General features: G+C 59.4%; 56 protein-coding genes (1 of these 56 running past the window's edge). 34 read left to right on the top strand and 22 right to left on the bottom strand.

The genetic code is table 11. The features are described 5' to 3' along the window. The first annotated feature begins 101 nt into the window (after positions 1-101). Positions 102-1,610 (top strand): choline-sulfatase, encoded by a 1,509-nt coding sequence (gene betC / locus J7400_RS13085; protein WP_209063908.1) that lies wholly within the window; start codon positions 102-104, stop codon positions 1,608-1,610. Between the two features lie 128 nt (positions 1,611-1,738). Here the strand turns inward: betC and betI are convergent, their stop codons facing one another. After that, on the bottom strand, positions 1,739-2,323 hold the full coding sequence (betI, locus tag J7400_RS13080) for a transcriptional regulator BetI (RefSeq protein ID WP_209063905.1): 585 nt from the start codon (positions 2,321-2,323) through the stop codon (positions 1,739-1,741). A 159-nt stretch (positions 2,324-2,482) separates the two neighbouring features. On the opposite strand from betI, the gene betB reads away from it, so the two are divergent. From betB to J7400_RS13065, 3 genes are all read left to right on the top strand, one after another. Next, on the top strand, positions 2,483-3,934 hold the full coding sequence (gene betB, locus J7400_RS13075) for a betaine-aldehyde dehydrogenase (protein WP_209063903.1): 1,452 nt from the start codon (positions 2,483-2,485) through the stop codon (positions 3,932-3,934). A gap of 42 nt (positions 3,935-3,976) precedes the next feature. Continuing rightward, positions 3,977-5,632, top strand: a complete 1,656-nt coding sequence (betA, locus tag J7400_RS13070) for a choline dehydrogenase (protein WP_209063902.1) — start codon at positions 3,977-3,979, stop codon at positions 5,630-5,632. Positions 5,633-5,784: 152 nt separating this feature from the next. Then, the gene (locus J7400_RS13065; protein WP_209063901.1) at positions 5,785-6,024 is read left to right on the top strand and encodes a DUF465 domain-containing protein; all 240 of its coding nucleotides are present in this window, start codon (positions 5,785-5,787) and stop codon (positions 6,022-6,024) included. Between the two features lie 117 nt (positions 6,025-6,141). On the opposite strand, the gene J7400_RS13060 is transcribed toward J7400_RS13065, so the two are convergent. From J7400_RS13060 to J7400_RS13050, 3 genes are all read right to left on the bottom strand, one after another. Beyond that, complete coding sequence (locus J7400_RS13060) at positions 6,142-6,816, bottom strand: outer membrane beta-barrel protein (RefSeq protein ID WP_209063900.1); 675 nt, start codon at positions 6,814-6,816, stop codon at positions 6,142-6,144. 280 nt (positions 6,817-7,096) lie between these two features. Next, positions 7,097-8,497, bottom strand: coding sequence for a helix-turn-helix transcriptional regulator (locus tag J7400_RS13055; protein ID WP_209063899.1), 1,401 nt, complete (start codon positions 8,495-8,497; stop codon positions 7,097-7,099). 132 nt (positions 8,498-8,629) lie between these two features. Continuing rightward, complete coding sequence (locus tag J7400_RS13050; RefSeq protein ID WP_209063898.1) at positions 8,630-9,844, bottom strand: multidrug effflux MFS transporter; 1,215 nt, start codon at positions 9,842-9,844, stop codon at positions 8,630-8,632. Positions 9,845-10,093: 249 nt separating this feature from the next. On the opposite strand from J7400_RS13050, the gene J7400_RS13045 reads away from it, so the two are divergent. The 7 genes from J7400_RS13045 to J7400_RS13015 all read left to right on the top strand — a co-directional run bounded on the left by J7400_RS13045 (position 10,094) and on the right by J7400_RS13015 (position 14,265). After that, positions 10,094-11,626 (top strand): acyl-CoA carboxylase subunit beta, encoded by a 1,533-nt coding sequence (locus tag J7400_RS13045; RefSeq protein ID WP_209063897.1) that lies wholly within the window; start codon positions 10,094-10,096, stop codon positions 11,624-11,626. A gap of 48 nt (positions 11,627-11,674) precedes the next feature. Continuing rightward, positions 11,675-12,100, top strand: coding sequence for a hypothetical protein (locus tag J7400_RS13040; protein WP_209063895.1), 426 nt, complete (start codon positions 11,675-11,677; stop codon positions 12,098-12,100). Positions 12,101-12,211: 111 nt separating this feature from the next. After that, positions 12,212-12,613, top strand: a complete 402-nt coding sequence (locus J7400_RS13035) for a cupin domain-containing protein (protein WP_209063892.1) — start codon at positions 12,212-12,214, stop codon at positions 12,611-12,613. Beyond that, complete coding sequence (locus J7400_RS13030; protein WP_209063890.1) at positions 12,610-12,963, top strand: hypothetical protein; 354 nt, start codon at positions 12,610-12,612, stop codon at positions 12,961-12,963. Before J7400_RS13035 ends, J7400_RS13030 begins: the two co-directional genes overlap by 4 nt. After that, the gene (locus J7400_RS21200) at positions 12,960-13,454 is read left to right on the top strand and encodes a DUF6497 family protein (RefSeq protein ID WP_247738778.1); all 495 of its coding nucleotides are present in this window, start codon (positions 12,960-12,962) and stop codon (positions 13,452-13,454) included. The genes J7400_RS13030 and J7400_RS21200 overlap by 4 nt, the downstream gene beginning before the upstream one ends. Positions 13,455-13,656: 202 nt before the next feature. Continuing rightward, positions 13,657-13,803 carry a hypothetical protein gene (locus tag J7400_RS13020; RefSeq protein ID WP_209063885.1) on the top strand — a complete coding sequence of 49 codons (147 nt, stop codon included), beginning with the start codon at positions 13,657-13,659 and terminating at the stop codon, positions 13,801-13,803. A 108-nt stretch (positions 13,804-13,911) separates the two neighbouring features. Further along, on the top strand, positions 13,912-14,265 hold the full coding sequence (locus tag J7400_RS13015; protein WP_209063883.1) for a hypothetical protein: 354 nt from the start codon (positions 13,912-13,914) through the stop codon (positions 14,263-14,265). Between the two features lie 86 nt (positions 14,266-14,351). Here J7400_RS13015 and J7400_RS13010 read toward each other — a convergent pair whose 3' ends face one another. Next, positions 14,352-15,500 carry a DcaP family trimeric outer membrane transporter gene (locus tag J7400_RS13010; RefSeq protein WP_209063881.1) on the bottom strand — a complete coding sequence of 383 codons (1,149 nt, stop codon included), beginning with the start codon at positions 15,498-15,500 and terminating at the stop codon, positions 14,352-14,354. 644 nt (positions 15,501-16,144) lie between these two features. Between J7400_RS13010 and J7400_RS13005 the strand changes: the two genes are divergently transcribed. The 3 genes from J7400_RS13005 (at position 16,145) to J7400_RS12995 (ending at position 19,536) form a co-directional block, all read left to right on the top strand. Beyond that, positions 16,145-16,348, top strand: coding sequence for a hypothetical protein (locus tag J7400_RS13005; protein WP_209063879.1), 204 nt, complete (start codon positions 16,145-16,147; stop codon positions 16,346-16,348). Positions 16,349-16,520: 172 nt separating this feature from the next. Then, on the top strand, positions 16,521-18,548 hold the full coding sequence (locus J7400_RS13000; protein WP_209063877.1) for an acetyl/propionyl/methylcrotonyl-CoA carboxylase subunit alpha: 2,028 nt from the start codon (positions 16,521-16,523) through the stop codon (positions 18,546-18,548). Positions 18,549-18,621: 73 nt separating this feature from the next. Beyond that, positions 18,622-19,536 (top strand): aldo/keto reductase, encoded by a 915-nt coding sequence (locus J7400_RS12995; RefSeq protein ID WP_209063875.1) that lies wholly within the window; start codon positions 18,622-18,624, stop codon positions 19,534-19,536. Between the two features lie 43 nt (positions 19,537-19,579). Here the strand turns inward: J7400_RS12995 and J7400_RS12990 are convergent, their stop codons facing one another. Beyond that, complete coding sequence (locus J7400_RS12990; RefSeq protein WP_209063873.1) at positions 19,580-20,053, bottom strand: DUF4174 domain-containing protein; 474 nt, start codon at positions 20,051-20,053, stop codon at positions 19,580-19,582. 111 nt (positions 20,054-20,164) lie between these two features. On the opposite strand from J7400_RS12990, the gene J7400_RS12985 reads away from it, so the two are divergent. From J7400_RS12985 to J7400_RS12955, 7 genes are all read left to right on the top strand, one after another. Next, on the top strand, positions 20,165-21,121 hold the full coding sequence (locus J7400_RS12985) for a hypothetical protein (protein ID WP_209063871.1): 957 nt from the start codon (positions 20,165-20,167) through the stop codon (positions 21,119-21,121). Between the two features lie 17 nt (positions 21,122-21,138). Further along, positions 21,139-23,274 carry a methylmalonyl-CoA mutase gene (gene scpA / locus J7400_RS12980; protein WP_209063869.1) on the top strand — a complete coding sequence of 712 codons (2,136 nt, stop codon included), beginning with the start codon at positions 21,139-21,141 and terminating at the stop codon, positions 23,272-23,274. 170 nt (positions 23,275-23,444) lie between these two features. Beyond that, positions 23,445-24,053 (top strand): VOC family protein, encoded by a 609-nt coding sequence (locus J7400_RS12975; protein ID WP_209063867.1) that lies wholly within the window; start codon positions 23,445-23,447, stop codon positions 24,051-24,053. After that, complete coding sequence (locus J7400_RS12970; protein WP_209063864.1) at positions 24,050-24,529, top strand: GNAT family N-acetyltransferase; 480 nt, start codon at positions 24,050-24,052, stop codon at positions 24,527-24,529. Before J7400_RS12975 ends, J7400_RS12970 begins: the two co-directional genes overlap by 4 nt. Positions 24,530-24,571: 42 nt before the next feature. Then, a complete protein-coding gene (locus tag J7400_RS12965) occupies positions 24,572-25,249 on the top strand; it encodes a molecular chaperone DjiA (protein ID WP_209063862.1) in 678 nt (225 codons plus the stop codon). After that, positions 25,249-26,274, top strand: a complete 1,026-nt coding sequence (locus tag J7400_RS12960) for an endonuclease/exonuclease/phosphatase family protein (RefSeq protein ID WP_209063860.1) — start codon at positions 25,249-25,251, stop codon at positions 26,272-26,274. Before J7400_RS12965 ends, J7400_RS12960 begins: the two co-directional genes overlap by 1 nt. A gap of 25 nt (positions 26,275-26,299) precedes the next feature. Continuing rightward, positions 26,300-26,692 carry a hypothetical protein gene (locus J7400_RS12955; RefSeq protein ID WP_209063857.1) on the top strand — a complete coding sequence of 131 codons (393 nt, stop codon included), beginning with the start codon at positions 26,300-26,302 and terminating at the stop codon, positions 26,690-26,692. A 44-nt stretch (positions 26,693-26,736) separates the two neighbouring features. Here the strand turns inward: J7400_RS12955 and J7400_RS12950 are convergent, their stop codons facing one another. The 4 genes from J7400_RS12950 to J7400_RS12935 all read right to left on the bottom strand — a co-directional run bounded on the left by J7400_RS12950 (position 26,737) and on the right by J7400_RS12935 (position 32,178). Beyond that, the gene (locus J7400_RS12950) at positions 26,737-28,272 is read right to left on the bottom strand and encodes a Ppx/GppA family phosphatase (protein WP_209063856.1); all 1,536 of its coding nucleotides are present in this window, start codon (positions 28,270-28,272) and stop codon (positions 26,737-26,739) included. Positions 28,273-28,358: 86 nt separating this feature from the next. Then, on the bottom strand, positions 28,359-30,533 hold the full coding sequence (locus J7400_RS12945) for an RNA degradosome polyphosphate kinase (RefSeq protein ID WP_209063854.1): 2,175 nt from the start codon (positions 30,531-30,533) through the stop codon (positions 28,359-28,361). A 162-nt stretch (positions 30,534-30,695) separates the two neighbouring features. Beyond that, positions 30,696-31,637: a sterol desaturase family protein gene (locus tag J7400_RS12940; RefSeq protein WP_209063852.1), complete on the bottom strand. Its 942-nt coding sequence runs from the start codon at positions 31,635-31,637 to the stop codon at positions 30,696-30,698. 163 nt (positions 31,638-31,800) lie between these two features. Then, positions 31,801-32,178, bottom strand: coding sequence for a helix-turn-helix domain-containing protein (locus tag J7400_RS12935; protein WP_209063850.1), 378 nt, complete (start codon positions 32,176-32,178; stop codon positions 31,801-31,803). A 190-nt stretch (positions 32,179-32,368) separates the two neighbouring features. Here J7400_RS12935 and J7400_RS12930 point away from each other — a divergent pair, with 190 nt between their 5' ends. Next, positions 32,369-33,133: a nuclear transport factor 2 family protein gene (locus J7400_RS12930; RefSeq protein ID WP_209063848.1), complete on the top strand. Its 765-nt coding sequence runs from the start codon at positions 32,369-32,371 to the stop codon at positions 33,131-33,133. A 56-nt stretch (positions 33,134-33,189) separates the two neighbouring features. On the opposite strand, the gene J7400_RS12925 is transcribed toward J7400_RS12930, so the two are convergent. From J7400_RS12925 to J7400_RS12915, 3 genes are all read right to left on the bottom strand, one after another. Then, on the bottom strand, positions 33,190-33,858 hold the full coding sequence (locus J7400_RS12925; RefSeq protein ID WP_209063846.1) for a DnaA/Hda family protein: 669 nt from the start codon (positions 33,856-33,858) through the stop codon (positions 33,190-33,192). Between the two features lie 6 nt (positions 33,859-33,864). Further along, positions 33,865-34,950: an AI-2E family transporter gene (locus J7400_RS12920; RefSeq protein ID WP_209063844.1), complete on the bottom strand. Its 1,086-nt coding sequence runs from the start codon at positions 34,948-34,950 to the stop codon at positions 33,865-33,867. Between the two features lie 113 nt (positions 34,951-35,063). Continuing rightward, the gene (locus J7400_RS12915; RefSeq protein ID WP_209063842.1) at positions 35,064-36,749 is read right to left on the bottom strand and encodes an ATP-binding protein; all 1,686 of its coding nucleotides are present in this window, start codon (positions 36,747-36,749) and stop codon (positions 35,064-35,066) included. Between the two features lie 462 nt (positions 36,750-37,211). Here J7400_RS12915 and proS point away from each other — a divergent pair, with 462 nt between their 5' ends. The 3 genes from proS to J7400_RS12900 all read left to right on the top strand — a co-directional run bounded on the left by proS (position 37,212) and on the right by J7400_RS12900 (position 40,737). Beyond that, positions 37,212-38,564 (top strand): proline--tRNA ligase, encoded by a 1,353-nt coding sequence (proS, locus tag J7400_RS12910; RefSeq protein ID WP_209063839.1) that lies wholly within the window; start codon positions 37,212-37,214, stop codon positions 38,562-38,564. 210 nt (positions 38,565-38,774) lie between these two features. After that, complete coding sequence (locus tag J7400_RS12905) at positions 38,775-40,061, top strand: lipoprotein-releasing ABC transporter permease subunit (protein WP_209063837.1); 1,287 nt, start codon at positions 38,775-38,777, stop codon at positions 40,059-40,061. Next, positions 40,054-40,737 carry an ABC transporter ATP-binding protein gene (locus J7400_RS12900; protein ID WP_209063835.1) on the top strand — a complete coding sequence of 228 codons (684 nt, stop codon included), beginning with the start codon at positions 40,054-40,056 and terminating at the stop codon, positions 40,735-40,737. Before J7400_RS12905 ends, J7400_RS12900 begins: the two co-directional genes overlap by 8 nt. Positions 40,738-41,072: 335 nt before the next feature. On the opposite strand, the gene J7400_RS12895 is transcribed toward J7400_RS12900, so the two are convergent. From J7400_RS12895 to J7400_RS12875, 5 genes are all read right to left on the bottom strand, one after another. Then, complete coding sequence (locus J7400_RS12895) at positions 41,073-41,735, bottom strand: DNA-3-methyladenine glycosylase I (RefSeq protein ID WP_209063833.1); 663 nt, start codon at positions 41,733-41,735, stop codon at positions 41,073-41,075. A gap of 111 nt (positions 41,736-41,846) precedes the next feature. Next, positions 41,847-42,266, bottom strand: coding sequence for a hypothetical protein (locus J7400_RS12890; RefSeq protein ID WP_209063831.1), 420 nt, complete (start codon positions 42,264-42,266; stop codon positions 41,847-41,849). 292 nt (positions 42,267-42,558) lie between these two features. Then, on the bottom strand, positions 42,559-43,140 hold the full coding sequence (locus tag J7400_RS12885) for a 2OG-Fe(II) oxygenase (protein WP_209063829.1): 582 nt from the start codon (positions 43,138-43,140) through the stop codon (positions 42,559-42,561). 365 nt (positions 43,141-43,505) lie between these two features. Beyond that, the gene (locus J7400_RS12880; RefSeq protein WP_209063827.1) at positions 43,506-44,060 is read right to left on the bottom strand and encodes a hypothetical protein; all 555 of its coding nucleotides are present in this window, start codon (positions 44,058-44,060) and stop codon (positions 43,506-43,508) included. A 217-nt stretch (positions 44,061-44,277) separates the two neighbouring features. Next, positions 44,278-44,547 (bottom strand): hypothetical protein, encoded by a 270-nt coding sequence (locus tag J7400_RS12875; RefSeq protein ID WP_209063825.1) that lies wholly within the window; start codon positions 44,545-44,547, stop codon positions 44,278-44,280. Between the two features lie 285 nt (positions 44,548-44,832). Here J7400_RS12875 and J7400_RS12870 point away from each other — a divergent pair, with 285 nt between their 5' ends. From J7400_RS12870 to J7400_RS12860, 3 genes are all read left to right on the top strand, one after another. Further along, positions 44,833-45,465: an ATP-dependent Clp protease proteolytic subunit gene (locus tag J7400_RS12870; protein ID WP_209063822.1), complete on the top strand. Its 633-nt coding sequence runs from the start codon at positions 44,833-44,835 to the stop codon at positions 45,463-45,465. 134 nt (positions 45,466-45,599) lie between these two features. Next, positions 45,600-46,865: an ATP-dependent Clp protease ATP-binding subunit ClpX gene (gene clpX / locus J7400_RS12865; protein WP_209063820.1), complete on the top strand. Its 1,266-nt coding sequence runs from the start codon at positions 45,600-45,602 to the stop codon at positions 46,863-46,865. A gap of 234 nt (positions 46,866-47,099) precedes the next feature. Continuing rightward, positions 47,100-47,369 carry a glutaredoxin gene (locus tag J7400_RS12860; protein ID WP_209063818.1) on the top strand — a complete coding sequence of 90 codons (270 nt, stop codon included), beginning with the start codon at positions 47,100-47,102 and terminating at the stop codon, positions 47,367-47,369. 179 nt (positions 47,370-47,548) lie between these two features. On the opposite strand, the gene J7400_RS12855 is transcribed toward J7400_RS12860, so the two are convergent. After that, positions 47,549-48,208, bottom strand: a complete 660-nt coding sequence (locus tag J7400_RS12855; RefSeq protein ID WP_209063816.1) for a hypothetical protein — start codon at positions 48,206-48,208, stop codon at positions 47,549-47,551. Positions 48,209-48,602: 394 nt separating this feature from the next. On the opposite strand from J7400_RS12855, the gene J7400_RS12850 reads away from it, so the two are divergent. After that, positions 48,603-48,986 carry a RidA family protein gene (locus tag J7400_RS12850; RefSeq protein ID WP_209063814.1) on the top strand — a complete coding sequence of 128 codons (384 nt, stop codon included), beginning with the start codon at positions 48,603-48,605 and terminating at the stop codon, positions 48,984-48,986. A 36-nt stretch (positions 48,987-49,022) separates the two neighbouring features. Further along, positions 49,023-49,907 (top strand): DMT family transporter, encoded by an 885-nt coding sequence (locus J7400_RS12845; protein ID WP_209063811.1) that lies wholly within the window; start codon positions 49,023-49,025, stop codon positions 49,905-49,907. 3 nt (positions 49,908-49,910) lie between these two features. Here the strand turns inward: J7400_RS12845 and J7400_RS12840 are convergent, their stop codons facing one another. After that, entirely contained in the window at positions 49,911-51,026 is a 1,116-nt protein-coding gene (locus J7400_RS12840; protein ID WP_209063809.1) for a Hint domain-containing protein, read from the bottom strand. Between the two features lie 209 nt (positions 51,027-51,235). Here J7400_RS12840 and J7400_RS12835 point away from each other — a divergent pair, with 209 nt between their 5' ends. From J7400_RS12835 to J7400_RS12820, 4 genes are all read left to right on the top strand, one after another. Further along, complete coding sequence (locus J7400_RS12835) at positions 51,236-51,646, top strand: glyoxalase superfamily protein (RefSeq protein ID WP_209063806.1); 411 nt, start codon at positions 51,236-51,238, stop codon at positions 51,644-51,646. 102 nt (positions 51,647-51,748) lie between these two features. Further along, positions 51,749-52,138: an NADH:ubiquinone oxidoreductase subunit NDUFA12 gene (locus tag J7400_RS12830; protein ID WP_209063804.1), complete on the top strand. Its 390-nt coding sequence runs from the start codon at positions 51,749-51,751 to the stop codon at positions 52,136-52,138. 7 nt (positions 52,139-52,145) lie between these two features. Next, positions 52,146-52,595, top strand: a complete 450-nt coding sequence (mlaD, locus tag J7400_RS12825; RefSeq protein ID WP_209063802.1) for an outer membrane lipid asymmetry maintenance protein MlaD — start codon at positions 52,146-52,148, stop codon at positions 52,593-52,595. Between the two features lies 1 nt (position 52,596). After that, positions 52,597-53,088, top strand: coding sequence for a DUF2155 domain-containing protein (locus J7400_RS12820; RefSeq protein ID WP_209063800.1), 492 nt, complete (start codon positions 52,597-52,599; stop codon positions 53,086-53,088). On the opposite strand, the gene aat is transcribed toward J7400_RS12820, so the two are convergent. Next, positions 53,019-53,669 carry a leucyl/phenylalanyl-tRNA--protein transferase gene (aat, locus tag J7400_RS12815; protein WP_209063798.1) on the bottom strand — a complete coding sequence of 217 codons (651 nt, stop codon included), beginning with the start codon at positions 53,667-53,669 and terminating at the stop codon, positions 53,019-53,021. The two genes, J7400_RS12820 and aat, sit on opposite strands and share 70 nt — an antisense overlap. A 19-nt stretch (positions 53,670-53,688) precedes the next feature. Then, a protein-coding gene (gene accC / locus J7400_RS12810; RefSeq protein ID WP_209063796.1) for an acetyl-CoA carboxylase biotin carboxylase subunit crosses the window boundary here: on the bottom strand, positions 53,689-54,084 show its 3' end. 957 nt of this gene lie beyond the right edge of the window; the window shows 396 of its 1,353 coding nt (coding positions 958-1,353); its start codon lies beyond the right edge, outside the window; its stop codon occupies positions 53,689-53,691.

Genomic DNA, 54,084 nt, shown 5'->3' with positions numbered 1-54,084 from the left:
GAGCGCTCACAGGTCGCGACATTGCGGTGTCGCCTTTGAGATTGCGCCATGGGTGGGCGCGCGCCTAGTGTCGCGCAAAGCCGGCAACAGGAGGACCCCAAATGACCCGCCCCAATATTCTGATTTTTATGGTGGATCAGCTCAATGGGACGTTGTTTCCCGATGGGCCTGCAGAGTGGCTGCATGCGCCGAACCTGAAAAAGCTGGCGGCGCGCTCCACACGGTTTCAGAACGCCTATACCGCCAGCCCCCTGTGCGCGCCGGGGCGGGCCAGCTTTATGACCGGGCAACTGCCAAGCGACACGCGGGTTTACGACAATGCGGCGGAGTTTGCTTCTTCTATTCCCACATATGCGCACCATTTGCGCCGCGCGGGCTATCAGACCTGCCTGTCAGGGAAGATGCATTTTGTCGGCCCCGACCAGCTGCACGGCTTTGAAGAGCGCCTGACCACAGACATCTATCCGCCGGATTTTGGCTGGACGCCGGATTATCGCAAGCCCGGGGAGCGGATTGAGTGGTGGTATCACAATATGGGCAGCGTCACTGGGGCCGGTGTCGCGGAAATCTCCAACCAGATGGAGTATGACGACGAGGTGGCCTATCACGCCACGCGCAAGGTCTATGATCTGGCGCGGGGGCATGATGAACGGCCCTGGTGTCTGACAGTGAGCTTCACCCACCCGCATGATCCCTATGTGGCGCGCAAGAAATATTGGGACCTTTATGAGGATTGCGCGCATCTGCTGCCGGAGGTGGGGCCGATCCCCTATGAGGAGCAGGACGCGCATTCCAAGCGGATCTTTGATGCCAATGACTGGCGCAGTTTTGACATCACTGAAGAAGATGTGCGCCGCTCCCGTCGGGCCTATTTTGCCAATATCAGCTATCTGGATGACAAGATTGGCGAGGTGATGGAGGCGCTGGAGGCGACCCGTCAGGAGGCCATCATCCTCTTTGTGAGTGATCACGGCGACATGCTGGGCGCGCGGGGGCTGTGGTTCAAGATGAGCTTTTATGAAGGCTCAAGCCGGGTGCCGATGATGGTGGCGGCGCCGCAGATGCAGCCGGGGCTGGTGACAACGCCAGTAAGTAATATCGACGTTTGCCCGACGCTCTGTGATCTGGCGGGGGTGAGTATGGAGGAGGTCATGCCCTGGACCACAGGCGAAAGCCTTGTGCATCTGGGGCAGGGTGGCACGCGGGATACGCCGGTGGCGATGGAATATGCGGCGGAAGCCTCTTATGCGCCGATGGTGTCGCTGCGCTATGGCAAGTGGAAGTACAACCGCTGTGCGCTCGACCCTGATCAGCTGTTTGATCTGGAGGCCGATCCTCATGAGCTGACCAATCTGGCCGAAGTGGCGGCCCATCAGGGCACGGTGCAGACATTGCGCGCCAAATCAGAGGCGCGTTGGGATCTGGCGGCGTTTGATGCGGCGGTGCGGGAAAGTCAGGCGCGGCGCTGGGTGGTTTATGAGGCGCTTCGGGAAGGCGGCTACTACCCGTGGGACTATCAGCCGCTGCAAAAAGCCTCTGAGCGCTATATGCGCAATCACATGGATCTGAATGTGGTGGAAGAAAATCAGCGGTTCCCGCGCGGAGAGTGAGGCGCTTTGGGTATTTTTGACCTGTAAGAAGCGGATGTGTCTTTGGCTTCTTACAGGTTTTCGATGCCTCGAAGGTGAATTGGAGCAGCCTAGAGAGCGCTGGTAAAGTGCCGCCTTCGGGCGACAGGTCAGGCGTTTGAGCGCAGCATCAGATCGGCGACTTCACGCGCTTCCTGACGGGCTTGGGCCGGGTTGAGTGGCGCATCTGATTGCGCGGCCTCAAGCCAGACCCCATCCATGTAGCATTGGAGTGCTTCGCGCATGGTTTCGCGGCGAGAATCCGGCACCAGTGCGCGCAGCTCGGCGCGGAAATGTGCATTCACCCGGGCGCGGTTGATGCGGTGCAGCCGTTGCAGAGAGGGCGCATAAGGCGCGTTGGCCCAGAATTGCATCCAGATTGAGCATTGCTCGATGGTGAAAAGCCGATCCGAAAAGTTGGCGTCAATCACCGCCATCAGGCGCTCATGCGGAGTTTTGGCGGTGGCGTAACGCTCCAGCATGGCATCCTTCAGCTTAGAAAGCAGGCGGCGCATGGTGGCCTCCATCAGCTTTTCCTTGGAGCCGAAATAATAGTTGATCGAGGCGGCGGAAGCCCCGGCTTCGGCAGCGATTTCCGCCATGGTGACAACAGCATAGCCGCGTTTGTGCACCGCCGTGATGGTGGCGGTGATGAGTTCCTCATGTCGGATGTCGCGGATACGTGTTCGGCCCATGGTGCCACTTTAACGTGCTGGTGGGCGGGAGCAATGTTGTTGTTTCAATAAAAAAATGAAATGACCATTTAAAAAATGATCGAGCGGTGCTACGGTCGCGCCCAATTGAGATTCCGCGTGCCTGTCTGATCTGAGGGTGTGCCACCAAAGGAGCCGGCCATGCAGCTGCAACCAACCGCCAGTCATTTCATCAATGGGGCCTATGTGGAGGACACCACAGGGGCGCAGATCGACATCATTTACCCGGCTACCGGTGAGGTGATTGGCAAGGTGCATGCGGCGACGCCGGCGATCATTGATCAGGCGTTGGAGAGCGCCAAGGCGGGGCAGAAGATCTGGGCGGCGATGACCGGTCGGGAGCGCGGCCGCATCATGACCCGCGCTGCGGCGATGATCATGGAGCGCAACCACGAGCTTTCCGTGCTGGAGACCTATGACACCGGCAAGCCTTATCAGGAGACCAGTGTGGCAGATGCCACCAGCGGTGCAGATGCGCTGGAATACTTTGGTGGTATGGCCGCAACCCTGACCGGTGAGCATATTCCGCTGGGCGAAGATTGGGTCTATACCGTGCGCGAACCGCTGGGCGTTTGTGTGGGCATTGGCGCGTGGAACTATCCGACACAGATTGCTTGCTGGAAAGGCGCGCCTGCCTTGGCCTGTGGCAATGCGATGGTGTTCAAGCCATCAGAAACCACCCCGATGTGTGCCTTGAAAGTGGCGGAAATCCTGCATGAGGCCGGTGTGCCTGCGGGGGTTTATAACGTAGTTCAAGGCATGGGCGAAGTGGGCGGCGCGCTGGTGAATGATCCGCGCGTGGACAAGGTGAGCCTGACCGGTTCCGTGCCCACCGGTAAGAAGGTCTATGCCGCCGCCGCGAGCCATATGAAGCACGTGACCATGGAGCTGGGCGGCAAGTCTCCGTTGATCATCTTTGATGATGCAGATGTGGAAAACGCTGTGGGCGGGGCCATTCTGGGCAACTTCTACAGTTCCGGTCAGGTCTGCTCGAACGGCACGCGGGTGTTTGTGCAAAAGGGCATCAAAGAGAAATTCCTAGCCCGTCTGGCAGAGCGTCTGGGCACGGCGGTGATCGGCGATCCGTTGGATGAGGTCACCAGCTTTGGCCCGATGGTGTCTGAGCGTCAGATGAACATTGTGCAGGGCTTTATGGAGAAAGGCCAAGAGGAAGGCGCGCGGCTGGTATGCGGCGGCAAGCGGATGGATCGCGAGGGCTTCTACCTTGAGCCCACCGTCTTTGCTGATGTCACTGATGAGATGACCATCGCGCGCGAAGAGATCTTTGGCCCGGTGATGTCGGTGCTGGATTTTGACGACGAGGAAGAGGTGATTGCGCGCGCCAATGCGACCGAGTTTGGACTGTCTGCCGGTGTGTTCACCTCTGATCTGACCCGTGGACACCGTGTGATTGGTCTGCTGGATGCGGGCAGCTGTTTCATCAACTCCTACAACGACGCCCCTGTGGAAGCGCCGTTTGGCGGAGTGAAAAACTCCGGCGTTGGGCGGGAGAACAGCAAAGAAGCGATCAATCACTACAGCCAGGTGAAGTCGGTCTACGTGCGCATGGGCGACGTGGAAGCGCCTTACTAAACGCGGCCCGCGCGGACGCCCCTCTGTCGGAGAAGAATGACTATGCAGGCTGATTATGTGATCGTTGGAGCGGGCTCTGCGGGCTGCGCCATGGCGTATCGTCTGAGCGAGGCCGGGAAATCGGTGCTGGTGATCGAGCACGGTGGCACGGATGCCGGGCCGCTGATCCAGATGCCGGCGGCGCTGAGCTATCCGATGAACATGGGGATGTATGACTGGGGCTACAAAACCCAGCCGGAGCCGCACCTGGGCGGGCGGACATTGGTGTGCCCGCGTGGCAAGGTGATTGGCGGCTCAAGCTCGATCAACGGCATGGTCTATGTGCGCGGGCATGCTGGCGACTATGACCATTGGGCCGAGAGCGGCGCGGACGGCTGGTCCTATGCGGATGTGCTGCCCTACTTCAAACGCATGGAAAGCTGGCATGAGAGCGGGCAGGGGGGCGATCCGGACTGGCGCGGGGCCAATGGGCCGCTGCACATCAGCCGCGGGCCGCGCAACAACCCGCTGCATGCGGCTTTTGTCGAGGCGGGGCGTCAGGCGGGCTATCCGGTCACTGACGACTACAACGGTCAGCAGCAAGAGGGCTTTGGCCCGATGGATATGACCGTTTACAAGGGCCAGCGCTGGTCGGCAGCCAATGCTTATCTCAAGCCTGCGCTCAAGCGTGAAAACTGCGATCTGGTGCGTGGCTTGGCGCGCAAGGTGGTGATGGAAAACGGCCGCGCCGTGGGCGTGGAGATCGAGCGTAGCGGTAAGGTGCAGGTGATCCGCGCCAATATCGAGGTGATCCTCTCGGCAAGCTCGCTCAACTCGCCAAAGCTGTTGATGCTTTCGGGTATTGGCCCTGCGGCGCATCTGGCGGAGCATGGCATTGAGGTGGTGGCGGACCGCGCGGGCGTGGGCCAGAACCTGCAGGACCACCTTGAGGTCTATATGCAGATGGCCTGTAAACAACCGATCACCCTGTTCAAATACTGGAACCTGATTGGCAAAGGCCTCATTGGGGCGCAGTGGCTATTCACCAAGAAGGGCCTTGGCGCGTCCAACCAGTTTGAAACGGCCGGGTTTATCCGCTCGCGTGCGGGGATTTCCTATCCGGATATCCAGTATCACTTCCTGCCGATTGCGGTGCGCTATGACGGGCAGGCGGCGGCCGAAGGGCACGGTTTTCAGGCGCATGTGGGACCGATGCGCTCGCCGTCGCGCGGCGAAGTCACGTTGTCCTCCTCTGATCCGAAGGCAGCGCCCGATATCTTCTTCAACTATATGTCGACCGAGCAGGACTGGGAGGATTTCCGCGCCTGTATTCGCCTGACACGGGAGATTTTTGCACAAGAGGCGATGCAGCCTTTTGTGAAACATGAGATCCAGCCGGGTGCGGATTTGCAGAGTGATGATGAGATCGATGGCTTCATTCGCGAGCATGCGGAAAGCGCCTATCACCCCTGTGGTACCTGTAAGATGGGCCGCGCGGATGATCCGATGGCGGTGGTGGACAATGAGTGCCGCGTGATCGGGGTGGATGGGCTGCGCGTGGCCGATAGCTCGATCTTCCCGCGCATCACCAACGGCAATCTCAATGGGCCGTCGATCATGACGGGGGAGAAGGCCTCGGATCACATTCTGGGACGTCAGCTGGCATCCTCAAATGCGGCGCCATGGTTCCACCCTGAGTGGCAGGTGGCGCAGCGCTGAGGCTCTGAAAGCCTGCGCGCACGGCTCTACCTTAGGTGACATGGCGTGTGCGCTAAAAACTGTATTTGTCGTGCGGATTTGATCGGGGTCAAAGTTGGCCCCGATTTTCGTTGGTATGGTGCTGCCGGACCTAAGAAAAAGGAGCGAACAGCATGTCTAACACCCCACATGAGCTGGCCGAAGAATTCCCTGAATTTGCAGAGAAGATGAGCGCGCTGAAAGTGAGCGATAAGCATTTTGCAAAGCTCGCGGCGGACTATCATGAGATCAACCGCAAGGTGCATACTGCAGAAACCAACGTGGCGCCGCGCGAAGAGCTGGCCGAAGTGGATCTGCGCAAGCGTCGCGGTGCGCTGAAAGATGAGATTTACGCCTATCTGAAAGCCAACTGAGCTTTGGCCATCTGCTAAAAAGCTACGCTCCGCCGGAGGGGACTCGGGCGGAGCGTATCCGTGTTTCATGACATATTAGGGCGCATTTCATGAAACACTGTGAACAAGGTGCTTGCCTTAGAACTTGAAGCGCACACCCAGGTTCACGGAGGTGTTGGACAGGTCGTCAGACACGCTGGCGGTGCCACCCGGGGAGGTGCGGGTGCCTGTGACGTCAAAGCCGCGGGTGTAGCGCACATCACCAAACAGAGCGACCTGTTCGTTGATGTCATAGGAGGTGCCTGCGATCAGCTGGGCGGTGAAGACTTCGTCATCGCCGCGGATGGTAACGCCGTTGCCGTAAGAGATGTCCTGATCAAAGAAGCCAACACCCACACCGGCACCGAAGTATGGGGTGAACTTGGAGCTGGTTTCCACGTCAACGATCAGGTTGCCGAGCAGGTAGGTGGCGGAGATGTCGCCAGCGGGGTTGGCTTCTGCACCGGCACCGTTGCCGCTGAAGTCTACGGCGGTGACATCGTTGGAGCGGTAGGAGAGTTCGACTTCGCCGCGCAGGGAAAGGCCGTTGCCAAAGCTAGTGATGCCGCGGCCCACTGAGATGCCGACTGCCAGATCATCGTCAAGATCGGAGCGCACGTTCTGGGTGCCGCCGCCGATGATGCCGGAGTGGTTGGCGTCATCCGCGAGGGAGTAGCCGAGGGAGCCCTGCACATACCAATCGTTGGCGAAGGCTGGAGCTGCGAGTGTTGTGGAGGCGAGCAGCGCTGCGCCGAGGAGAGAGCGGGTGAACATGAGACTGGCCCTTTGTCTTGCTAATCGTGTTGTTGTGTCGTGGGGCCAAGCTGCACAGCGCGGGGGCAACTGTCATTTCACAAGCTCAAAAGAAAATGTGTGACCGCGCCATTGAACGATTTTCAAACTGGGCGCGAGTTTTGGGAAATATAACTATTTCAGAGGGTTGTGTGATGCGCACGCAGCGCGTGTGGCTCACAGGGGGCTGGGTCTCCCCCTTGGGGTGCAACATGGCTCACGCTTTGGTGAGCCGTGCGGCGGGTTTAGGCCGTGCTTTGGGTCAGCCCACGTCGTAGGGGAGCACATCGCGACGGTTCTCGTCAATCGTCAGGCGACGCTCCAGCGGCGGCACGGAGCGCTGATGGCAGTGTGTGCGTTCACAAATCCGACAGGAGATGCCGATCGGCTCAAAGGCCTGCGGGTTGTCGAGCTCCATATGGTCGGCATAGACCAGGGCATCGGCGTGGCGGATCTCGCACCCAAGCGCGATGGCGTAGCGGCGCACGGGCGCGCCGAAGTGGCCGCCGGATTTGGAGACATCCCGCGCAAGGGAAATATAGCGGACGCCGTCCGGGGTTTCGGCAAGCTGGCGCAGGAAGTGGCCGGGGGTCTCAAAGGCGCGGTGGACGTTCCAGAGCGGGCAGGCGCCGCCGAAGCGGGCAAACTGCAGGCGGGTTGCGGAGTGGCGCTTGGTGATGGTGCCGGCCTGATCCACACGCACAAAGAAGAAGGGGATGCCCTTGTTGCCGGGGCGCTGCAGGGTGGAGAGCCGGTGGGCGATCTGTTCGATGGAAGCGCCAAAGCGGTTGGCCAGCAGCTCCAGATCGTGGCGCGTGTCGCGCGCAGCCTCCAGGAAGATGCCGTAGGGCATGAGGGCTGCACCCGCGAAATAGTTGGCAAGGCCGATCTTGGCGATGGAGCGGGCGGCGTCGCTTTGGAAGCGGGCGAAATCCAGCGTGGCTTCAAGCAAAGTGCCGTGCTGGAGCAGGGCGACTTGCAGCAGGAGCTGGAAGGTCTGGGTTTCAGGCTGGGCGTAGCGTGAGATTTGCAGGCGCTGGGTGTCCGCATCAAAGGCGCGCAGGTGGTCGACATCGGTGAAGGACACGGCGATGCCAGCCTCCCGCAGCGCGGCAAGGGCAGCGGCGCGGACGCCGCCGTGTTCGACCGCCTGTTGGGCAAAGCGCTCGGCGGCGTGGTCCACCGCGTCGATGTAGTTGTCACAGTAGTGGAAGAAGTCGCGCACCTCATCCCACGGGCTCGACTGCATCTGCACGTCCTGACGCCCAAGCGCTTCGTCCAGAGAGGCGAGGCGTTCGTGGGTCTGCCGGTAAGCGCGGTGCAGCTCCAGAAAGGCGCGGGCCAGCGCGGGCGCATTGGACGCTGCGAGGCGCAGATCGGCCAGCGGGGCGGAGGTTTCGGCAAGGACCGGATCCGCCAGGGCTTCGCGCATGTCAGAGACCAGGCGCTCGCTGTCTCCGGTGCTGAGCTCTGTCACGTCCAGCCCGAATTCTTGTGCGAGAGCGAGCACAACCGTGGTGGAGACCGGACGATTGTTGTTTTCCATCTGGTTCAGATAGGGCAGGGAGACGCCGAGTTTCTGGGCGAAGTCCTTTTGTGTGAGCGTCAGCCGCGTGCGGATTTCGCGTAGCTTTGCGCCTGCGTAGAGCTTTTGCGTTGGCACAGTGGTCCTCCCGTGGTCCTCCGGTTTGCATAGCTGCAAAGATAGCTTTGCAAACCGCGCTGCGCCAGCGGGATTTTGCAGGGTGCGACGATGGGGCGGTGCAGGTTTGACGCGCAGAGGTGTGGCGCGCGCTCAGAGGCGCAATTGCTTTTCGCGCAGCATCACAAGGGCGATGGCCAGCACCGCGCAGCCTGCGGTGGCCACCATCAGCCAGAGCAGCGGGAAGGCTCCGGTTTCCGGTGTCAGCAACGTGCCTGCCAGCGCCGAGAGTGCCGCGCCGCCGCCAATCATGATCGCGCCGGTGAGGCCGGAGGCGGTGCCTGCCAGCTGCGGGCGCACGGACAAAGCACCTGCGGTGGCGTTGGGGATGGCAAGCCCGTTGCCGATACCCACAAAGCTCATGAAGCCAAAGAACACCTCGGCGGAGCCATAGCCCATGTAGAAGATCGACAGTGAGGTGGCGATGCCAAGGCCGCAGATCAGGCAGCCCGCCATAACCATGCGGTTCACGCCGATGCGTGCGGAGTAGCGGCCTGCCAGGAAGTTGCCGATGAAATAGCCCACTGCAGGAGCGCCAAAATAGATGCCCATTTGTGAGGAGGTCATGCCAAAAAGTTCCGTGGCCACATAGGGCGCGCCGCCAAGGTAGGCAAAGAAGGCGCCGGAGGTGAAGCCATTGGCCAGCGAGTAGCCCCAGAAACGCGGGCTAGTCAGCAGCTCGGGATATTGGCGGACCTGCTCTCCAAGGCTGAGACCGCTGGCGGATTTGGTTTCACCGAGATCGCGGTAGGCCAGCCAGAAGATCGCCAGCCCCACAAGAAAGAGCATCCAGAAGCTGGCCTGCCAGCCAAAGGCCGCATCCAGCACGCCGCCTAGGGCGGGGCCGAGCATGGGCACCACGGTCATGCCCATGGTGACATAGCCGATCATGGAGGCTGCCTCATCGGTAGAGACCATATCGCGCACCACCGCGCGGGTCAGGACCATAGCAACAACCACCGCCGCCTGAAGCATGCGGAAGGTCAGGAAGGTGGCGGCATTGGGGGCAAAGATGCAGCCCAATGTGGCCAGCAGAAAAATCACCATGCCGCAGAGGATCACCGGGCGGCGGCCAAACTTGTCAGATATCGGCCCGACCACAATCTGCAGCACGCCGTTCACCGCGAGGTAGACCGCGATGGAAAGCTGCATCACCGCGTAATCCGTGCCGTAGTAGGTCGCCATGGAGGGCAGGCTTGGCAGGAAGATGTTCATGCACAGCGCAGAGACCCCGGCCAGCAGGATCAAGGTGATGATGTTTGGTGGCGTGGTGCGGTCCAGGAAAGTGCCGCGGGTCTGGCTGTTCATGGGCTAAGAGGTAGGGGGGGCCCCTTTCAATGTCCATGAAGAAATTTCAGATGTGAAGAATTTGCGGATTTGCAATTCGCACCCACGGAGTTTCATCTGATTTGCAAATTTGCCGAATAAAGCTTTTGCCGCGGGGATGTCCTTCTTATGGTATCGTTCAACCGAGGTGTGCGCCTGTGTTTTCCGGTGGTCTGGCGGCAAAAGCCAAGCAGTCGGGGTGGTGCGCAAGAGAGATCATGAGGGACTGCCATGAAAGATATTTTGCAGCAATTGGAAGAGCGTCGTGAGGTTGCACGCCTTGGCGGCGGTCAGCGCCGGATCGACAGTCAGCACGCCAAAGGCAAGCTGACCGCGCGGGAACGGATCGAGCTTCTGCTGGATGAAGACAGCTTTGAAGAGTTTGACATGTTCAAAACCCATCGCTGCACCGAGTTCGGCATGGAGAAAGACAAGCCCGCAGGCGACGGTGTGATCACCGGCTGGGGGACCATCAACGGCCGTATGGTCTATGTCTTCTCTCAGGACTTCACGGTGTTTGGCGGCTCGCTGTCTGAAACCCACGCGCAGAAGATCTGCAAAATTCAGGAGATGGCGGTGCAGAACGGCGCGCCGATCATTGGTCTGAACGATTCCGGCGGCGCGCGTATTCAGGAGGGTGTGGACTCTCTGGCGGGCTATGCCGAGGTGTTCCAGCGCAATGTGATGGCTTCCGGTGTGGTGCCACAGATCAGCGTGATCATGGGGCCCTGTGCCGGTGGCGCGGTGTACTCGCCTGCGATGACCGACTTCATCTTCATGGTCAAAGACACCTCTTATATGTTTGTGACCGGCCCGGATGTGGTGAAAACCGTGACCAATGAGGTTGTGACCGCAGAAGAGCTGGGCGGCGCAAGCACCCACACTAAGAAATCTTCTGTTGCGGATGGTGCGTTTGAAAACGACGTAGAAGCACTTGCCGAAGTGCGCCGTCTGGTCGACTTCCTGCCGCTCAACAACCGCGAAAAGCCGCCTGTGCGCCCGTTCTTTGACGAGCCGGGCCGGATCGAGAAAAGCCTGGATACGCTGATCCCGGACAATCCGAACACGCCTTATGACATGAAAGAGCTGATCCATAAGGTGGCGGACGAAGGCGATTTCTACGAGATTCAGGAAGATTACGCCAAGAACATCATCACCGGCTTCATGCGTCTGGAAGGCCAGACCGTGGGCGTGGTGGCCAACCAGCCGATGGTGCTGGCGGGCTGTCTGGACATCGACAGCTCCCGCAAGGCCGCACGGTTTGTGCGCTTCTGTGACTGCTTTGAAATTCCGATCCTGACGCTGGTGGACGTGCCGGGCTTCCTGCCGGGCACCACACAGGAATATGGCGGCGTGATCAAACACGGTGCAAAGCTGCTGTTTGCTTATGGTGAAGCGACCGTGCCGAAGGTGACCGTGATCACCCGTAAGGCTTACGGCGGTGCTTATGACGTGATGTCCTCCAAACACCTGCGCGGCGATTTCAACTACGCCTGGCCCACAGCGGAAATCGCGGTGATGGGCGCGAAAGGTGCCACCGAGATCATCCACCGTGCGGATCTGAATGACCCGGAGAAGATCGCGGCGCACACCAAGGATTATGAAGACCGGTTTGCGACCCCGTTTGTGGCCGCAGAGCGTGGCTTTATCGACGAGGTGATCATGCCGCAGAGCACACGCAAGCGCGTGTGCCGGGCCTTCGCGAGCCTGCGCAATAAGCAGCAGAAAAATCCTTGGAAAAAGCACGACAACATTCCGTTGTAATGCGCTAGAAGTGGATTCATTGAAAATCCATACAGGGAAAAGTTGAATATGAGATCGCTTATCTTTGCTTCTTGCGCATTGCTTTCATTGCCGGTTGCGGCGCAGAGCCAATCCTGCCGGGGCGTGCAGGCGTTTGATCTTGGCGGTGGCACCAAAGGCTGTGTCGTCACCATTGAGGAGAGCGCCATCGTCACCACGCGTTCGCGTGATGACGGTGCCAGCACCCAAACCCGTCGAGCGGCGCAACCTTTGGTGGCTGCGGCGATGACTGGGCCGGTGCCGGGCAAGCGAAGCGTTGTGAAAAAGCAGATGGTTGCGATGTGCAAAGCCACACAAGGCAAAGTACGTGAGCAATTCTCTGACGCAAAATACAACCGGGTCATCTTGTACATGGATTGGCGCGATGCTGGCGGCGAACTGTATGGCGGCTTTTCGACAGATACCTGCCGTGGTTTCAGGTTCTTTGATGGCTGATAGTGTGCGCGCATATCTCCCCAGTGTTGGGCAGGCCTCGGCAATGGGGTGCGCGCGCGCTCTTTGGGGGCGGGCACAATGTGTCCGTTCCTGCGAAGGGACGGTTTGATCATGACTGAGCTCTTCAAAAATCAAGCGTTTACGATCTCCCATGCTGATGACGGAAAGTTCGTCGGGCAGGGGCTGCGGGCGTTTTTTGAGTATCGGGATCTCGGTATCAAGGACGGCACCCAAGGCAAGTTTGGCGCGCATGTCATTCGGGCGGTGCCGGGGATGGAGAGCCCGGGGGCTTGGCACAGCCATGAGCTGGATTTCCAGATGGTCTATGTGACCAAGGGCTGGGTGGTGTTTGAGTATGAGGGGCAGGGCGAGCATGTGCTGCGCGAAGGCTCCTGCGTGCTGCAGCCGCCGGGCATCAAGCATCGCGAAGTGCGTCATAGCGATGATATGGAGCTGATCGAGATCATCAGTCCAGCAGAGTTTGACACCTCCGATGAGGAGGCGCCCGCATGAGCAAGGCGCGCTGGCATATTCTGCGCGAGGGCGACCGGCTGACGGTTGCGCGGCGTGTGCCTGTGCGCTGGGATCTGGCGGTGCAGACCACGCTGCCGGATGCCGGTCGGCTGCGGATTGCCCAGCAGGTGCGTCAGGATATGTGGCGGGCGTTGCAGGATCTGCGCGGCTTTGCGCCGGTGGTGCAGGTGACGCGTGTGGATGGCATGCTGCAGGTCAAGGCTGGCGGCGCAGTGGCTGGTGCGGTGGCGCGCGAAAAGCTGGAAGCCGAGATTTCTGAGGTGCTGAACTGCCCTAAGCGCCGCGCGCGCTGGCTGCGCCACGCGCAACACAAAAGGGTGGCAGCATGACGATTTTCGCCTCAAACCCTTGGATTGTGAAAAAAAGTTCCGCGTTGCGCACATTTTTTGGAGCTTTTGTTAAAAAACTGTGTAAGCCTGCGACTCACGTTGTTTTTGCCGCATTTGGAGGGCCCCTTTTGGGTGCAGCGGCCACAGCTGGAGTTTTGGAGGAGGCTCCAGCTGTGCCCTCCGGTAACACAGTTTCCCTACATGAAGTGCTGTTTGAGACCCGTGCGGACACCAGCCGCGTGGCGCGGTTTCGCTATGTCATGCCTGTGATGCAGCAGGGCGTGACCTTTGCGGAGATCGAAGGGGACTTCTTTCACCTGTGCAATGGCGTCGCGGTGCCGTATCTGGCGGTTTCCGAAGAAAAAGTCGATCAGGTGATCATATCCATGGCGGACAGAGAAACAGAATTCGGCGTGATGACCCATCTCGCCCAGCAGTATTTTGAAGCTTTCAGCGTGCAAGACGGCACCTGTATCTGGGAGGGCTTCTGATGGCGCTACTAGATATTGTTGCGGATTTGGCGGCACAGTGCGACGTTGCGGCAAAGTGGCCACATCGCATGAACGCCGACCGCTATCCCTATCTTTTCACAACGCAATCCCATAATCTCCGCGCATGTCGCAACACCGCGGCAGTGAGGCAGGCAGGGTGCAAACGCCCTGTCCATACTGAAAACGATAAGTGGAGAAACAGATGTCCAAGAGCATCAAGTCATTCCTCGCGATTGGCCTTGTGGCCCTCGTGGCGGCCTGCGGCCAAGACGAACCAATTGAAGAGTTCGTTGTGGTTGACCCAGAGCCGATCTCAACCGAGCCAGCCTACACTGGCAAATACAAGTAAGGCGCACAGCCTTTCGATTCGCACGACTCGTGAGCAGGCCGCGCGGCCTGCTTGCACCACACAACAGGTGATGCGGATACCGCTCCCTCAGCAGAAGGGAGCGCTGGCATGATCAAGCATCGCGGCTTCCCCGGGCGTCTTCCGGGTTCAGATTTTCAATTCACAATTCGACGCGCCAACCCACGCGGCGTGACACCGATCACCCGCAGAGAGCGTTTCAAGGACCGCAAACCGGCTGACCGGCGCGCGGACACGGCCTTTATGGCCGCGCTTTGGGAGCATTTCGGAGATCAGCCCTTTGAGCGCGGCAATCTGGATGCCGGGCGTCTGAGCTGGCTTTTCGGGCGCGAGGTGATCGCGGTGGACGATCCGTTTGATCCGGAGAGCTATGACGCGCTTATGGTGATTGATGAGGCCGTGGCACGGGCCTCTTTCCCGGACGCGTTTGAAGACGACTACTGATGCAGCAGCCGGGCGCACATATCACGTTGCCCCCAATGGGTATGGCCCCACCTGCCGCGATGGGCGGGCAGGGCCATGGCTTCGCTTTAGAAGTTCAGCTGCACAGCCAGCTGGATACGGTCGGAGTCAAACGTGCGCCCGGTGGCCACATCGTTGCGTTCCCCGATGAAGTATTCCGCGCTGAAGGTCAGATCATCCGTCACCTTGTAGAAGGCGTTGAGGTGGATGGTTTCCAGCTCGTCAAAGGCCAGGGTGCCTGTGGATGTGGCGAGGTCGTAGTCTTCCCGACCGTAGGCGATGCCAACGTTCCAGCGTTCGCCAATGTCCTGACGGAATTCCAGCGTGTAGCCGGAGACGTCATTGGCCTGACCGCCGACAGCGGCGTTGCCTGCACCGATGAGCAGCGGGCCGAGGGCTTCGCCGTCAACATAGGTGGCCTGGAACAGACCGCCCGCCCAGGGACGAACCGCGCCGGAGAGGGTGAAGCCGCTCTGGTCGATGTCCTGTCCACCGGTGCGCACAGTGCCGGCAAGGCCTGCCACGCGGGCGCTGAAGAGGTCGGTGTCATAAGACAGGGCCGAGGTGAAGGTCGGGTCATCAGAGGTGGTGTTGTTTTCCTCGATGGAGGCACTGAAGGTCAGGGCGTCCCAGCTGTGGGTGTAGCGGATCTGCGGCACACGGGCGAAGGCGATGCCGACGGGGCCGTTGAATTCCACCGTGGTGGGGTATTGGCTCAGTGGCATGAAGTTGGTCCAGTCCTGACCGATCAGCCAGTGGTCACCCAACTGCACGCTGGCGTGGCGCAGGCGCAGCTCGGCGGTGCCGCCGGAGCCGAACAGATCCAATTCAAGACGTCCGGAGACATTGCCGATGCCGGTGTCGGTGCTGGTGCGGAAGCCGAGGCGGGATTGCCGCGCGGTGGCGCCAAAGCTGCCGTCGGTGGCGTTGGCTGGCTCCCCGATGGCATTCGGGAAGGCCGTGTCGCCCTGCCGGAAGTCGGTGTCATAGTAGAAGTCGGCTTTCAGGTAGCCGTAGATGTCGACGCTGGTGCCGCCAATGCTGAAGTCGCCGCCGCCGGTGCTGGCCGGTTCGCTGCCGGCCTCAAGCGCCTCGACGCGGGCGCGCAGCGCGTCAAGCTCGGACTGCGTGCCTTGATCCTGGGCCTGCGCGAGAGTGCCGGTCGTCCCTATGGTCAATGCCGCGACAGTCAAGAGTTTATGTCTGGGTTTGCTCATGTGGCTGGTCCTTTCAATGACGTGCAACACCCCATGCGTTTCACGGGTTTGCGGATTGTCGAAATGACGTCGCCGCGAGCCAGCGTGAGCAAAAATTCAGTGCTTTGTGACAGTTTTTTGAAGGTGCGCGCTGCAGGGGCCTTACGTAAGGGTAAGGCATTGAAAATGCAGACCACGCCATTGTTGGCCCATTGTGATCGGTCCCCTCTTGAAACTGCACTTGTGTACCAATTGGTTCCTAATTTTCGCGTGTTTGTGAAGGCAGTTGATCGCCAGTCCGCGCTGCGCCTGCCAAATACGGTCGGCGGGAAGTTGCCTTGGGGTGAGCGGATTGAGCAGGATGCGGCCTACTGTGGCACATCGGGGCAGAATGCGCTTTGGTTCCCCAAATTTGGTGTCATCATGATTTCCGTGGGATGCGCCGTTCTGGCGGGTTCCTGTAACAGTGTATTCCGTTACCCTTCCCCTTCCGGGTGGTTCTGTCGTGTCCCTTCAGAATCACCCGTTTTTTCGGTTCCGAGCCTGCCAGAGGCCGCGCCGGAAACCGCGGGAGCGCTTGCTGTCAAAGAGTTGCGCAGCGGGCAGACGGATGCAGGCAGAAACGCAGAGGGCATAAGACCCTCACAGGTATCGGAAACTCAGCAATGCGTATCAAAGCAGCAATTCTCGGCGTCTGTGCGCTCACCGCGCTTGGCGCCTGTGGCGACAACCTTGGCGAACAGGCGCTCATCGGCGCGGGCGCAGGCACTGCGGCCTCTGCGGTCGTGGGCGGCAGCCTCGCCGCTGGCGCGGTCATCGGCAGCGCAGCCAACGTCGTTTATTGTAAAGAATTCTCCAACAAGTGCTGATGAAGCGCGGGCGGCGGCAGCTGTCGCAGCCCCGGCATCAGTTCTGAGATATTCGGCTGCCCGTCAGTCGAACCCGAAAACGAAGCCATCCACCCGTTTGCGCGGGCGGGTGGCTTTTTTGTTGCCAAACCAGACCGCGCAAGCGGCCTGACAAGACCAAAAGGACGAGACGATGTTCGACAAGATCCTGATTGCCAACCGGGGCGAGATTGCCTGCCGTGTGATCAAATCTGCCCGCAAGATGGGCATCAAGACGGTGGCGATTTACTCTGACGCCGACAAGCAGGCGCTGCATGTGCAGATGGCGGATGAAGCGGTGCATATTGGCCCGCCGCCCGCCAACCAATCCTACATCGTGATCGACAAGGTCATGGACGCCATCAAGAAGACCGGCGCGCAGGCGGTGCATCCGGGCTATGGCTTCCTGTCGGAAAACGCGAAATTTGCCGAGGCGCTGGAAGCGGCTGGCGTGGCCTTCATAGGCCCCCCTAAAGGGGCGATTGAGGCGATGGGGGACAAGATCACCTCCAAAAAGATCGCACAGGACGCCAATGTCTCCACCGTGCCGGGCTATATGGGTCTGATCGAGGATGCGGATGAGGCCGTGAAAATCTCCAATGAGATCGGCTATCCGGTGATGATCAAAGCCTCCGCTGGTGGCGGCGGCAAAGGCATGCGGATCGCGTGGAATGATGAGGAAGCGCGCGAGGGGTTCCAATCTTCCAAGAACGAAGCAGCCAACAGCTTTGGCGATGACCGTATCTTCATCGAGAAGTTCGTGACCCAGCCGCGTCACATCGAAATTCAGGTGCTGTGTGATGCGCATGGCAACGGCGTTTATCTGGGCGAGCGCGAATGCTCGATCCAGCGCCGGAACCAGAAAGTTGTGGAAGAGGCGCCAAGCCCGTTCCTTGATGAAGCCACCCGTAAGGCGATGGGCGAGCAATCTGTCGCGCTGGCGAAAGCGGTGGGCTATGCCTCCGCCGGGACCGTGGAATTCATCGTGGATGGCGAGAAGAACTTCTACTTCCTTGAGATGAACACCCGTCTGCAGGTGGAACACCCTGTGACCGAGCTGATCACCGGTGTGGACCTTGTGGAGCAGATGATCCGTGTTGCCAATGGCGAGCCACTGACCATCACCCAAGACGATGTGAAGCTGCAGGGTTGGGCGATTGAGAACCGCCTGTATGCGGAAGATCCTTATCGCAACTTCCTGCCGTCCATTGGCCGTCTGACCCGCTACCGCCCACCGGCGGAGACCAAAGCCTACACCCCGGGCACCCAACCCGGTGATGCGGGTGATGAGGTCGTGCGCAATGATACTGGCGTCTATGAAGGCGGCGAGATCAGCATGTATTATGACCCGATGATCGCCAAGCTCTGCACCTGGGCACCGACCCGCGACGCGGCGATTGAGGCGATGCGTGTGGCGCTGGACAGCTTTGAAGTCGAAGGCATTGGCCACAACTTGCCGTTCCTGAGCGCGGTGATGGATCACCCGATCTTCATCAAAGGCGATATGACTACGGCCTTCATTGAAGAGCAGTATCCGGAAGGCTTTGACGGCGTGGAGCTGCCAGAGGCGCAGCTGAAGCGCGTGGCGGCGGCTGCGGCGGCGATGTATCGCGTGGCAGAGATCCGTCGCACCCGTGTGTCGGGCCGCATGGACAACCACGAGCGCCGTGTCGGCAAGAAATGGGTTGTTTCCCTGCAGGGGCATGACTTTGCCGTGAAGGTGAAGGCCGACAAGGAAGGCTCTACCGTCAAGTTTGAAGATGGCAGCAAGCTGCGTGTGGCCTCTGACTGGACACCGGGTGACCAGCTTGCCGAGGTTGATGTGGATGGCCGTCTGGTGCTGAAGGTTGGCAAAATCTCCGGCGGGTTCCGTCTGCGGACCCGTGGTGCGGATCTGAAGGTGCATGTGCGCACGCCGCGTCAGGCCGAGCTTGCCAAGCTGATGCCGGAGAAGCTGCCGCCGGACACCTCCAAGATGCTCTTGTGCCCAATGCCGGGTCTGATCGTGAAGGTCGACGTGGAAGTGGGTGACGAAGTGCAGGAAGGTCAGGCGCTGTGCACGGTGGAAGCCATGAAGATGGAAAACATCCTGCGGGCCGAGAAGAAGGCCGTGGTCAGCAAGATCAACGCAGCTGCGGGCGACAGCCTTGCGGTGGATGATGTGATCATCGAATTCGAATGATCTGATCCAGACAATGGCTCGTCCGGCTTGGATGTCGGGCGGGCTCTCACCGCCGAAACCATAGGAGCCCGCCATGACCGGAGACGCATTGCAGATTGCAAAGACGACCAAAATTGGCCCGTTTGACACCGGGCGGCTGGCCTATGGGTGCTGGCGGTTTGCAGGGTCTACAGCGGCAGAGGCGGCGCAGAAGGTGCATGCGGCGCTGGAGATTGGCGCCAACCTTGTGGACACGGCGGCGATTTATGGATTTGGCGCCGAAGGCTTTGGCGCTGCGGAAGAGGTGCTTGGCGCTGTCTACCGCGCGGAAAAAGATCTGCGCGCACGCACGGTGCTGGTGACCAAAGCGGGCATTCACCCGCCTGTGCCTTACGACAGCCGCGCGTCCAACCTGATTGCGAGCTGTGAAGGCTCACTCGCGCGGCTTGGCACCGACACCATCGACGTTTTCCTGATCCATCGTCCGGACCTGCTGGCCTCGTTTGAGGAGGTGGCGGACGCGCTGACGCAGCTGCGCCAGGCGGGCAAAATCCGGGAAGCGGGGGTGAGTAATTTCACCCACACGCAGATCCGGGCGCTGCAGAGCAAGCTGGATTTTCCGCTGGTCGCGAGCCAGCCGGAGTTTTCACCGCTGGCGATTGATCCGCTGGAAGATGGCACGCTGGATATTGCGCAGGAGCTGAACCTTGCGGTGATGGCCTGGTCGCCGCTTGGTGGAGGCCGTTTGACGGCGGCGCATCAGCCGGAAGCGGGCACGCAGGAGGCCCGCGTGCTGACTGTGCTGGAAGGGATTGCCACGCGCGAATCCGTCGGCGTGGACCATGTGGCGCTGGCCTGGGTTCTGGCGCATCCCAGCAATCTTATTGCCCTGATCGGCACGCAGAATGTGGCGCGGATCAAAGACAGCGCCAAGGTGTTTGACGTGCGTCTGAGCCGTCAGGATTGGTATGATGTGTTGGTCGCCGCGCGCGGGAAAGCGATGCCGTGAGACCGGCCGCCGGGCATATCATGTCGCGCGCAGAGGCGCGCGTTCACGGCTGGCGACGGTCGCGGATTTCCTGTTGGCGCAGCGGGTTTTTGTCGATGCTGGCAGAGATTTCGCGCACCGACCACGGCAGTGGTTTGCGGAAATACACAATGCCGTCCTTGCCGACAAAGGCCATCATGAAGCCGCGCGGGCGCAGTTTCTGGCGCAGCGGGGATTTGGCCGCCGGATCGGTGTCGGTGAAGACAATAACGTCGCGCTCAAGCAAAGCTTCAGGGCGCGCATTGATGAGCTCCATCTGCTGGATGAAGCGCGGATCGCGCTCGGTGTCGGCAAACACCACGATCAGCCGATTCACCCAGCGGAAATCCTCGAGCTGTGCATCAAGGCCTGAGCGCACAAGTTGTGGTGCATTTTCGGTGTTTTCTGCGCCGGGGGCGGTTGGGGCTTCGGTGGCCTGCGCCGCAACGCCGGTGGCTGACAGAAAGGCAATTATAACAAGGGCTAAGCGGTGTGTCATTCTCTCTCCTGCTGCGCCCAATATAAGCGTGCTGACCCACAATACGATCCCTAACCGTAAAATGGGTCAAATTTTACAGTCGATTAGCAAGATATCCATGGGTGTCTGTGCATGATGGCGGTCTCTGTATATCCGGCCGCCCCTGCGGGTATGGCCTTTAGCAAGGTGCGCGCAGCCATGGACGTCATCCTACATGTCGGGGCCCATCTCTCTGGGGTTTCCACACTCGCAAGCTATCTCAATCGCAACCGCCGGTCGCTTCAGGCCCGTGGTTTGGCGGTCTGGACTACAGAACACACCCGCAAGGGCCTGTTTGACGGGGTCACTCTCAGATCCGGTTTGCATGGCGTGGAACGACGCCGTGCACGCGGGGCCGGGCGGGTGCAATTGCGGTCTGCCATGCTTGAGCGTGACAAGGTCAAGGATCTGATGGTGCTTGAACCGGACATGCTGGGCAGCATGGAAAACAACCTCGCCGCAGAGCGGCTCTACCCGGCGGCGGGGGAGCGGGTGGCGCGGGTTGTGCATGCTTTTGGCGGACGTGTGAAGCGCGTGATCATCGGCATTCGCGCGCTTGAAGACTATTGGGGAGGGGCTTTGGCGCACGGGTTGCGCTGGGGCCGGGACCTGCCGGATGAGGCAAAGCTGGAGCGCCTGGTCACACAGCCGCGCAGCTGGCGCAAAGTGGTGCTGGATCTGGCCTGCGCCGCGCCGGATGCCGAAATTCTGGTGATCCCCTATGAGCGTTTGGGCGCGCGGCCGGAGGTCGTGCTGGGATATGCGGTCAGCGGACGTTTTGAGGCGCCGACCAACTTCCGCCTGAACGGTCTGGCTCAGGTGCCGAAACTGCCTGAGCTGAGAGAGATCCTGCGGGACCGCGGGGAGTCACCTGACGCACTGCCCAATGGGATGGGGCGCTGGCATCCGTTTGATGCCTTCAAGGTTGATATTTTGAGAGAAATTTACGTCGAAGATCTGGCCTGGCTGCGCGCCGGGGCGGATGGACTGGCGTATCTGATTGAAGACAGCGCACCTGAGAGGGCTGGTAGTGCCAGCCGCTTTGGCTAGCAAAAACGAAGACGAGGATGACGTCGATGACAGACACCAAGAAATGGGCCGAACTGGCGGAAAAAGAGCTGCGTGGAAAACCGCTTGAGGATTTGACGTGGAAAACGCTCGAAGGCATTGATGTCAAACCGCTCTACACGGAAGAAGACACACAGGATCTGCCACATATGGGCAGCCTGCCGGGCTTTGGCCCGTTCACACGCGGCCCCAAGGCGACGATGTATGCCGGCCGCCCCTGGACCATCCGCCAATATGCGGGCTTTTCAACAGCGGAAGAATCCAACGCCTTTTACCGCCGCAACCTCGCGGCCGGTCAGCAGGGTGTGTCTGTGGCCTTCGATCTGGCAACACACCGCGGCTATGACAGCGACCACGAGCGCGTGGTGGGTGACGTGGGCAAGGCCGGTGTGGCGATCGACTCCGTTGAGGACATGAAGATCCTCTTTGACGGCATTCCGCTGGACAAAGTGTCAGTGTCGATGACCATGAACGGCGCGGTTATTCCGATCCTTGCGAACTTCATCGTGGCCGGTGAAGAGCAGGGCCACGACAAGAGCCTGCTGGCGGGCACCATTCAGAACGATATTCTGAAAGAGTTCATGGTGCGCAACACCTATATCTATCCGCCTGAGCCAAGCATGCGGATCATCTCTGACATCATCGAATACACCTCCAACGAGATGCCGAAGTTCAATAGCATCTCGATCTCCGGCTACCACATGCAGGAAGCGGGGGCGAACCTCGTGCAGGAGCTGGCCTACACGCTGGCGGACGGGCGCGAATATGTGCGTGCGGCGATGGATGCGGGCATGGATGTGGATAAATTCGCAGGCCGCCTGAGCTTCTTCTTTGCGATCGGCATGAACTTCTTCATGGAGATTGCCAAGCTGCGCGCGGCGCGCACGATCTGGCACAAGATCATGACTGAATTTGGCGCGAAGTCCGAGCGCTCCAAGATGCTGCGGACCCATTGCCAGACCTCTGGTGTGAGCTTGCAGGAGCAGGATCCTTACAACAACGTGATTCGCACCGCCTATGAGGCTATGAGCGCGGTTCTGGGCGGCACCCAGTCGCTGCACACCAACGCGCTGGATGAAGCCATCGCGCTGCCGACCGATTTCTCCGCACGCATCGCGCGCAACACCCAGCTGGTGCTGCAGGAAGAGACCGGCGTGACCAATGTGGTCGATCCGCTGGCGGGTTCTTACTACATCGAAAGCCTGACCAATGAGCTGATCGAGAAGGCCTGGGCGCTGATCGAAGAGGTCGAGGAGATGGGCGGCATGACCAAGGCGGTGGCCAGCGGCATGCCAAAGCTGCGCATCGAGGAAAGCGCTGCGACCCGTCAGGCGATGATCGACAAGGGCGACGAGGTGATCGTTGGGGTCAACAAATACCGCAAGGAGCAGGAAGACCCGATCGACATTCTGGATGTGGACAACGTGGCGGTGCGCGAAAGCCAGATCGCCCGTCTGGAGCGCATCCGGGCGGAGCGTGACAGCGCCGCTTGTGACGCCGCACTTGAGAACCTGACAAAAGTGGCGAAGGAAGGCGGCAACCTCTTGGCCGCAGCAGTGGAAGCCGCGCGTGCCCGCGCCTCGGTAGGAGAGATCAGCATGGCAATGGAGAAGGAATTCGGCCGTCACCGCGCTGAGGTGAAGACGCTCGCCGGCGTATACGGCGCGGCCTATGAGGGCGACGAGGGCTTTGCGGCCATTCAGAAATCCATCGAGGATTTTGCCGAAGAAGAAGGCCGCCGTCCGCGTCTGCTGGTGGTGAAGATGGGGCAGGATGGTCATGACCGTGGTGCAAAAGTGATCGCGACTGCCTTTGCCGATATCGGCTTTGACGTGGATGTGGGCCCATTGTTCCAGACCCCGGCAGAAGCGGCGCAGGATGCGGTGGACAACGACGTGCATGTGGTCGGGATTTCCTCGCAGGCAGCAGGTCACAAGACGCTGGCCCCACAGCTGATTGAAGCGCTGAAGGAGAAAGACGCGGAGGACATCATCGTGATCTGCGGCGGCGTTATTCCTCAGCAGGATTATGAGTTCCTGCAGAATGCCGGTGTGAAGGCGATCTTTGGCCCGGGCACCAACATTCCGGAAGCGGCGCAGAACATTCTGGAGCTGATCCGCGACGCCCGTAAGTAAGCGGGGCCGAACAGTGCGGGGGCCAGCCCCCGCGCGCAGGTTTAAACGGGGGCCAGCCCCCGTGCCCCCGGGATATTTCGGGCAAGAGGAAGGGGCGCGGTTTCGCGCCTCTTTTTGCGTTGTGGTGGCGCGCGCTTTGGGCTTTGGTGGCGCCAAAGCAGGAGGGTGTGATGCTGAGATTGGATCATTTGGCCGTGGCCGCGGAAACGCTGGCAGAAGCGGTGGCACATGTGGAAGAGGCGCTGGGCATCAAAATGGGGCCGGGTGGCGAGCACGCGCATTTTGGCACGCACAATCAACTGATTGGTCTGGCGGATGGGCTCTATCTGGAAGCGATTGCCGCCAATCCGGCGGCGGATGCGCTGCCCTATCCGCGGTGGTTTGATCTGGATCGCCTTCTAGGCGGGCCGCGTCTGGGGAACTGGATTTGCCGCAGTGATGATCTGGACAGCGAGTTGGCGCGTCTGGATGCGGAGGCGGGCAAGCCGATTGCCCTGTCGCGTGGGGATCTGAAATGGCGGATGGCGGTGCCGGACAGCGGCGTGCTGCCGTTTGACAACCGCTTTCCGGCGCTCATTCAGTGGGATGTGGCGGTGACACCGGCGGAGCTTCTGCCCGCCTCCGGCGTGGCGCTGACACGTCTGGAAGTGGCGCATCCAGAGGCAGCGGCGCTTGCGGCGGCGGTGGGTTTGCAGGACGCGCGTGTGGTGTTTGTGGACGGGCCTTCCGAGTTGCGCGCAACCTTTGAGACACCGCATGGCACGCGGGTGCTGCGATGACGCTGCGCAGAGCCGCGGCGTCAGATGCCGAGGTGGTGGCGGCGATTTGGAATGCCGAGATCCGCGACGGTGTGAGTACCTTCACCACAGTTGAGAAGACCTCAGAGCAGGTGCGCGCGGCGATTGAAGCCGAGGCGGCAGCGTTTTTTGTGGCGGAGCGGGCAGGGCAGATTGTGGGCTTTGCCACCTATGGCGCGTTTCGCGGCGGGCCGGGTTATGCGCGCACGGTGGAGCACACGGTCTATCTGACACCTTCGGCGCGCGGGCAGGGCCTTGGGCGCGCTTTGCTGGAGCAGCTTGAGGATGGAGCAAAATCGGCCGGGTATCATGTGATGGTGGCCGGTGTGGGGAGTGAAAACGCCGCAGGCATCGTATTTCACAAAACCATGGGATTTCAGGAGGTTGGACGGCTTCCTGAGGTGGGACGCAAGTTTGATCGCTGGATGGATCTGGTCTTGCTGCAAAGAATGCTGTGATGCAGCACTGGCATTTGACGGCAGAGAGGATAGGTTAGGGATATGTCTATTTGGTCCCGCATCAGCCAAGCTTTGTCCGCCCTCAGTCAGGGGGAATCCCTCGCGGAGGTTTTTGAACAGTTGCGCGCGCCGCCGGAGCGCTCTGTGGCTTTCACCATTGCGGTGATTGCGCTGGGGGCAAAGATGGCCAAAGCCGACGGTCTGGTGACCCGCGATGAGGTGACAGCCTTCCGCGAAGTCTTTCAGATTGCCCCCAAAGATGAGGCCAAGGCGGCCAAGGTCTTTAACATGGCGCGTCAGGACGTGGCGGGGTTTGAGGAATATGCTCATCGTATCAAAGGCATGTTTGGCGCGGTGCGCGGGCGGCCCGGGGACTTGATGGAAGGGCTGTTCCATATCGCCGTGGCCGATGGGGAGTATCACCCCAATGAGGACATCTTCCTCAGCCGTGTGGCGGAAATCCTCGGCATGGATGACCATTGCTTCAAAGCTTTGCGGGCGCGCTATGTGCCGGATGCGGAGCCTGATCCTTATAGCGTGTTGGGGGTAGACCCGGAGACGCCAATAGAGGATATTAGAAAGGCCTGGCGACAACTTGTGCGCGACACCCATCCGGACAGCATGATTGCGCGGGGCGTGCCTGAAGAAGCGGTGAAAATCGCTGAAAAACGTATGATTGATATCAACAGAGCCTGGGATCAGATCAACGAGGCCGCGTGATGCGCATCGCCACATATAATGTGGAGTGGTTTTCGAGCCTCTTTGATGAGGACAACAGGCTTTTGCGCGATGACGAGGCATCCGGGCGGCAAGGCGTGAGCCGGGCGGCGCAGATTGAGGCGCTGGGGCGCGTGTTCACCGAGATGGATGCGGATGCGGTGATGGTGGTGGAAGCGCCCGATCAGGGGCGGCGGAGAGACACCGTTGCGGCGCTGGAGCATTTTGCCGGACAGTTTCAGTTGCGCGCGCGCAAGGCGATCATGGGCTTTGCCAACACCACACAGCAGGAAATCGCCTTACTGTTTGATCCGGCGGCCTTGGTGCCGATGCATGACCCGCGCGGGGCGGAAGCCGGACCGGATGGCGCAGTGGGCGCACCTCGGTTTGACGGCGCCATGCGGATTGATCTGGATGTGGATGCGCGGGAGGATCTGGTGCGGTTTTCAAAGCCGCCGCTGGAGCTCGATGTGACCACGGCCAAAGGCCGCACGTTCCGCATGATCGGGGCGCATCTGAAATCCAAGGCCCCCCATGGCGCGCGCGGGGATGATGAGGTCATGCGCATCTCCATTGCCAACCGGCGCAAGCAGTTGGCGCAGGCGATCTGGCTCAGGCGGCGGATCGAAGAGGATCTGGCAGCGGGCGATGATGTGATCCTGCTCGGCGATTTGAACGACGGGCCGGGGCTTGATGAGTTTGAGCATCTGTTTGGTTATTCCTCGGTGGAGATCCTGATCGGGCCGGAGGATGGCGCGCGCATGTTTGACCCGCACGCGCAGGATGCGCTGCGCCACCCGCTGGCGGCGCAGGCCAGCACGGCGCGGTTTCATATTGAGCGGCAGGGGCGCTATTTGTCGGCCTTGCTGGATTACGTGATGATTTCGGAAGGGCTGCGCAACGCGCGGCCAAAATGGCGCATTTGGCATCCGTTTGAAGATCATGCCTGCTGGCAGAATGCCCCGCTGCGCGAGGCTTTGCTGGCGGCGTCAGACCACTTTCCCGTGGTGCTGGACATTGATCTCTGAGCGGGGCGGCGTAGGAAGGAAGACCATGAAACAGAGATTTTTGGCCGCAGGCCTATGCGTGGCCGTGAGCCTGTCGGGAAGCGCGGGCTGGGCTGAGGAAGAGGCCGAGGGGCGCAGCCTGATGGAAGAAGGCGCGCTGTTGTTTTTTAAAGGCCTGCAGGAAGAAATGGCACCCGCGCTGGAGGGGCTTCAGTCATTCATGGAAGACGCCGGGCCGAGCATTCAGGCCTTTATGCTGGAGATGGGCCCCAAGCTTGGGGAGGTGTTTTCGCAGGTGAAGGACTGGAGCCAGTATCATGCGCCGGAGATGCTGCCCAATGGGGACATTATTTTGCGCAAGAAGGTGCCCGAGGTCATCACACCGGAAGACGAGGGTGATGTGGGTGAAAGCAGTGAGGATGGCGCAATAGAGCTGTGAGTGCGCGCGCCCGGCGCGCACTCATAGGAGTAAACGCGATCTGATCAGTCGCGCACCTTTACCGTTGGGGCGGCCCCCAGCGTGTTGCAGAGCGCGTTGAAGCGGGATTCGGCCACCTCGCCATAAAGCGCGCCGGTGCTGGTGGGCAGACGCAGATGCAGCTCTGCCTTCTTCGGGTAGTATTTCAGGCTGCCCATATTCTCGCTGTCACTTTGCCAGAGCATCGCGCCAAAGCGCATGGATTTGCCGATGACCTCGGCCTGATGGCGCTGTTTGTCGCTCAAGAGGCGAGCAAGCTCTTCAAAGCGGGTGCCTTCGGCCTTGTTGCGGTAGCGGTGCAGCAGGGAAAGGCCAAGGAACACACGTTCGCTGTGTTTCAACCCGCCGAGGTTTGCGCGGGTGGTGCTGTCAAACACGGTTTCAGCGCGATAGTCAGGATGCGCGCGCCAGCTGACGTCATGCAGCAGGCAGGCGGCTTTGATCAGGCGGTGCTGTTCCGGCTTGGCCGCGTTGAACAGCGGCTGGATGAAGCGGTACAGCGCCTTGCCAAAACCGGGGATGCGGGCGTCTTTGGCTTCCATGAAGCGGCAGGCCTCGATCAGCGGATCACGCTGGCGGATGCGCTCTGGCATCTGTTCATAGAGCACGCCTTCGCGGATGCCGTAGGAGCTGATGGCGATGTCATGCGGCTTGAAACGGCGCAGCACGCCTTTGAGCACTTCAATGGCCAGCGGGACAAGGTCCATACGGGAGCTGGAAATGCCGCAGCGTGCGCGCAGCTCGTCGGGGTCCTGAGACTGGATATATTTGGCGGTTTCGCGCACCGAGGTGGCGGTCATGCGGTATTCATGCAGCACTTTGAGCGGGTAGTTTTGCCGCTCCATGTCGATGCGGGCGATGGCCCGCCAGCTGCCGCCCACAAGGAACAGGCGGTTTCGCTGGTTGCCCATCTGGTTGTAGAGCTGGTCGAGCGTGTCGTTGATGAAAGCGCGGCGGCCCTTTTTGCCGCCTTTGACATCGCGCAGCTTGAGCGGCCCAAGCGGGGAGGTCACACGGCGGCCCACCTGACCGTCGTTGATTTCCGCCAGCTCCATGGAGGCGCCGCCAATGTCACAGATCAGTCCGTAAGCGCCGGGCCAGCCGGTGAGCACACCCTGCGCAGAAAGGCGGGCCTCTTCTGCGCCGTCGATCACGTGAATCATCACGCCGGTCTGCTCGAGCACTTCCGCGCAGAAGGCCTGACCATCGCTGGCTTCGCGCACGGCGGCCGTGGCCACGGCTGTGAGGCCAGAGACCCGCATGGTGCGCGCAATCTGGGCAAAGCGGGCGATAGCGGAGAGCGCACGCTCGCGTCCTTTGGGGTTCAGCCTGCCGGTCTCGGCAATGCCAGCGCCCAAGGCACACATGATTTTTTCGTTGTAAAAATAGGCCGGGCTGCGGGCGGCCCCGTCAAAGACCACCAGTCGGACGGAGTTGGATCCCACATCAACCACACCAACGCGAGACAGGGCTCGGGCTTCGGGATCTTCAAAGATGGGGCGTTCAAACAGGCTGTGATCCTGTTTCGGGTCATTGGGCATAGGCGTCTGGTCCGGCCAAAAAAGTCGCGTGGTTCTGCATCATTACTGTGCGCCACGCGGCTTTTTCGGTCAATCAGACGATGAGGTCAATCATCCGTATGGGTCAGTTTGGGCACATCTGATGCGCCGGCCGATCCGCGGCCCGAAAGCGAGGGGTTTTCCATGAAGAAACGGTGGCAGTTGAAGGCAAATGCGCCCTCAGGCACCGGCAGACGTGTAAAGCTCCCGTCAGGTTTCATCACCCAGCTTTGCGCCACATCCGCTAGGTTGGCGGCCAGAACCTGACTCATGATCTGCGCTTTCACCGTGGCGTTTTTGACCTCGACCAACGTTTCCACGCGGCGTTTGAGGTTGCGCCCCATCCAGTCGGCCGAGGACATAAAGACGCGGGCTTTTTTGTTCGGAAGCTCCTGACCATTGGCAAAACACATCACCCGGGAGTGCTCCAGAAAGCGGCCGACGACGGATTTGACGCGGATGTTGTCAGAGAGCCCTTCGATGCCAGGCCGCAGACAGCAGATGCCGCGCACCACGAGTGAGATTTTCACACCGGCCTGAGAGGCCGCATAGAGCGCGTCGATCACTTCCGCATCTACCAGCGAATTCATCTTGGCCCAGATCGCGGCGGGTTTGCCCGCGCGGGCGTTCTCCGCCTCAGCGCCGATCATTTCCAGCAGGCGGGGCTTGAGCGTGATGGGGGAGATCGCCAGATTGTCGAGCTTTTCCGGCTCCACATATCCGGACAGGAAGTTGAACACCTTGTTGGCGTCGCGTCCCAGATCGGCGTCGCAGGTGAAAAGGCTCACGTCTGTGTAAATTTTGGCGGTGATCGGGTGGTAGTTGCCGGTGCCGTAATGGGTGTAGGTGACGAGCCTGTCACCTTCGCGCCGCACCACGGTGGAGATCTTGGCGTGGGTTTTGAGATCGAGGAAGCCATAGACCACATGGGCGCCCGCGCGCTCAAGGCGACGGGATTGGCGGATGTTGGCGGCTTCGTCAAAGCGCGCCTTCAGCTCCACCAGCGCGGTGACGGATTTGCCGTCCTCAGCGGCCTCACAAAGGGCGCTTACGATGGGGGAGTTTTTTGACGTCCGATAGAGGGTCTGTTTGATCGCAACCACATTGGGATCATGGGCGGCCTGCTGCAGGAAACGCACCACCATGTCGAAGGTCTCGTAGGGGTGATGCAGCAGCATGTCTTTCTGCCGGATCGCAGCAAACATATCGCCGTCAAAATCCTGCACCCGCTCCGGCACGCGCGGGGTGAACGATGGCCAGAGCAGATCCGGGCGCTCATCAACCACAAGTTCCTTGAGGTCGGCAAGGCCAATCATGCCTGCGATATCGACCACCTCATCGCCGCGCACCTCGAGCTCATCCATGATGAGTTTCTTGAGGGAAGCAGGAGCATCTGCGGTGATCTTGAGGCGGACAACTTCGCCGCGGCGGCGGCGTTTCAGGGCCACCTCAAATTCGCGCACGAGGTCTTCGGCCTCGTCTTCGACCTCAAGATCGCTGTCGCGCAATACACGGAAGGCGCAGTGGCCTTTGACTTTGTAGCCGGGGAACACGCTGTCCAGATGCAGGATCAGCAGCTCTTCGAGCGGCAGGGCGCGGACGGTATTGCCCTCGGAGGGCAGGAAGACAAAGCGGTCAATCTGATGCGGGATCGGCAGCAGCGCCTGAAGGGGGCGTTTGTTTTTCTTGCGCTCAAGCTGCAACGCCAGAGAAAAGCCGGTGTTGGGGATGAAGGGGAACGGGTGCGCCGGGTCGATGGCCAGAGGCGAGAGCACCGGGAATACGCGGTTCATGAAGACATCTGCGAGGAAGGTCTGGTCGTCTTCGGAGAGGGCCTCGCGGTCCAGAATATGGATGTCTTTGTCTTCGAGCGCCTCGCGCAATTCGTTGAACATGCGCTGCTGTTCCTGCAGCAGGTTGCGGGCGTCTTCGTTGATCAGAACAAGCTGTTCCGCCGGGGAGTGGCCGTCCTGAGCGGGGCTGGTGTGCCCTTCGCGCACAAGCTCGCGCAGACCGGCCACGCGCACGGTGTAAAATTCATCGAGGTTGGTGGCGGAAATCGACAGAAAGCGCAGGCGCTCCAAGAGCGGCACACGCGGGTTTTCGCTTTCTTCCAGCACACGCCAGTTAAAGCCGAGCCAGCTCAGCTCGCGATTGTAGAATCGGTCCGGCCCGGAGATGTCCAGATCAGGCATCGCGGTGGCGGCGGGGAAGTCGGATTTCAGAAAGTCAGCTTGGGTCATGCGGCTCTCATGCCATTGGCAGGTAACGAGAAGATGACTTTAGGGCGGATTTTGAGGAGGGTCCAGCGCACGGGCGACAGATCGCTGGGAAAGCGGGTGGCGTTGGCGTGTCAGCCGCTCTTTGAGGCTGTGCTGACACTCAACTGTCCCAGTTTATGACCGTCAGCCGCGCTGGAAGATCCGTTTGGCTTTGATCAGCGGCTCAATGTAGATGCCATAAACGGTGCGGTAGTCCTGCGTTTCTTCGCCGATGCCGAAGTCCAGCTCTTCGCGCCCTTTGGGGACATAGAGCGTGCCGCCCATGCGATCCCAGATCGCCAAGCCGCCCCCCATGTTTTTGTCCCAATGCTTGGGATCGCTGGAGTGGTGGATCTGATGCATGGCGGGCGAAATCAGCCATTTTTCAATGCGCGGGCCGTAGCTGACCCAGGCGGGGCTGTGGCGCAGGACACCGCCGATGAGGTTGGAGCCGAAGAAGATCACATTTGCGCCGCCAAGTTGATAGACGGTGAGCTGATCCCCGAAGAGGCCCACGAAAATCCCATTCACCAGCGCAGCGGCGCTGATCGTGCCGGTCAGGAAGAACACGGCGTCCAGCGGGTGATGGCGCTCGGCAGTGGCGAAGTTCAGATGTTCGGCGGAGTGGTGGATCTTATGAAATTCCCAGAGCACCGGGATTTTGTGCTGCAGATAGTGCAGCCACCAGCGCATGAAGTCATTCACCACGTAAAGCGAGACGGTCAGTGCCACCGCGACCCAGATTGAGCCGCTTTCGGATTGGAGATCTGCGCCAAAGGATTTCACGCCGCTGGCGACGATGGCGCTCAGGCTCCAAAGCTTTTTGAGGAGCCAGTCAAAGGCCAGAACCATGATGATCGGGTTTGCGATCAGAATGATGTAGTCGATGAAGGCGGAACGCGAGCCCCAGACCTCTTTTCTAAAGAACACCGAATGGAATTTGCGGTCATCGCCGCCGACGCGATGGGCGCATACGGCGATGGCCATGCCGCAGAGGACATAGACCCAGAAATGCCGCAGGTTTGCGTTGTGGGTTATTCCAGTGATCTTGGACAAGGCCAGTTGGGCCAGTTCGGTGATATCCATTCGCGCCCCCGCGTATGTAAATTGTTCAGTTAGAACGGATGATGCCTAAAAGTGTCTGCATTATGGCTGTCATCGTGTTTTTGGGTGGCGCGTGTTGTTTTGGCTGGGCCCCAATGGGGCAATGCCGCTTTGTGAAACAGGTTTGGCGCTTGAGCGGTGCGCGTCACCCCGCCTGATCGCGATCGTATTCCATGCGGTGTTGGCGGACCTCGGACATTTGCTCGTGAGACCAGAACACCAGCGGTTTCAGAAGCTCCAGCAGGGTGCGGCCCAGTGGGGTGAGCTCATAAGACACGGCAACCGGTGGGCCGGGGTCGACGGAGCGGGTGATATAGCCGTCACGCTGCAAGCCGCGCAGGTTTTCGGTCAGCACGCTTTGGGTGACGTCACCAATGCAGCGTTTGAGGCTGCCGAACCGTTTGGGTTCATCCTCCAGCGCCATGATGATGATCATGCGCCATTTGCCGGTCACGTTGGAGAGGACCGAGCGAATGGAGCAGTTTGAAGCTTCCGCTTTGTTGGCAACGCCGATTGGTAGCATGTGAGGCTCTGGTATCGTTTTGAAACTGATTTGAACAGTAGCGCAGCCCTGAGTGAATTGCAAATTCCCTTTGTTGTGTTGGTATGTTTGACCATACCAGGTCAGCTTAAGGTACGTAATTGCTATGTGGTAGGGATTTGATACCAAGTTTGTACAGAGACGAAACAGACACGAATCAGAGGATCAAATCATGTCACCGAAAGAACTTGTTCTCGCGCTTTTCACTGCTGCATTTACAGATCACGACCCTGAGGCCGCCCGCGCGCTGGTCACCGCAGATTACATTCAACACAATCCGCAGGTGCCGACCGGTGCCGAAGGGCTGATGGGGCTGGTGCCGCTTGTGGAGCAGTCGGGTATGAGCGTTACAACCCACCGGGTCATCTCGGAAGGGGATCTGGTTGTGTTGCACAGCACCTTTGACAATGCCGATGCCTTTGGCGCGCCAAGTCTGGCGGCGTTTGATGTGTTTCGGGTGGAGGATGGCAAGGTTGCTGAGCATTGGGACAACCTCCAGCCCATTCCGGAAACCACCGCGTCAGGCCGGGGGATGACCGATGGTCCCACCGAGGTGACCGATCTGGACCGCACCGAGGAGAACAAGGCGCTGGTGCTGGGTTTTGTGCGGGACGTGCTGGGCGGTGCGGCGCCGGAAAAAGCGCCGATGTATTCAGAGGTCTATATGCAGCATAATCCGCAGCTGGCGGATGGGATTGACGGGTTGATTGCGGGCACCAAAGCCTGGGCCGAGCAGGGTTTTGTGATCACCAAGTTTGAGCCGCAGATTGTGGTGGCTGAGGGCAACTTTGTCTTTGTGGCCTCGGATGCCACTGTCAGCGATCAGCCGTGGGCTTTCTTTGATCTGTGGCGGGTTGAGGATGGCAAGATTGTTGAACACTGGGACGTGGTGTCTCCAACGCCCGCGCAGATGGTGCATGACAACGGCAAATTCTAAGGACAGGCAGTCACTGGCGCGCCGATAGGTTTTGGCGCGCCTTTGGGGCAGGTGTCTCAGTCCTGCTCCAGCACTCGTTTCGCCAGCACTTTGGTGATCGGGCGCTTTTCGCTGAGGGAGAGCTGGTCCACGGCTTCGACCACGCGGGCCACACCTGCAAAGGAGCGGTCCATATGTTTGGCGATGTAGCTCAGCACATCAGGGGTTGGCATCAGCTGGCGGTCGCCGAACTGTTTGGCCATCACCGCCATTAGAAGCATGTCATCGGGTTGATCCAATGTCGCCACCGTCGTGCCCTGCATCCGGCTTAGGAGATCGGGCAGGGTGAGGCCCCATTGTAATGGGGTGCCAAGCCCTGTGAGCAGGAGGGTGTTGCCCTCTGCCAAGGTCAGGTTGTGCAGGTGAAACAGCGCGGTCTGGGCCTCGGGATTGTCTGCGATCAGATGCACATCTTCCACGGCCACAGGGGTTTTGGCGAGTGCGGGCACGTCGTCTTTGTGAAGGCTCGTCGCGCTGACAATCTGCGCCTCGGCCAGAGCGGCCCACACATGGGTCAGATGGGTCTTGCCTGAGCCCAAAGGGCCTGACAGCACAAGTTTGCCGCCCGCCCAATTGGGCCAGAGATCGACAAGCCCCAGAGCCATGGCGTTGGCGGGGCTGACAAAGAAATCATCACGCCCAAGCGCTGCCCGGACGGGCAGATCAAAATTTAGCTGTTCAGCCATTGTCGTTTATTCAGCGTCCTGTGCGCTTTCGCTCTGCGAAGCGCTGTGCCCGTAGTAGAGTTTTGAGGACATGTATTGGCCTGTGGCGAAACGTGCAAGCACACCGATGGCGGCGGCGACCGGAACGGCGACCAGCATGCCGACAAATCCGAAGAGCGCGCCGAAGACGGACAGTGCCAGAAGCAGCCAGACCGGGTGCAGGCCCACCGATTTGCCAACCAGTTTGGGGGTCAGGATGTTGCCTTCCACGACCTGCCCGATGGCAAAGATGATGCCGACCAGACCAACCTGCAGCCAGTCCCCCCAGAATTGAAACAGCGCCAGACCGATGGCGAGCGCGCCCCCGATCAGGGCGCCAAGGTAGGGGATGAAGGTCACAAGGCCCGCGATGGAGCCAACCACGAGGCCAAATTGCAGCCCAACCACCATAAGGGCGACGGCGTAGTAGGTGCCAAGGATCAGGCAGACGGTGCCCATGCCGCGCACAAACGAGGCCAGTGTCTTGTCGATGTCGCTGGCAAGACGGCGGATGATCGGCGCGTGATCACGGGGCAGCAGCCCGTCGACCTCGGCCACCATCCGGTCCCAATCGAGCAGAAGATAAAAGGCCACCACCGGGGCGATCACCAGAAGGGTCACCACATTGAGTACAGACATGGCGGAGCTGAGCGCGGTTTGCAAAAACGCGCCGCCACGCTCTTTGAGAACGGCCCCAAGCTGCTGCAGGGTCTGGTGCATGACCGAGTCCGGTTGCTGCATGCTGGGGAATTTGGCGGCCACAAAGGCGCGTACCTGTTGCACCACTTCGGGCAGGGTTTCCACAAGCGCGATGAACTGCTGGATCAGGGTAGGCACCACAGCGAGCACCAAAACCGCAAAGACCAAGAGCCCCACCAGCGTGATCAGCGCGGTGGCGGCAGCCCGAGAAAGTCCGCTGTTTTCAAGGCGGTCGGCAACCGGGTCCAGAAAATAGGCAATCGCGCCGCCCAGCACGAAGGGCAGCAACACATGCCCCAGCGCCCAAAGCATCAGGGCAGATACCAGAACAAAAATACCCCAGAACTGAAATTGCTTTTTGGCGGGAAGGGCCATGTAACCGATGCTCCAAGTTGACTTAACTGGGCACAGTCATCGCCGAAGCGGCCCTAGGTTGCAAGCATAAGTGGTTTTCCTGCCTTTGCCAAAACGGCGGGGCAGGTGGCGGCTTATGCGTGGAGGCGGAACGGCTCAAGCACCGACAGCAAATCAATTCTTTTCAGAGGCTTGGCCAGACAATCGTCAAAGCCCGCGTCAAGATAGCTTTGCACCTGCTCGGGGAAGGCATTTGCTGTCACAGCCACCAGTTTGGTGCACCCGGCCGAGACACCGGAGGCAGGGTCTGTGCGCAGGGCCTGGGCGATTTGATCGCCGCTGAAATCGGGCATCTGAATGTCGACAAACAGGAAGTCAAAGCGCGTGTCGCGCGCCTGCTGCAGCGCGGTGGCGCCGTTGGTGGCGGTTTTTACCGATGCGCCCATGCTCTCCAGCATTTTGGACAGCACAAGACGGTTGACCGCGCTGTCGTCCGCAACCAGAGCCTCTTTGCCCGCATAGGCATTGTACAGAATTTCCGGTGAGATCTTCTGCTCGTCCTGCGCTTTGGTGATCGGCATTGGCAGGGTCACATGGAAGGTTGTGCCTTCGCCCAGTTTGCTCTCTACCTCGATCTCGCCGCCCATGAGGTCGACAAGTTTCTTCACAATGGACAGGCCCAGACCGGTGCCGCCTTTGCGGCGCGCCACAGAGGCGGTGGCCTGTGTGTAGGGTTGGAACAGGCGGCTCAGCTGTTTTTCGTCCATGCCACTGCCGGTGTCGGAAATGCTGAAACGCAGGCCAGTTGGCAGGGTGTGCAGGGTGATGCCCACAGCGCCGCTGTCGGTGAATTTGATGGCGTTGCTGATGAGGTTGCCCAGAATTTGGCGCAGGCGGAATTCATCCCCCAAGCGCAACAGATCGGTGCAGGCGCCTTGCTCCTCATAGGTCAGAGACAGCGCTTTGGCCTCAGAGCTGCCCCGATAAAGCGCCATCACCGCATGTGTGGTTTCTGCGGCGGAGAAGGGGAGCTCCTCCAGCGTGAGTTCACCGGCGTCAATTTTGCTGAGGTCCAGCGAGTCATTGAGGATGCGCAGCAGACCCATGGATGAGGTCTCAATAGAGCTGAGCAGATCCACACATTCACTGTTTTTGGGTTTGTCGCTGGCATATTCATGCAGCAAGTCCACCGAGCCGATGATGCCATTGAGCGGCGTGCGGATTTCATGGGCCATATGGGCCAGAAATGTCTCGCGTGCCTCTGCGGCCCGTTGCGCGAGCGCTTCGGCTTCCTTGGCTTCGACCAGTGCGGCTTTGAGGGCGATCTGCTCGTTCACGCAGCGCGCGACCTGTTGCAGCGTGCGCTGATCTTCCGCGCTCCAATCCCGCGGCTCGGGCGTGGCTGCGCAGAGCGCACCAATCGGTGTGCCATCAGGCAGATGGATGGGCATCCCGAGGTAGCCGATCAGATTGAGGTCTTTGATGGCACCGTTGAATTTGAGCACAGGGTGCTCCCGGGCGTCTGAGACAACCAGCGGCGCATTGCTGGCGCGCACGTGCTGACAGAAAGAATGGCTGAGCGGTGTCTGGCGCGCCTCGGCATAAGCCGGAGGCAAACCGATATGGCTTTTGAAGTATTGCCGGTCTTCGCTGGGCTGCACGATAGAAACCAGAGCAACAGGCGCGCCGAGCACGCGGCTCGCCAAGGAGCTCAGGTTGTCGAAGGCCTGTTCCTCTGCCGCGTCTACAAGCTCAAGCGCCTGTAGGGTGCGGTCGTCAGCCGGCGACATATTGGATGCCGGTTTCACAGGAATGTTCATCTTCTAGCTCATGCGTTCGCGGTTTAGACTGGGCAGTTGCCCGATGCGCCCAAAAAACCAAAGGGCGCAGCCAGTTGTGCAAAGACCTGTCGTCCTAGTCTCAGTAAGGATTTCGGTCTACGCATATATCTAGTGCGTTTAGCGTTAATCCAAGGTGAAATTTCATACGTAAATCCCCATATTTAATACAAACTTTACCTATTGAGCGGTTGTCCGCCCGCGCCTGAGGTGGATCGGCGAACTTGCGCTCTCGACGGGCGCGGCAAATTATTTTTTCGTGAGCGGGCTTGGTCTCCTCCCACTTGGTTGGTTGCGAACAGGGGGAGCGTCCCGGGGGGGTATCTCTGGCTATATGCGGGCTTGGCTTGCCTCGCGGCAAGCTTTGGGCTAGCCCATGGCGAACGCTGACATACGCGCGCCCAGAGCTATGAGTGGGCCGCCCCATTGGAGAGAAAACCGCAGATGCGCCTGTCCCGCTATTTCCTGCCTGTGTTGAAAGAAACGCCTGCTGAAGCGCAGATTGTGAGCCACCGCCTGATGTTGCGCGCTGGTATGATCAAGCAATCCAGCGCCGGGATTTACTCCTGGCTGCCGCTGGGCTTCAAAGTGCTGCGCAAGATCGAAAACATCGTGCATGAAGAGCAGGTGCGCGCGGGCCACATTCCGATGCAGATGCCAACGCTGCAGTCGGCGGACCTCTGGAAAGAGAGCGGCCGTTATGACGCCTATGGCGAAGAGATGCTGCGCATCAAAGACCGTCATGACCGTGACATTCTGTATACCCCAACCGCAGAAGAGCTGATCACCGATATCTTCCGCTCCAATGTGAGCTCTTACAAAGATCTGCCGCTGACCATGTATCAGATCCAGTGGAAGTTCCGCGATGAGATCCGCCCGCGTTTCGGCGTGATGCGGGGCCGCGAATTCTACATGAAAGACGGCTACAACTTTGACCTCACCAAAGAGGACGCGTTGCACGCCTATAACCGCCATCTGGTGAGCTATCTGCGCACCTATGAGCGGATGGGGCTTCAGGCGATCCCGATGCGTGCGGATGGTGGCCCGATTGGCGGTGACTACACCCACGAATTCCTCGTGCTGGCGGAAACCGGCGAGTCTGAGGTGTTCTATGACAGCGCGGTGACCGATCTGACCTTTGGCGATCGTGAGATTGATTATGACAGCGTAGCGCAATGTCAGGGTGTGCTGGAGGAATTTACCTCCAAATACGCGCGCACCGATGAGACCCACGATGAGGCGCTGTTCAACGAGATCCCGGAAGAGCGCCGCCGTGTGGCGCGCGGCATCGAAGTGGGGCAGATCTTCTACTTCGGCACCAAATACTCCGACGCGCTGAACGCGCAGGTGCAGACCGCTGAAGGCGAAAAAGTCTCTGTGCATATGGGCAGTCATGGCATTGGCGTGAGCCGCCTGCTGGGCGCCATCATTGAGGCGAGCCATGACGACAAAGGCATCATCTGGCCTGAGGGTGTGACCCCGTTCCACGCGGGCATCGTGAACCTCAAGCAGGGTGACGAAGAAGCGGATGCGGCCTGTGAAGCGCTTGAAAAGGCGCTGATCGCGGCGGGTCTTGAGCCGCTTTATGACGACCGCAAGGAGCGCGCGGGCGGCAAGTTTGCCACTATGGATCTGATCGGTCTACCGTGGCGCATCACCGTTGGCCCACGTGGTCTGAAGAACGGTGTGGTCGAACTGACCAGCCGCCGCACTGGGGAGAGTGAAGAGCTGTCTCCAGAAGCGGCCGTGGCCAAGCTGATCGAGATCTACGCCGATCACCGTGTTGTTGGGCTGTAAACACAGCCGATAAAATGTGCGCCTGGCGGCGCGCTTGATTTTGAAAACCCCCGCAAGTGTGCGGGGGTTTTTTGTTGCCTCCGGCGGGGATATTTGGCGCAAGAGGAAAGGCTGCGTTTGCGCTCAGTGTTGCCGACGGGCGCGCGCTGCCGGGTTGACCCTGTGAAAGGGGCCTCATAGGGTCGCGCTCAACCAAGAACCGGAGCAGACATGGCAGGCCAAACCGCCCCTTTTTCCCGATTTGAGTGGATGATCGCTTGGCGTTATCTGCGCGCGCGGCGCGCCGAAGGCGGCGTGAGTGTGATGACCTGGATCAGCCTGATTGGCATCACGCTGGCGGTCTTTGCGCTGATTGCCACGCTGGCGGTGCGCGCAGGCTTTCGGGCAGAGTTTGTTGACACGATTTTAGGCGCGAATGCCCATGCAACCATTTATCAGCGCGGGGAAATTTCCGACACCGGCCAGATTGACCGCACCATTCACGACTTTGACGAGATGGCGGCGCGCCTGGGGGCGGTGCCCGGGGTGACACGTGCCGCGCCTCTGGTCAAAGGGCAGGTGATGGCAAATATGCGCAGCCGGAACGCGGGCGTTGAGGTCTTTGGCATGCGGGCTGCGGATCTGGCGGAGCTGCCGCGGATTGCTGATCCGGAGACCAGCGATGGGGATCTGGCGCGCTTTGGTGAAGGCATCGCCATTGGCTCTGGCGTGGCGCGCGAGCTGGGGGCGCTGGTGGGCGACCGGATCAAGATCATTTCGCCGAACGGGGTGAAAACCGCCTTTGGCACCTCGCCGCGGGTGAGTAGCTATGAGGTGGTCTATATCTTCTCCGCGGGGCGCTATGACATTGATCGCACTCGGGTTTATCTGCCGTTTGAGGCGGCGCAGACATTCTTTGATCGTGATGGTGTGGCTGATGAGATCGAGGTTATGGTGGCTGATCCGGAAAACGTGGGCGAGATGGCTGTTCCGCTGTTGCAGGCGGGCGGAGATAGGGCGCTGGTCTGGACCTGGCAGCAGGCCTCAGGGGGCTTTCTGAATGCACTGGAGGTTGAAGACAATGTGATGTTTGTGATCCTCTCGGTGCTGGTGCTGATCGCGACCATGAACATCGTTTCAGGCCTTGTGATGCTGGTGAAAAACAAGGGGCGCGACATTGGCATTCTGCGCACCATGGGGCTGACCGAAGGCTCTGTGCTTAGGGTGTTTTTCATCTGCGGAGCCTTCACCGGGGTGATTGGTACAGTGATGGGCGTGCTGCTTGGTTGCCTGTTTGCGATCTACATTGATCCCATTTTTTCCTTTGTAAACGTACTGTTGGGCGGTGAGGCCTGGGATCCGTCGATCCGCAATATCTATCACCTGCCGGCGCGGTTGCAGATGGAGGATGTGATAAGCGCGGTGAGCCTGTCGCTAGGACTGTCCTTCATTGTGACGATCTTTCCGGCGCGGCGGGCAGCGCGGATGAACCCTGTGGAGGCGCTGCGCTATGAATGATGTTGTGCTGAAACTTGAGGGCGTAGAAAAGCGCTATAACAAGGGCTTAGCCGGTGAAATCCATGTCCTGCGCGGGGCGGAGCTGCGCCTGAAGGCGGGTGAGATGGTGGCGCTTGTGGCCCCGTCAGGCGCGGGGAAGTCCACGCTGCTGCATATGGCGGGATTGCTCGATGCGCCGGACGCGGGGGCGGTGGAAATTGGCGGGCAAATGCTCTCTGGAAAGTCTGATCGGCAGCGCACAAAAGCGCGGCGGCAGGACATTGGTTTTGTCTATCAGTTTCACCATTTGTTGCCGGAATTCAGTGCTTTAGAGAATATCGCCCTGCCGCAGATGGCCAATGGGGTGGCCAAAGGGGCCGCCTCAGAGCGGGGGCGTGCCTTGCTGGAAACTGTGGGGGTGGCGCATCGGGCGGATCATCGGCCTGCGGAGCTGTCTGGCGGGGAGCAACAGCGGGTGGCCTTTTGCCGGGCGCTGGCCAATAAGCCACGGATTTTGTTGGCAGATGAGCCGACAGGGAACCTTGACCCCACCACCAGCGATCAGGTGTTTGACGCGCTGATGACGCTCGTGCGGGAGACCGGGCTGGCGGCATTGGTGGCGACGCATAATATGGAGCTGGCGGCGCGGATGGATCGGGTGGTGCGGCTGGAAAACGGGCAGCTGGTAGACGGCTGAGCTCATCAACTGAGAGCGGGTGTTGCGTGAGAGGTTAATGGGGCAGATTTGCCCTGTCTGAAACGTCGGTATTGCGTCGGTAACGCGGCTGTATTGCGGCGGTTCAATATATTGGGGCAGGGGCGTTTGTGAACGCTAGGGGCGTTGCGTCGCATGGTGGCCTTGGCCCCAGAACGAGCCGAAGGCGCTGGGGCAGCGCCCGACCGTCCGCAGGGCGGGCGCTTTTGCGACGGGGCGCGACAGTCTGATGAAACCGGATGTGTTTGGTCGGCATAAAGGGACAGGTTGCAGGCTGGGAGCGCCCACCCTCGGTCGGGCTTTGGACAGGGGCGCGGTTACACACTCATCGCCAGCACACGGCTGATTTCGGTGAGGCTGCGGCCGGATTGCTCCATCCAGATGTTGAAGGCCTCCTGCACCTTCTTCATCGCGCCTTTGGAAGTGGGCTGTTTGTCCACCACGCCTTCGGCGATCAGGCGGGCGACCACATCGCGGGACAGGATAAAGCTGTCTTTGCCCAAGAAGCGCAGCGCATATTGACCGGTGTTTCCACCGATGCGGGAGCCACCTTTTTTCATGAAGTCGAGCAGGCCGACATAGTCGGTCGCGGCCCAGCCGCCGAGCACTTTGCCCGCGCCGCCCTCGGCGCGCAGGGATTGCAGGAAGTGGGCGTTCTCGATCACGGTGCGGATTTTGGGGCCGTTGCGCACGATGTCTGTGTTGGACATCAGGCGGTCCATATCCTCGTCATGCAGAAAGGCGCAGCGGTCCACATCAAAGCCATGGAAGGCGGTTTCAAAACCCTCCCATTTGTTTTCAATCACCTGCCAGTTGAAGCCCGCCTGAAACACGCCTTTGGTGAATTGAGCAAGCCAGCGGTCTTCGGGGACTTGGGCTAGGTCGGCGGCGGATTTGGGCTTGGTCAGTTGGGCCTCAAGCGCGGCGGGCCCGCCTTTGCGGTCGGCGGCGATGGCGAAGATCTCGTCGAAGGGGCGCATGGGGTGGTCCTAAAATAAGAAATGTGTTTGGAAACTACTTTGAACGGCTATCTGCAGAAACCTGATAGTTTAGTCCGTATGTGTGATCTTCACTTATTGGCTGCGGGAACATTAAAGCATCTGCTGCGAGGTGCGCGGAAGCAGAAAGGCGACAACAGCGCCGAATGCGTAAGTAGGAACAATCACTTTTGCGAACATTAGAGGCAGAGAGTAAGATACCATGACGCCCATCCAGATACCTAATGGGTGGCCAAAAGAAATGATCGCACCTGTTAAGCCGCCGACACAAGGAAAGGCTGCCGCGATCCATATCAGGTCAATGTACCACTTGTTCCCCATCCGAGGAAAAACTTTCCAGGCCCAGTAGCTTGCGGCCAGTCCTGCGACTCCCGCCATTAACAAAGCATGATTTATGCCATGGCCCGGGTTCACCTGTGTGTCGTACACGTAAGTAGAAAAGGCCGCGCACGCAAAGGCCACAGCAATGCTTAACCATCTTGCCCTTTGGTTTGTGAAAGTGGGCTTTAGCATGTGTTTTTGTCACCTATTTGTGCGGATTTGAAGTTCGCTTCCTAGAATATTAGTCCGGTGGCTATTTTAGGCAAGTAGGGTTCCGATGTGCAAAAGCGCGCATAGTTTAGAGTGGCACGCTGGCGCGCGAACCGAGGGGGGAAGCGAAGCGCCCGCGTTTTGCCGGAGGCAAACCTCCGGTTTGACGGGTGCGGTTCACCTCTTGGGAGCTTGCTGCGCAAGCCCCTGTCGGTCGGCGGGGCGCTGCCAAATCTGTGATCTAGCCCCTGGCACAGTGGGCTTCTTGATATGGTTATTGCGCAATCTGCTCAAACATCACGTCGGTTCTGAGAACCAGCTTTTGACCTGTGATCACGGGGTCACCCCGATGGGACAGCGGATGATGAAAGAACACCGCTTTCCCCGTCGCTGGCTCGATTGTGAAATCTTCAAATACGTGGGGAGAAAACACATCTGCGAAGGTGGTGCCGCCGCCTTCGAAACCGTCGTTCAGATAGATCAGCAAGGTGAACATACTGTGATGGCCATTGCCGTTTCGGTAGGCCCCGTCTTGGTGCCAGTCGAAAAACTGACCGGGTTCATAGCGATACACCCGAAACCGGTCGTTCAATGCAATAGCTTGGTGACCCTTGAATGCGGTTGGAAAGAATGGCCGCACGTGTAGCCAGAGCTCTCTTGCAAGATCTTGATCGTCAAAAATCACGCGGTCGTTGTTGCGGATTTCAGCCGCAACATGTGTGCCGTGTTCGGTTGTAATCGTTGCGGGTTGGAAGCCAGCTTTGACCGCTAGGGCGGTCACCTCTGCACAGCGCGCATCGGTAAGGAAGTTTGGGGCTTCAAAGACCAAATGGTCCAAATCGTGTGGAATGGGCATCGTCCATCTCCGTAATTCCAGTCAAAGAGGGGGGGCGTTGGATCGCTAAGCGATCAACGGTGAGTTCCTCTGAGGAATGCGGCGTGGCTTGGCCGCGAGAGATGCTTGTTTTGACTTGCCATGGCGGGAGGAATGTCAGAGCGCGGCTTTTGTTTCAAGAGTTTGTCTTTGAGTCGGGGCTGTGCCGCGCTTCAATGATATAGCCACTTCCGCGCACGAACCGAGGGGTGGGAGCGAAGCGCCCGCCCCGTGGGGGCGGTTCGGGCGCTGCCAAAGCGCAGCTTTGGCATAGGAGTGGCTTTGCGGCGGGGATGGGTGGCGAAGAGTTCGACGAAGGGGCGCATGGAGTTTTCGCAAGCGGAACTTTACAGCTTGCAGCGTTCACGTAGCGCGGCGTCTCTCTGGCCTATCATTGCCCCATAAACCATTTCATCCAAACATTCCGGCTTGTAGTTTTCCCGCATGTACTTTGCATCCAGTATCACGATCTTCTTTCTTTGAACGTAAAAAGGGATCGCGTGCCGCCTAAGGTTTATACCAACGCCGCTTTTTTCAATGCTGTTGCCCGGTTCGCTGTCTGCGATATCGTCGGGGTCGAGGCTAAGCTGCTGCGCAAGTTCGAAAGTGTGAATGTCCGCGAAGCCTTCAAGCAGGATCACCCAGATATCGACATCGTGAAAATTGCTCGGTTCCTCGAAAGACAGATACCCGTTGGGATCTGAGAGCGGTCTGGTGAACAATGGTGGGGTCGAAAAGAACCCTTGGTTTTGCCAGAAGACAAATTTTGAGGGGTTTATGCGTTTCTCGAGGTTTGCGATTTTTGGAGAGGCAAGCGAGAGACTATAGAAGGCAAACAGCAAAGCGAGAAAAAGGATGTATAAGCCTAAACCGTAGGCGATCCATTTTGCGGCTTTCTTCATGCAGCTGTCTTTCTTCGAATTTCTACCAGAAGTGTTGTCGCCTCAAAGCTGCGCTGAAATCAATAGTGTTGAGCTTTAGGTTATCTGGTGGGATTGAGGCGGAACATCAGCCGCATATATGCCTTGCGCACGAACCGAGGGGTGGAAGCGAAGCGCCCGCCCCGTTGGGGGCGGTTCGGGCGCTGCCAAAGCGGAGCTTTGGCATTTTTTGGGCTTCCTACCCTTGTTGTTTGTGCCAGCTGTCAATGTTGCTGCAAATCTCGCGAATTGCTTGTCCGACACTCATTCGAGAAAAAAGAAAACTAACGGGCTCGCTCAAAGCCGCTTCGGTATGTTCCTCTGGAATGAAAATGATCGTGCCGGTTTCTTCCTCTTCGTTTTTGATGAATTCCCAAGTTCCGAGGATCTCTCCGTCGTCGGTCTCTACACGGCCCGTGACTTCCTCTGCTTCGATGCCAATTAGGTTTATCCGGTACGGGTGCTGCACGTTGGTTTCTTTCTGTGATTTTGTCTTAACTCTAACGCTTTAAGGTTGTGTTGCTTGTGTTCTTCTTCAAGGCTTTGGAGAATTTTGCGCTCGGTCATCAGCGCGCGGCCCAAGCCTTGCCAGAGCGTGAACAATGAAGACCTCCTACGTTGTGCTTTCGCCCCCCACCTTTACCCCGCTTTAACTCAAAAATACTTAGGTGGCCTTGCAGCCCTCCGAGCCCACCACTAAGACTCTCTTGGTAGGGTCCGACGGTCGGGCCGAAGCGATCAACAGGCAGGCGATATGAAAGACCCTTTTGAGACTTATATGAACACCCTTGTGCCCATGGTTGTGGAACAGACCAGCCGTGGTGAGCGCGCCTATGATATTTTCTCGCGCCTGCTGAAAGAGCGCATCATCTTCCTCAACGGTCCTGTGCATGACGGCATGTCCTCGCTGATCGTGGCGCAGCTTCTGCACCTTGAGGCGGAAAACCCCTCCAAAGAAATCAGCATGTACATCAACAGCCCCGGCGGCGTGGTGACCTCCGGTCTGTCGATCTATGACACCATGCAGTACATCAAGCCGAAGGTGAGCACGCTGGTGATTGGTCAGGCGGCCTCCATGGGCTCCTTGCTGCTGACCGCCGGTGAAGCGGGCATGCGCTTCTCTCTGCCGAACTCGCGCGTGATGGTGCACCAGCCATCCGGTGGCTATCAGGGCCAGGCGACGGACATCATGATCCACGCCGAAGAAACCCTGAAGCTGAAGAAGCGCCTCAATGAAATTTACGTGAAGCACACCGGCCGCACCTATGAAGAGGTGGAGCAGGGGCTTGAGCGCGACAACTTCATGAGCCCGGAAGAGGCCAAAGACTGGGGTCTGATCGACGAAATCGTCGAAAATCGCGCCAAAGGCGACGACGAAGAGAATTGAAAATAAGTGCCCGGTGACGCGTGGTCGCCATCGGGCACTTTCGCATTGTACCCCGTTTGCGCCTGTCCTAAGCTGGCTGAAACGCGGGGGCCTCACAGAACTGAGGCCGAGGTTTTGGGCCTGAAAGGGAAGACATGTCGAACACATCCGGTGGTGACAGCAAGAACACTCTCTACTGCAGCTTCTGCGGCAAGAGTCAGCACGAAGTGCGCAAACTGATTGCGGGTCCAACCGTTTTCATCTGTGATGAATGTGTCGAACTTTGCATGGACATCATCCGCGAAGAGACCAAGGCCAGCGGGCTGAAGGCTTCAGAGGGTGTGCCGACACCGCGCGAGATCTGCGACGTGCTGGACGACTATGTGATTGGTCAGGCCGTGGCCAAGCGGGTGCTGTCTGTGGCGGTGCACAACCACTACAAACGCCTCAACCACGCCCAGAAGGGTGGCGATATTGAGCTGGCGAAATCCAACATCCTGCTGATTGGCCCAACCGGCTGCGGTAAGACCCTGCTGGCGCAGACGCTGGCGCGCATTCTGGATGTGCCTTTCACCATGGCGGATGCCACCACACTGACCGAAGCCGGTTACGTGGGCGAGGATGTCGAGAACATCATTCTGAAGCTTCTGCAGGCGTCGGAATATAACGTGGAGCGTGCGCAGCGCGGCATCGTCTATATCGACGAGGTCGACAAGATCACGCGCAAATCCGAGAACCCGTCGATCACCCGTGACGTGTCCGGCGAAGGTGTGCAGCAGGCGCTTCTGAAGCTGATGGAAGGCACCGTGGCAAGCGTGCCGCCCCAAGGTGGCCGCAAGCATCCGCAGCAGGAATTCCTGCAGGTGGACACCACCAACATTCTGTTCATCTGTGGCGGCGCATTTGCCGGTCTGGACCGCATCATTGCGCAGCGCGGCAAAGGCTCTGCGATGGGCTTTGGCGCCGATGTGCGCGACAATGATGAGCGCGGTGTGGGTGAGATCTTCCAGGATCTGGAGCCGGAAGATCTGCTGAAATTTGGTCTGATCCCGGAATTTGTCGGCCGTCTGCCGGTTCTGGCAACGCTGGAAGATCTGGATGAAGACGCGCTGGTGATCATTTTGACACAGCCCAAGAACGCGCTGGTGAAACAGTATCAGCGTCTGTTTGAGCTGGAAGATGTGCAGCTGACCTTCACCGATGAGGCGCTGAAAGCGATTGCGCGCCGCGCGATTGAGCGCAAGACCGGGGCCCGTGGCCTGCGTTCCATCCTCGAAGAGATCCTGCTCGACACCATGTTCGAGCTGCCGGGTCAGGAGAGCGTGACCGAAGTTGTGGTGAACGAAGAAGCCGCAACCACACAGGCCGCGCCGCTGATGATCCACGGCGAAGCGGAGAAAGAGCCAGCTTCTGCGGGCTGAGGCTTTCTGCGGATAGAGTTTGAAAGGGCGCTCCGGCTGGGGCGCCTTTTTTGTTTGGTGGTGATGTGAAGCGCTTAGGACAGGGGCTTTGCCCCTCTGCGCGCGGGGCGCGCGCATTCACCCCAGGATATTTGACGAATGAGAAGGCGCAGCGCACGCAAATGTGAGCGGGGGCTGGTTGTCATTGGGGGCGCGGGGGCCAATATCGGGCGCGCTAACAAAGGACCTGTTCATATGCCCAAAGCCGTACTCTATCGCATGGATCTGCCCAACTACACTTGTGGCTATGGCACCGCTGCGCGTGACCTGCTCAAGCGGGAGAAGTTTGAGATTGAGGAACATGTGCTGCGCACACGGCGGGAGACGGATGCGTTCAAAGACAAGCATCACATCACCACCACGCCGCTGATTTTCATTGATGGGGTCAAGATTGGCGGGTTTACCGATCTGAAGAAGCATCTGCAGGGGCAAAAGCCGAAGTCCAAACGGTTTTGGAGGCGCTAGGCGTCGTCGTGAAAATCTGGAGCGCTGGGGTTTACCCTCATCCAGTGTCGGGACTGGACCAAGTCGCCGAACTCAGATGTTGCGTGTTTTTTGGGGAAGGAAGTTCTAGCCAATGGCGGTGTGCCCTCTGCGCTTGGTTCTGGGGTTCAGCTTGGCTTTGGATGGTGGTCTGGTCGCATCTATTGTGTTGGAATGAAGACCCGATCTGAGAGTGCGATAATTGGGTAGGGTATGTGAAGCCAAGGCAGCTCTTGCTTGTTTGCTTCAAGCCATTCGACGAACTTGTTTGGTTCGTCCGTTGGAACTTCGACGTATCGAGAGGGCGGGGCGGAAAAAATCAGACGCTTTTCCATGATCATCGAATGGGCTGTGGGGTAGGCGGCCTCCAGGTCCAAGCCGGTGCGCAATCTAAGGGTAAGGTATCTTAAGGCGTCGCCGCGCTTTTCAACGGCACGTGTTTCAATCAGTGTCACGACGTCGCAGAAATCGAAGCTGGCAATTCCGCCAAAGGGGAGCGCGACTGGAGGAACAAGGGCGAAGGTGCCTTTCTCGGGCCCCTCATAGGCAATCCAGGACAGCAATATGCCGCGCATCGGGGGCAGTTGCACCACGTGGCCTTCATAGCCCGCCTTTATGGGGATGGGATCGTGTTTCTCATCAGGGGCAGTGTTGATTTGGCACTCTTCCGTTTTGCGGGTCTGTTCGGCCGGTGTCGGTGGGCGCTCTGAAAGAGCAGCGGCTTCGGAGGCCGTCATATTTTGCGAGGAAGCGGCTCCACCAAGCCCGATCAACATCACGCAGGCGAATGCCTGAGGCAAAGACCTAAAACCAAGAAACATTGCAGTCGGCCTTTCCCATATTGATCGTGAAATACACAAGCGCATCGCGCCCCGAGACCAGACACCCAAGCCACTATGCTTGCATCAAGGTTGAGCAGTTTCCTCGGCATCTGCAAAGTCGTTCGGGCACTTGCTTGAGTTGTGTGGCAAATTGGCGGAAAGACTGCGGCGGTCTTTTGCGACATCGCATCTGAGAGGGCGCATGGGCTCACGACCGACCTTTTGTGCATGTGGTTCGCCTGGTATGCCTTCGCCAACTGAAAGCGACCTCTTCATCACCTCTCGCAACCGGTCGTAAAAAAAACGATCCGGGAGCCGACCCGGTGGTGGTAGCCATTGACAGTTCCCCTCTACCGGAGGATGTCTGACCTGAACAAATATTCAGGAGCGCATCATGGGCGTACGTCACATTTCCACCGGATCCCCCTTTGAGGAAAAGATCGGCTATTCCCGTGCGGTTGTGGCCGATGGCTGGGTCTTTGTGTCCGGCACCACGGGCTATGATTATGAGACCATGACCCTGCCTGAGGATGTGGTGGATCAGTGCCGCAACACGCTGGCGACCATTGGCAAGGCGCTTGAGGCGGCGGGCAGCAGCCTCGATGATGTGGTGCGGGTGAACTATATCCTGCCCGACGGCAGTGATTTTGAGAAATGCTGGCCGGTGACCAGTGAGGTTTTTGCCAAGGCCAAGCCAGCGGCGACGATGATCATTGCGGACCTCATGGAAGAGGCCATGAAGATCGAGATCGAAGTCACCGCGCGCGTGGCCTCCTAAATCGCTGTCCGCAGCCCTCAGCGAAAGCGCTTTGACATGACCTCTCATATTGCCACGGATCGTGCGGCCAATCGGCTGGGCAGCCTGTTTATGGTTGCGGCCATGGCCGGGTTTGCGGTGGAGGATGCCTTTTTGAAGGCCGCCGCCCAGAGCCTGCCGATCGCACAGGTGATGGTGTTGTTTGGCGCAGGTGGGGCTATGGTGTTTGCCCTGTGGCTGCGCGCTAAAGGGCAGCCGCTGGCCCCCAAGGAGGTGCTGTCGCGCCCGATGCAGGTGCGGGTGTTCTTTGAGATTTTCGGGCGGCTGTTTTTCACCCTGTCGCTGGCGCTGACGCCGCTGTCCTCAACCACGGTGATCCTGCAGGCCACACCGATTGTGGTGGTGGCCTTTGCGGCGCTGGTGCTGGGCGAACGTGTCGGTTGGCGGCGCTGGTTGGCAATTGTGATCGGATTGCTGGGCGTTGTGCTGGTGGTGCGGCCTGGCGGGGACAGTTTCACCCTGCTGTCGCTACTGGCGGTTGGCGGGATGCTGGGCTTTGCCGGACGTGATCTGGCCAGCCGGGCGGCGCCTGCGAGCCTTGGGACGGCTGTTTTGGGGCTCTATGGGTTTCTGGCGATTGTGCTGGCCGGAGCGCTTTATGGGGCGCTGTGGGAGCAGCAGCCGTTTCACACCCCGCAGCCCAATGCGCTTCTGGCGGTTGCGGCGGCGGTGGCTTGTGGCGTCTTTGCCTATAGCGCGCTGATGCGGGCGATGCGCACCGGGGAGGTCTCTGCGGTGACCCCGTTCCGCTACAGCCGTTTGCTGTTTGGCGTGGCGCTCGGGGTGATCGTGTTTGGCGAAGGGCTCGACGCGATGATGATCGCAGGCAGCCTGCTGATCGTGCTCTCAGGGCTTGTGATCCTCTGGCGCGGGAAGCGGTGAGGCTCAGGCGCTGAGAGAGCGGGTGATCTCTGCCCTCCGGTTTTCCTGAAGGGTTTGAAAGCCGTACCCGAGGTCGCCTTGCTCGTCCGCAGGCCGTTTGGCGAGCCAGTCGCGGGTCTGGCGTACCGACAAAGTGGGGCGGCAGGTGTTTGCGTAGGCGTTGCTGTCACCAATGTGGGCGCTCAGTGAGCTGCGGTTTTCCTCAGACAGCGCGGCGAGGGCCATGGGGCCGGGAAAGAAGCTTTCGGTCGCAAGCCCTTCGGACAAAATCACCGCGTGGCTTGGCAGCAGAATATGAAAATACTCCACCTCCTGCCATTCAGAGAGCACCCGGATGCCAGCCAGAGAGGTCAGCGCCTTGGCCGGGGCAAAGATCTCGGCGTCCTGTTGGCGGATCAGCACCCGGTGCTGGGGGGAGACAATCAGATCGCGAAACGGCAGATCGCAGCCGAGCGCACCCGCTGAAATGAGGATCGGGTGGAGCTTTGAGGGTGCAGGCAGCGCCTTATGGGTGGAGGTCGCCCATTGCACGGGTTGGGGGCCGTGATCAAAGGTCAGAACCAGATCGCCGGGGCAGAGATCCTGAACTTTGCGGGGGCCTGCTGGGGTGGCGATATGGGTGTTTGCGGCAAAGCAGGGCACGCCATCCACATCTTTGAAGTCGCTGTATTTGCTGTCTCCGTAGTTGCTGCCCATGACTTTGACGTATTTGGCACCATCCACAAGCGAGCCGTCGGTGGCAAATCCCCAGACATCAGAAGTGTTCCCGCCTTTTGAGAATACGGTAAGTTTGATCTGAGGACCTGTTGGAAAGCCGTAGGCATCGAGCTTTTGCACATAGATGTGGGACTCAGATTCCACCTTGGTGCCATCTGCGACCAAGCCCTTACCGTCGACGATGACGTGGTTGTCCGCGGCGTTGTCGTTGAACATGGAGGAGTCGCTGCTGCTGTCCTCCAGTGAAATCATGAAATCCTTATAGCCGCCGGTGAATTGAAATACGGTGCCATCCGGGGTCGAGGAGTTGTTGATGATGGAGCTGCCTGCGGTGCCAAACGGGCTGTCGGAGGTGATCTTCAGCGCCTGACTGTCGCTGGCCATGAATTTGCGCATTACCATGAGATCATCCTTTCAGGGTCGTTTGACCCATCGATAAAGGAAACTCCCTTACATACCTTTGATGGTTCGTATTTTACGCATTTGGCCGTTTCTTGCTGAGATGCGTCGGGTTTCCCATACCCTTAGGTCAAGAAGATTGACAACGCGCAGGCGGTGGCCTTTGGTGAAGGAAGATTGCGTTTCAACTCTGACGGGAGCGGCGGGGACCTATGGCGGAAACAGCTTCACAAGGCGGCCATGAGGGCGGCAGCGTCCTGAAATCAGCCATCCCGATCTTGCGGATGTTTGATGAGGCCCATGCGCGGGCTTTCTATTTGGATTTTCTGGGTTTTTCGAAAGACTGGGAGCATCGCCACGATGTGGATTTCCCGCTTTATATGCAGATTTCCCGACAGAACTGTCTGTTGCATCTGACCGAACATTTTGGCGATGCGACCCCGGGGAGCGGCTGCTTTGTGCCGATGGAGGGCGTGGAGGCCTTTCATGCGGAACTTGTTGCGCGCAATCCGGACAACCTGCGGCTGGGGCTTGAGACCATGCCCTGGGGCCAGCAGGTGAAAGTGACCGATCCCTTTGGCAATAAGCTGACATTTTGCGAGCAAAACGCGCAGGCGCAGTGACCGGGCGCACGGCCTGTTCGCGATCTCTTTACCAAGGGGCTCTGCGCACTGGACCTTTGAGGGCAAATGGTCCATATGGAACATGTATTTGCGGAGACTCCCATGGGCATTCTGAGCACAATCAACAACGTATTGACCTGGTGGAATGGCGCCACGCTGAACACCAAACTCTATACGATGCGCAAAGGCATCAAAGTTGGGGAAGATGCTGAAGGCAATGTCTATTACCGCAACGCCAATGATTCAAAACGCTGGGTGATCTACAACGGTGAAGCCGAAGCCAGCCGCGTGGGCGCGGATTGGCATGGATGGCTGCACCGGACCTTTGACGAGGTGCCCTCGGAAAAGCCATTGGCGCATAAAACGTGGGAAATCCCACATCAGGAAAATGTGACCGGCTCGGCTTTGGCCTATGCGCCGGCAGGATCGATCAGAGCCACGGGCAAAGCTCCGGTAGAGCGCTCTGACTATGAGGCTTGGAGCCCGGAGTAATTAGCCCATGTCGGCGGTACGTACTGAGACTTTTGTAGGCGCGGCTGTGGTCGCGGTGGCAGCAGGCTTTCTGCTGTATGGCGCGCAGTTTTCCAATGTGGGCGGTGATACGGGCGGCTATGGGCTGAACGCATCTTTCCGCTCCATTGAGGGCATCAGCGTGGGCACGGATGTGCGGTTGGCCGGTGTGAAAATCGGCACGGTGACCGATGTACAGCTGGACCCGGCGACCTTCCGCGCGACGGCGAATTTCAACGTCGCCAATGGCATTGAACTGCCCGATGACAGTTCGGTTGTGATTTCCTCTGAGGGGCTGCTGGGCGGCAATTTTGTGGAAATTCTGCCGGGTGGTTCGCCGTTCAACTTTGAGGCCGGTGACGAGATTGAAGACACGCAGGGCTCTGTCAGCCTGATCTCGCTGTTGCTGAAGTTTGTCAGCGGCAGCGGAGAGAGCTGAGATGCGCAGGGCGGCAACGGCGCTTGCGCTGACGGCGGGGTTGGCTGCTGCGCCCGCGGTGGCGCAGGAGATCATCATCGAGACGCTCGATATTGCGCCGCTGCGCTATGAGCCGCTTGATATTCCTCTGGGCGATGTGACCAGTGAAACAGTTGTGGCCGCCTCGGTCGGCGAGGGGGCAATGCTGCGGGGGCTGGACAAGCTCACTGGGCAAGTGGCTGATTTTGAACTGCAAAACGGCTATAGCGTCAACTTTGGCACCTTGCGGGTGGATATGGCGCAATGCCGTCACCCCAGCGAGAACGCCACTGGTGAAGCCTATGCCTTTATCTCGGTCTTTGAGGATCAGGGGGCAGGGGCAAATCTGTTTCAGGGCTGGATGATTGCCAGCTCTCCGGCGCTGAGTGCGCTGGATCACCCGCGCTATGACGTCTGGGTTTTGCGCTGCAAAGTGGCTGAGGCCAATACCTCTGAGGCTGACGGCAGCGAGTGAGCTGTGATGTCAGCGTCCTGACGCTGCGCCCATGTGAGCATCCGGTGATAATCGGCGCGGGGCACCTCTATGGCGCCCAGTGAGGCGAGGTGCTCTGTCAGAAACTGCGTGTCAAACAGTGTGAAGCCGCAGCGGCGCAGATGTTCAATCAGGAAGGCGAGCGCCACTTTGGAGGCGTCTGTGGTCCGGGAGAACATGCTTTCCCCAAAGAAGGCGGCACCAAGAGTCACACCATAGATGCCTCCCACCAGGCGGGAGCCGTCCCAGACCTCCAGAGAATGCGCCTGTTCGCGCCGGTGCAAATCGACATAGAGCTGGTGGATCTGTGCGTTGATCCAGGTTTCATCGCGATCGGCGCAGCCGTAAAGCACCCCTTCAAAATCAGCGTTCAGGGACACATCATAAGCGCCGCGCCGGATGCGGCGGGCCAAGCTGCGGGAGATGTGGAAGCCATCGAGGGGAAAAATACCGCGGCGGATCGGGTCCACCCAGAAGATGTCCGGGTCATCGCGGTTTTCGGACATGGGGAACACCCCCATGCCATAGGCGCGCATCAAGAGGTCCGGTGTGACCTCGCTCATGATGCGCGCCCAAGCAGGATCAGCCCTCCGCCATATTGGCGTCGAGCCACTTCTCCAACCAGTGAATGTTGTATTCGCCGGTGTGGATGTCTTTTTCCTGAAGCAGCATGTGGAAGAGCGGCGTCGTGGTTTCGATGCCGTCGATGATCAGCTCACCCAGAGCGCGGTCCAGACGCGCGAGCGCCTCAGCCCGGTCGCGGCCATGCACGATCAGCTTGCCGATCAGGCTGTCGTAATATGGCGGGATGGAGTAGCCGTCATAAAGCGCGCTGTCCATGCGCACGCCAAGGCCGCCGGGCGCGTGGTAGGCTGTGATTTTGCCGGGACGCGGAGCGAAATCCGGCAGTTTCTCAGCGTTGATACGCACCTCAATCGCGTGGCCGTTGATCTCCAGATCATCCTGACCAAAGGACAT

The sequence above is a fragment of the Shimia sp. R9_2 genome, from assembly GCF_017743735.1.
Lineage (GTDB): Bacteria > Pseudomonadota > Alphaproteobacteria > Rhodobacterales > Rhodobacteraceae > Shimia.
Note: the sequence above shows the minus strand (reverse complement) of the source record. Positions and strands in the feature narration are given on the sequence as shown.

What these genes read in the sequence shown, in the direction of transcription:
- betC (WP_209063908.1), top strand. Translation starts at nt 102, where the DNA reads ATGACCCGCCCCAATATTCTGATTTTTATGGTGGATCAGCTCAATGGG.
- betI (WP_209063905.1), bottom strand. Translation starts at nt 2,323, where the DNA reads ATGGGCCGAACACGTATCCGCGACATCCGACATGAGGAACTCATCACC.
- betB (WP_209063903.1), top strand. Translation starts at nt 2,483, where the DNA reads ATGCAGCTGCAACCAACCGCCAGTCATTTCATCAATGGGGCCTATGTG.
- betA (WP_209063902.1), top strand. Translation starts at nt 3,977, where the DNA reads ATGCAGGCTGATTATGTGATCGTTGGAGCGGGCTCTGCGGGCTGCGCC.
- J7400_RS13065 (WP_209063901.1), top strand. Translation starts at nt 5,785, where the DNA reads ATGTCTAACACCCCACATGAGCTGGCCGAAGAATTCCCTGAATTTGCA.
- J7400_RS13060 (WP_209063900.1), bottom strand. Translation starts at nt 6,816, where the DNA reads ATGTTCACCCGCTCTCTCCTCGGCGCAGCGCTGCTCGCCTCCACAACA.
- J7400_RS13050 (WP_209063898.1), bottom strand. Translation starts at nt 9,844, where the DNA reads ATGAACAGCCAGACCCGCGGCACTTTCCTGGACCGCACCACGCCACCA.
- J7400_RS13045 (WP_209063897.1), top strand. Translation starts at nt 10,094, where the DNA reads ATGAAAGATATTTTGCAGCAATTGGAAGAGCGTCGTGAGGTTGCACGC.
- J7400_RS13040 (WP_209063895.1), top strand. Translation starts at nt 11,675, where the DNA reads ATGAGATCGCTTATCTTTGCTTCTTGCGCATTGCTTTCATTGCCGGTT.
- J7400_RS13035 (WP_209063892.1), top strand. Translation starts at nt 12,212, where the DNA reads ATGACTGAGCTCTTCAAAAATCAAGCGTTTACGATCTCCCATGCTGAT.
- J7400_RS13030 (WP_209063890.1), top strand. Translation starts at nt 12,610, where the DNA reads ATGAGCAAGGCGCGCTGGCATATTCTGCGCGAGGGCGACCGGCTGACG.
- J7400_RS21200 (WP_247738778.1), top strand. Translation starts at nt 12,960, where the DNA reads ATGACGATTTTCGCCTCAAACCCTTGGATTGTGAAAAAAAGTTCCGCG.
- J7400_RS13020 (WP_209063885.1), top strand. Translation starts at nt 13,657, where the DNA reads ATGTCCAAGAGCATCAAGTCATTCCTCGCGATTGGCCTTGTGGCCCTC.
- J7400_RS13015 (WP_209063883.1), top strand. Translation starts at nt 13,912, where the DNA reads ATGATCAAGCATCGCGGCTTCCCCGGGCGTCTTCCGGGTTCAGATTTT.
- J7400_RS13010 (WP_209063881.1), bottom strand. Translation starts at nt 15,500, where the DNA reads ATGAGCAAACCCAGACATAAACTCTTGACTGTCGCGGCATTGACCATA.
- J7400_RS13005 (WP_209063879.1), top strand. Translation starts at nt 16,145, where the DNA reads ATGCGTATCAAAGCAGCAATTCTCGGCGTCTGTGCGCTCACCGCGCTT.
- J7400_RS13000 (WP_209063877.1), top strand. Translation starts at nt 16,521, where the DNA reads ATGTTCGACAAGATCCTGATTGCCAACCGGGGCGAGATTGCCTGCCGT.
- J7400_RS12995 (WP_209063875.1), top strand. Translation starts at nt 18,622, where the DNA reads ATGACCGGAGACGCATTGCAGATTGCAAAGACGACCAAAATTGGCCCG.
- J7400_RS12990 (WP_209063873.1), bottom strand. Translation starts at nt 20,053, where the DNA reads ATGACACACCGCTTAGCCCTTGTTATAATTGCCTTTCTGTCAGCCACC.
- J7400_RS12985 (WP_209063871.1), top strand. Translation starts at nt 20,165, where the DNA reads ATGATGGCGGTCTCTGTATATCCGGCCGCCCCTGCGGGTATGGCCTTT.
- scpA (WP_209063869.1), top strand. Translation starts at nt 21,139, where the DNA reads ATGACGTCGATGACAGACACCAAGAAATGGGCCGAACTGGCGGAAAAA.
- J7400_RS12975 (WP_209063867.1), top strand. Translation starts at nt 23,445, where the DNA reads ATGCTGAGATTGGATCATTTGGCCGTGGCCGCGGAAACGCTGGCAGAA.
- J7400_RS12970 (WP_209063864.1), top strand. Translation starts at nt 24,050, where the DNA reads ATGACGCTGCGCAGAGCCGCGGCGTCAGATGCCGAGGTGGTGGCGGCG.
- J7400_RS12965 (WP_209063862.1), top strand. Translation starts at nt 24,572, where the DNA reads ATGTCTATTTGGTCCCGCATCAGCCAAGCTTTGTCCGCCCTCAGTCAG.
- J7400_RS12960 (WP_209063860.1), top strand. Translation starts at nt 25,249, where the DNA reads ATGCGCATCGCCACATATAATGTGGAGTGGTTTTCGAGCCTCTTTGAT.
- J7400_RS12955 (WP_209063857.1), top strand. Translation starts at nt 26,300, where the DNA reads ATGAAACAGAGATTTTTGGCCGCAGGCCTATGCGTGGCCGTGAGCCTG.
- J7400_RS12950 (WP_209063856.1), bottom strand. Translation starts at nt 28,272, where the DNA reads ATGCCCAATGACCCGAAACAGGATCACAGCCTGTTTGAACGCCCCATC.
- J7400_RS12945 (WP_209063854.1), bottom strand. Translation starts at nt 30,533, where the DNA reads ATGACCCAAGCTGACTTTCTGAAATCCGACTTCCCCGCCGCCACCGCG.
- J7400_RS12940 (WP_209063852.1), bottom strand. Translation starts at nt 31,637, where the DNA reads ATGGATATCACCGAACTGGCCCAACTGGCCTTGTCCAAGATCACTGGA.
- J7400_RS12935 (WP_209063850.1), bottom strand. Translation starts at nt 32,178, where the DNA reads ATGCTACCAATCGGCGTTGCCAACAAAGCGGAAGCTTCAAACTGCTCC.
- J7400_RS12930 (WP_209063848.1), top strand. Translation starts at nt 32,369, where the DNA reads ATGTCACCGAAAGAACTTGTTCTCGCGCTTTTCACTGCTGCATTTACA.
- J7400_RS12925 (WP_209063846.1), bottom strand. Translation starts at nt 33,858, where the DNA reads ATGGCTGAACAGCTAAATTTTGATCTGCCCGTCCGGGCAGCGCTTGGG.
- J7400_RS12920 (WP_209063844.1), bottom strand. Translation starts at nt 34,950, where the DNA reads ATGGCCCTTCCCGCCAAAAAGCAATTTCAGTTCTGGGGTATTTTTGTT.
- J7400_RS12915 (WP_209063842.1), bottom strand. Translation starts at nt 36,749, where the DNA reads ATGAACATTCCTGTGAAACCGGCATCCAATATGTCGCCGGCTGACGAC.
- proS (WP_209063839.1), top strand. Translation starts at nt 37,212, where the DNA reads ATGCGCCTGTCCCGCTATTTCCTGCCTGTGTTGAAAGAAACGCCTGCT.
- J7400_RS12905 (WP_209063837.1), top strand. Translation starts at nt 38,775, where the DNA reads ATGGCAGGCCAAACCGCCCCTTTTTCCCGATTTGAGTGGATGATCGCT.
- J7400_RS12900 (WP_209063835.1), top strand. Translation starts at nt 40,054, where the DNA reads ATGAATGATGTTGTGCTGAAACTTGAGGGCGTAGAAAAGCGCTATAAC.
- J7400_RS12895 (WP_209063833.1), bottom strand. Translation starts at nt 41,735, where the DNA reads ATGCGCCCCTTCGACGAGATCTTCGCCATCGCCGCCGACCGCAAAGGC.
- J7400_RS12890 (WP_209063831.1), bottom strand. Translation starts at nt 42,266, where the DNA reads ATGCTAAAGCCCACTTTCACAAACCAAAGGGCAAGATGGTTAAGCATT.
- J7400_RS12885 (WP_209063829.1), bottom strand. Translation starts at nt 43,140, where the DNA reads ATGCCCATTCCACACGATTTGGACCATTTGGTCTTTGAAGCCCCAAAC.
- J7400_RS12880 (WP_209063827.1), bottom strand. Translation starts at nt 44,060, where the DNA reads ATGAAGAAAGCCGCAAAATGGATCGCCTACGGTTTAGGCTTATACATC.
- J7400_RS12870 (WP_209063822.1), top strand. Translation starts at nt 44,833, where the DNA reads ATGAAAGACCCTTTTGAGACTTATATGAACACCCTTGTGCCCATGGTT.
- clpX (WP_209063820.1), top strand. Translation starts at nt 45,600, where the DNA reads ATGTCGAACACATCCGGTGGTGACAGCAAGAACACTCTCTACTGCAGC.
- J7400_RS12860 (WP_209063818.1), top strand. Translation starts at nt 47,100, where the DNA reads ATGCCCAAAGCCGTACTCTATCGCATGGATCTGCCCAACTACACTTGT.
- J7400_RS12855 (WP_209063816.1), bottom strand. Translation starts at nt 48,208, where the DNA reads ATGTTTCTTGGTTTTAGGTCTTTGCCTCAGGCATTCGCCTGCGTGATG.
- J7400_RS12850 (WP_209063814.1), top strand. Translation starts at nt 48,603, where the DNA reads ATGGGCGTACGTCACATTTCCACCGGATCCCCCTTTGAGGAAAAGATC.
- J7400_RS12845 (WP_209063811.1), top strand. Translation starts at nt 49,023, where the DNA reads ATGACCTCTCATATTGCCACGGATCGTGCGGCCAATCGGCTGGGCAGC.
- J7400_RS12840 (WP_209063809.1), bottom strand. Translation starts at nt 51,026, where the DNA reads ATGGTAATGCGCAAATTCATGGCCAGCGACAGTCAGGCGCTGAAGATC.
- J7400_RS12835 (WP_209063806.1), top strand. Translation starts at nt 51,236, where the DNA reads ATGGCGGAAACAGCTTCACAAGGCGGCCATGAGGGCGGCAGCGTCCTG.
- J7400_RS12830 (WP_209063804.1), top strand. Translation starts at nt 51,749, where the DNA reads ATGGGCATTCTGAGCACAATCAACAACGTATTGACCTGGTGGAATGGC.
- mlaD (WP_209063802.1), top strand. Translation starts at nt 52,146, where the DNA reads ATGTCGGCGGTACGTACTGAGACTTTTGTAGGCGCGGCTGTGGTCGCG.
- J7400_RS12820 (WP_209063800.1), top strand. Translation starts at nt 52,597, where the DNA reads ATGCGCAGGGCGGCAACGGCGCTTGCGCTGACGGCGGGGTTGGCTGCT.
- aat (WP_209063798.1), bottom strand. Translation starts at nt 53,669, where the DNA reads ATGAGCGAGGTCACACCGGACCTCTTGATGCGCGCCTATGGCATGGGG.